This is a genomic window from Aliivibrio logei (assembly GCF_001691055.1).
Classification (GTDB): Bacteria; Pseudomonadota; Gammaproteobacteria; order Enterobacterales; family Vibrionaceae; genus Aliivibrio; species Aliivibrio salmonicida.
Genome location: NZ_MAJU01000024.1, coordinates 8,055 through 65,725 on the forward strand (window position 1 = coordinate 8,055; position 57,671 = coordinate 65,725).

Annotated in this window: 54 protein-coding genes and 1 pseudogene (1 of these 55 only partly in view); 16 read left to right on the top strand and 39 right to left on the bottom strand. The window is 38.4% G+C overall.

What is annotated here, in order from left to right:
* Positions 1-214: 214 nt before the first annotated feature.
* From slyD to kefG, 4 genes are read right to left on the bottom strand one after another with little or no spacing between them, the layout of a single operon-like run.
* Entirely contained in the window at positions 215-805 is a 591-nt protein-coding gene (gene slyD / locus A6E04_RS15695) for a peptidylprolyl isomerase (protein WP_012549137.1), read from the bottom strand.
* A 57-nt stretch (positions 806-862) separates the two neighbouring features.
* Positions 863-1,057 (bottom strand): YheV family putative zinc ribbon protein, encoded by a 195-nt coding sequence (locus A6E04_RS15700; RefSeq protein WP_017020401.1) that lies wholly within the window; start codon positions 1,055-1,057, stop codon positions 863-865.
* Positions 1,058-1,077: 20 nt separating this feature from the next.
* Positions 1,078-2,868 carry a glutathione-regulated potassium-efflux system protein KefB gene (gene kefB / locus A6E04_RS15705; protein WP_065611818.1) on the bottom strand — a complete coding sequence of 597 codons (1,791 nt, stop codon included), beginning with the start codon at positions 2,866-2,868 and terminating at the stop codon, positions 1,078-1,080.
* On the bottom strand, positions 2,868-3,440 hold the full coding sequence (kefG, locus tag A6E04_RS15710; RefSeq protein WP_065611819.1) for a glutathione-regulated potassium-efflux system ancillary protein KefG: 573 nt from the start codon (positions 3,438-3,440) through the stop codon (positions 2,868-2,870). The genes kefB and kefG overlap by 1 nt, the downstream gene beginning before the upstream one ends.
* A 148-nt stretch (positions 3,441-3,588) precedes the next feature.
* Here kefG and A6E04_RS15715 point away from each other — a divergent pair, with 148 nt between their 5' ends.
* The 7 genes from A6E04_RS15715 to rraA all read left to right on the top strand — a co-directional run bounded on the left by A6E04_RS15715 (position 3,589) and on the right by rraA (position 9,809).
* Positions 3,589-5,520 (top strand): ABC transporter ATP-binding protein, encoded by a 1,932-nt coding sequence (locus tag A6E04_RS15715; RefSeq protein WP_065611820.1) that lies wholly within the window; start codon positions 3,589-3,591, stop codon positions 5,518-5,520.
* Positions 5,504-5,986, top strand: coding sequence for a TIGR02444 family protein (locus tag A6E04_RS15720; RefSeq protein ID WP_065611821.1), 483 nt, complete (start codon positions 5,504-5,506; stop codon positions 5,984-5,986). Before A6E04_RS15715 ends, A6E04_RS15720 begins: the two co-directional genes overlap by 17 nt.
* A gap of 19 nt (positions 5,987-6,005) precedes the next feature.
* Entirely contained in the window at positions 6,006-6,974 is a 969-nt protein-coding gene (locus A6E04_RS15725) for a hydrolase (protein ID WP_065611822.1), read from the top strand.
* Positions 6,975-7,008: 34 nt separating this feature from the next.
* Positions 7,009-7,251: a YheU family protein gene (locus tag A6E04_RS15730; RefSeq protein ID WP_012549130.1), complete on the top strand. Its 243-nt coding sequence runs from the start codon at positions 7,009-7,011 to the stop codon at positions 7,249-7,251.
* Positions 7,252-7,352: 101 nt separating this feature from the next.
* Positions 7,353-8,222 carry a phosphoribulokinase gene (locus tag A6E04_RS15735; protein ID WP_012549129.1) on the top strand — a complete coding sequence of 290 codons (870 nt, stop codon included), beginning with the start codon at positions 7,353-7,355 and terminating at the stop codon, positions 8,220-8,222.
* 87 nt (positions 8,223-8,309) lie between these two features.
* A complete protein-coding gene (locus A6E04_RS15740; protein ID WP_065611823.1) occupies positions 8,310-9,218 on the top strand; it encodes a 1,4-dihydroxy-2-naphthoate polyprenyltransferase in 909 nt (302 codons plus the stop codon).
* 93 nt (positions 9,219-9,311) lie between these two features.
* Positions 9,312-9,809 (top strand): ribonuclease E activity regulator RraA, encoded by a 498-nt coding sequence (gene rraA / locus A6E04_RS15745; RefSeq protein WP_012549127.1) that lies wholly within the window; start codon positions 9,312-9,314, stop codon positions 9,807-9,809.
* A gap of 434 nt (positions 9,810-10,243) precedes the next feature.
* Here rraA and zapB read toward each other — a convergent pair whose 3' ends face one another.
* Positions 10,244-10,486 carry a cell division protein ZapB gene (gene zapB, locus A6E04_RS15750; protein WP_012549125.1) on the bottom strand — a complete coding sequence of 81 codons (243 nt, stop codon included), beginning with the start codon at positions 10,484-10,486 and terminating at the stop codon, positions 10,244-10,246.
* Positions 10,487-10,853: 367 nt separating this feature from the next.
* Between zapB and glpX the strand changes: the two genes are divergently transcribed.
* Both glpX and A6E04_RS15760 read left to right on the top strand, forming a co-directional pair.
* The gene (gene glpX, locus A6E04_RS15755) at positions 10,854-11,861 is read left to right on the top strand and encodes a class II fructose-bisphosphatase (protein ID WP_065611824.1); all 1,008 of its coding nucleotides are present in this window, start codon (positions 10,854-10,856) and stop codon (positions 11,859-11,861) included.
* Positions 11,862-12,445: 584 nt separating this feature from the next.
* Positions 12,446-12,787, top strand: coding sequence for a DUF3135 domain-containing protein (locus tag A6E04_RS15760; protein WP_065611825.1), 342 nt, complete (start codon positions 12,446-12,448; stop codon positions 12,785-12,787).
* Between the two features lie 33 nt (positions 12,788-12,820).
* On the opposite strand, the gene A6E04_RS15765 is transcribed toward A6E04_RS15760, so the two are convergent.
* Positions 12,821-13,168 carry a 5-carboxymethyl-2-hydroxymuconate Delta-isomerase gene (locus A6E04_RS15765; RefSeq protein ID WP_026025268.1) on the bottom strand — a complete coding sequence of 116 codons (348 nt, stop codon included), beginning with the start codon at positions 13,166-13,168 and terminating at the stop codon, positions 12,821-12,823.
* A gap of 285 nt (positions 13,169-13,453) precedes the next feature.
* On the opposite strand from A6E04_RS15765, the gene tpiA reads away from it, so the two are divergent.
* The gene (gene tpiA, locus A6E04_RS15770; RefSeq protein WP_012549122.1) at positions 13,454-14,224 is read left to right on the top strand and encodes a triose-phosphate isomerase; all 771 of its coding nucleotides are present in this window, start codon (positions 13,454-13,456) and stop codon (positions 14,222-14,224) included.
* A 315-nt stretch (positions 14,225-14,539) separates the two neighbouring features.
* Here tpiA and A6E04_RS21580 read toward each other — a convergent pair.
* The 3 genes and pseudogenes from A6E04_RS21580 to A6E04_RS15785 form a co-directional block, all read right to left on the bottom strand.
* Positions 14,540-14,891, bottom strand: a pseudogene (locus A6E04_RS21580) (endonuclease domain-containing protein).
* A gap of 562 nt (positions 14,892-15,453) precedes the next feature.
* Positions 15,454-17,091: a chaperonin GroEL gene (gene groL, locus A6E04_RS15780; RefSeq protein WP_065611826.1), complete on the bottom strand. Its 1,638-nt coding sequence runs from the start codon at positions 17,089-17,091 to the stop codon at positions 15,454-15,456.
* Positions 17,092-17,182: 91 nt separating this feature from the next.
* Positions 17,183-17,470: a co-chaperone GroES gene (locus tag A6E04_RS15785; protein WP_017022481.1), complete on the bottom strand. Its 288-nt coding sequence runs from the start codon at positions 17,468-17,470 to the stop codon at positions 17,183-17,185.
* Positions 17,471-18,259: 789 nt separating this feature from the next.
* On the opposite strand from A6E04_RS15785, the gene A6E04_RS15790 reads away from it, so the two are divergent.
* Both A6E04_RS15790 and gpmM read left to right on the top strand, forming a co-directional pair.
* Entirely contained in the window at positions 18,260-19,600 is a 1,341-nt protein-coding gene (locus tag A6E04_RS15790; RefSeq protein WP_065611827.1) for an MATE family efflux transporter, read from the top strand.
* Between the two features lie 393 nt (positions 19,601-19,993).
* Positions 19,994-21,526: a 2,3-bisphosphoglycerate-independent phosphoglycerate mutase gene (gene gpmM / locus A6E04_RS15795; protein WP_065611828.1), complete on the top strand. Its 1,533-nt coding sequence runs from the start codon at positions 19,994-19,996 to the stop codon at positions 21,524-21,526.
* Between the two features lie 402 nt (positions 21,527-21,928).
* On the opposite strand, the gene galE is transcribed toward gpmM, so the two are convergent.
* The 30 genes from galE to A6E04_RS15940 form a co-directional block, all read right to left on the bottom strand.
* A complete protein-coding gene (gene galE, locus A6E04_RS15800) occupies positions 21,929-22,936 on the bottom strand; it encodes a UDP-glucose 4-epimerase GalE (RefSeq protein WP_065611829.1) in 1,008 nt (335 codons plus the stop codon).
* 361 nt (positions 22,937-23,297) lie between these two features.
* Positions 23,298-24,251, bottom strand: coding sequence for a DHH family phosphoesterase (locus A6E04_RS15805; RefSeq protein ID WP_065611830.1), 954 nt, complete (start codon positions 24,249-24,251; stop codon positions 23,298-23,300).
* Between the two features lie 331 nt (positions 24,252-24,582).
* Complete coding sequence (locus A6E04_RS15810) at positions 24,583-25,749, bottom strand: nucleotide sugar dehydrogenase (protein WP_065611831.1); 1,167 nt, start codon at positions 25,747-25,749, stop codon at positions 24,583-24,585.
* Between the two features lie 193 nt (positions 25,750-25,942).
* The gene (locus tag A6E04_RS15815) at positions 25,943-27,877 is read right to left on the bottom strand and encodes a polysaccharide biosynthesis protein (protein WP_065611832.1); all 1,935 of its coding nucleotides are present in this window, start codon (positions 27,875-27,877) and stop codon (positions 25,943-25,945) included.
* A gap of 125 nt (positions 27,878-28,002) precedes the next feature.
* Positions 28,003-28,563 carry a sugar transferase gene (locus tag A6E04_RS15820; RefSeq protein WP_065611833.1) on the bottom strand — a complete coding sequence of 187 codons (561 nt, stop codon included), beginning with the start codon at positions 28,561-28,563 and terminating at the stop codon, positions 28,003-28,005.
* A gap of 353 nt (positions 28,564-28,916) precedes the next feature.
* Positions 28,917-29,072: a hypothetical protein gene (locus A6E04_RS21350; RefSeq protein ID WP_175365439.1), complete on the bottom strand. Its 156-nt coding sequence runs from the start codon at positions 29,070-29,072 to the stop codon at positions 28,917-28,919.
* 586 nt (positions 29,073-29,658) lie between these two features.
* Complete coding sequence (locus tag A6E04_RS15825; protein ID WP_065611834.1) at positions 29,659-30,579, bottom strand: NAD-dependent epimerase/dehydratase family protein; 921 nt, start codon at positions 30,577-30,579, stop codon at positions 29,659-29,661.
* Entirely contained in the window at positions 30,576-31,319 is a 744-nt protein-coding gene (locus A6E04_RS15830; protein ID WP_217491215.1) for a glycosyltransferase family 2 protein, read from the bottom strand. Before A6E04_RS15830 ends, A6E04_RS15825 begins: the two co-directional genes overlap by 4 nt.
* A 5-nt stretch (positions 31,320-31,324) precedes the next feature.
* Positions 31,325-32,584: a protoporphyrinogen/coproporphyrinogen oxidase gene (locus A6E04_RS15835; RefSeq protein ID WP_065611836.1), complete on the bottom strand. Its 1,260-nt coding sequence runs from the start codon at positions 32,582-32,584 to the stop codon at positions 31,325-31,327.
* Positions 32,581-33,366, bottom strand: coding sequence for a glycosyltransferase family A protein (locus A6E04_RS15840; RefSeq protein WP_083199050.1), 786 nt, complete (start codon positions 33,364-33,366; stop codon positions 32,581-32,583). The genes A6E04_RS15835 and A6E04_RS15840 overlap by 4 nt, the downstream gene beginning before the upstream one ends.
* 2 nt (positions 33,367-33,368) lie before the next feature.
* On the bottom strand, positions 33,369-34,433 hold the full coding sequence (locus A6E04_RS15845; protein WP_065611837.1) for an EpsG family protein: 1,065 nt from the start codon (positions 34,431-34,433) through the stop codon (positions 33,369-33,371).
* Between the two features lie 94 nt (positions 34,434-34,527).
* Positions 34,528-35,394, bottom strand: a complete 867-nt coding sequence (locus A6E04_RS15850; RefSeq protein WP_065611838.1) for a hypothetical protein — start codon at positions 35,392-35,394, stop codon at positions 34,528-34,530.
* Positions 35,395-35,695: 301 nt separating this feature from the next.
* Positions 35,696-36,745: a pseudaminic acid synthase gene (pseI, locus tag A6E04_RS15855; RefSeq protein ID WP_065611839.1), complete on the bottom strand. Its 1,050-nt coding sequence runs from the start codon at positions 36,743-36,745 to the stop codon at positions 35,696-35,698.
* A gap of 6 nt (positions 36,746-36,751) precedes the next feature.
* On the bottom strand, positions 36,752-37,702 hold the full coding sequence (locus tag A6E04_RS15860) for an ATP-grasp domain-containing protein (protein ID WP_065611840.1): 951 nt from the start codon (positions 37,700-37,702) through the stop codon (positions 36,752-36,754).
* Entirely contained in the window at positions 37,695-38,408 is a 714-nt protein-coding gene (locus A6E04_RS15865; protein ID WP_065611841.1) for a metallophosphoesterase family protein, read from the bottom strand. Before A6E04_RS15865 ends, A6E04_RS15860 begins: the two co-directional genes overlap by 8 nt.
* Positions 38,405-39,085, bottom strand: coding sequence for an SDR family NAD(P)-dependent oxidoreductase (locus A6E04_RS15870; protein ID WP_065611842.1), 681 nt, complete (start codon positions 39,083-39,085; stop codon positions 38,405-38,407). Before A6E04_RS15870 ends, A6E04_RS15865 begins: the two co-directional genes overlap by 4 nt.
* A 4-nt stretch (positions 39,086-39,089) precedes the next feature.
* Positions 39,090-40,181: a UDP-2,4-diacetamido-2,4,6-trideoxy-beta-L-altropyranose hydrolase gene (pseG, locus tag A6E04_RS15875; protein ID WP_065611843.1), complete on the bottom strand. Its 1,092-nt coding sequence runs from the start codon at positions 40,179-40,181 to the stop codon at positions 39,090-39,092.
* A 2-nt stretch (positions 40,182-40,183) separates the two neighbouring features.
* Entirely contained in the window at positions 40,184-40,873 is a 690-nt protein-coding gene (pseF, locus tag A6E04_RS15880; protein ID WP_065611844.1) for a pseudaminic acid cytidylyltransferase, read from the bottom strand.
* 2 nt (positions 40,874-40,875) lie between these two features.
* Positions 40,876-42,036 carry a UDP-4-amino-4,6-dideoxy-N-acetyl-beta-L-altrosamine transaminase gene (pseC, locus tag A6E04_RS15885; RefSeq protein ID WP_065611845.1) on the bottom strand — a complete coding sequence of 387 codons (1,161 nt, stop codon included), beginning with the start codon at positions 42,034-42,036 and terminating at the stop codon, positions 40,876-40,878.
* Positions 42,037-42,049: 13 nt separating this feature from the next.
* Complete coding sequence (gene pseB, locus A6E04_RS15890; RefSeq protein ID WP_065611846.1) at positions 42,050-43,063, bottom strand: UDP-N-acetylglucosamine 4,6-dehydratase (inverting); 1,014 nt, start codon at positions 43,061-43,063, stop codon at positions 42,050-42,052.
* Position 43,064: 1 nt separating this feature from the next.
* A complete protein-coding gene (locus A6E04_RS15895) occupies positions 43,065-44,045 on the bottom strand; it encodes a glycosyltransferase family 2 protein (protein WP_065611847.1) in 981 nt (326 codons plus the stop codon).
* Positions 44,042-45,487, bottom strand: a complete 1,446-nt coding sequence (locus tag A6E04_RS15900) for an oligosaccharide flippase family protein (protein ID WP_065611848.1) — start codon at positions 45,485-45,487, stop codon at positions 44,042-44,044. The genes A6E04_RS15895 and A6E04_RS15900 overlap by 4 nt, the downstream gene beginning before the upstream one ends.
* Positions 45,471-46,304 carry an NAD-dependent epimerase/dehydratase family protein gene (locus tag A6E04_RS15905; RefSeq protein ID WP_065611849.1) on the bottom strand — a complete coding sequence of 278 codons (834 nt, stop codon included), beginning with the start codon at positions 46,302-46,304 and terminating at the stop codon, positions 45,471-45,473. The genes A6E04_RS15900 and A6E04_RS15905 overlap by 17 nt, the downstream gene beginning before the upstream one ends.
* 27 nt (positions 46,305-46,331) lie before the next feature.
* The gene (gene rfbH / locus A6E04_RS15910) at positions 46,332-47,645 is read right to left on the bottom strand and encodes a lipopolysaccharide biosynthesis protein RfbH (RefSeq protein WP_065611850.1); all 1,314 of its coding nucleotides are present in this window, start codon (positions 47,643-47,645) and stop codon (positions 46,332-46,334) included.
* Complete coding sequence (gene rfbG, locus A6E04_RS15915; protein WP_139078848.1) at positions 47,645-48,727, bottom strand: CDP-glucose 4,6-dehydratase; 1,083 nt, start codon at positions 48,725-48,727, stop codon at positions 47,645-47,647. Before rfbG ends, rfbH begins: the two co-directional genes overlap by 1 nt.
* 3 nt (positions 48,728-48,730) lie before the next feature.
* Positions 48,731-49,504, bottom strand: a complete 774-nt coding sequence (gene rfbF / locus A6E04_RS15920) for a glucose-1-phosphate cytidylyltransferase (protein WP_065611852.1) — start codon at positions 49,502-49,504, stop codon at positions 48,731-48,733.
* Between the two features lie 20 nt (positions 49,505-49,524).
* Positions 49,525-50,496, bottom strand: a complete 972-nt coding sequence (locus A6E04_RS15925) for an FAD-binding oxidoreductase (protein WP_065611853.1) — start codon at positions 50,494-50,496, stop codon at positions 49,525-49,527.
* Between the two features lie 7 nt (positions 50,497-50,503).
* Positions 50,504-52,666, bottom strand: a complete 2,163-nt coding sequence (locus tag A6E04_RS15930) for a polysaccharide biosynthesis tyrosine autokinase (protein WP_065611854.1) — start codon at positions 52,664-52,666, stop codon at positions 50,504-50,506.
* Positions 52,667-52,760: 94 nt separating this feature from the next.
* The gene (locus A6E04_RS15935) at positions 52,761-53,201 is read right to left on the bottom strand and encodes a low molecular weight protein-tyrosine-phosphatase (protein ID WP_065611855.1); all 441 of its coding nucleotides are present in this window, start codon (positions 53,199-53,201) and stop codon (positions 52,761-52,763) included.
* Position 53,202: 1 nt separating this feature from the next.
* Positions 53,203-54,339: a polysaccharide export protein gene (locus tag A6E04_RS15940; RefSeq protein WP_065611856.1), complete on the bottom strand. Its 1,137-nt coding sequence runs from the start codon at positions 54,337-54,339 to the stop codon at positions 53,203-53,205.
* 482 nt (positions 54,340-54,821) lie between these two features.
* Between A6E04_RS15940 and A6E04_RS15945 the strand changes: the two genes are divergently transcribed.
* From A6E04_RS15945 to A6E04_RS15960, 4 genes are all read left to right on the top strand, one after another.
* Positions 54,822-55,067: a hypothetical protein gene (locus A6E04_RS15945; RefSeq protein WP_065611857.1), complete on the top strand. Its 246-nt coding sequence runs from the start codon at positions 54,822-54,824 to the stop codon at positions 55,065-55,067.
* 108 nt (positions 55,068-55,175) lie between these two features.
* Positions 55,176-55,862 carry a YjbF family lipoprotein gene (locus A6E04_RS15950; protein ID WP_065611858.1) on the top strand — a complete coding sequence of 229 codons (687 nt, stop codon included), beginning with the start codon at positions 55,176-55,178 and terminating at the stop codon, positions 55,860-55,862.
* Positions 55,863-55,894: 32 nt separating this feature from the next.
* The gene (locus A6E04_RS15955; protein WP_065611859.1) at positions 55,895-56,677 is read left to right on the top strand and encodes a capsule biosynthesis GfcC D2 domain-containing protein; all 783 of its coding nucleotides are present in this window, start codon (positions 55,895-55,897) and stop codon (positions 56,675-56,677) included.
* Positions 56,678-56,680: 3 nt separating this feature from the next.
* Positions 56,681-57,671, top strand: partial view of a YjbH domain-containing protein gene (locus A6E04_RS15960; protein WP_065611860.1) — the 5' end (the start) only. The gene runs 1,217 nt beyond the window's last position; only the first 991 of its 2,208 coding nucleotides appear in the window; its start codon is at positions 56,681-56,683; its stop codon lies off the right edge, out of view.

A 57,671-nucleotide genomic window follows, 5' to 3' on the forward strand; every position in this document is an offset into this window, starting at 1 on the left:
AATGTTGATATAAGGGGGAGGAACTAGCTAGTACTCGCTAAAATCACCATGATCACCCCTAAATTCTTCAAGCGCAGCGATCTAAATCCTATGGACCCTCTTTCCTAAAATCAAAAAAAAGACCACAGGCTCAACACCTGTGGTCTTTTCAATTCTTAAGGACCAAATCTGCCCTTTAGCGTAGCGTCTTCAAGCGAAGCGCTCTGCCCCTAAATTACTTAGAGCAGTTACCGCTGCCACAACACTCATGATCTTCTTTGTGCTCATGAGAATGGCCTTCGCCACCACAACAACCGCCTTCGTGATCATGGTCGTGTCCGTGATCGTGACCACAGCCACCTTCTTGATGAACATGGCCATGAGTTGCTTCTTCTTCAGTCGCAGCACGAACCGCAATCACTTCAACTTCAAAGCCGAGTGTTTGACCAGCAAGCATGTGATTACCATCAACAACAACTTCGTCGCCATCAACTTCCGTTACTTCTACAGGAATTGGACCTTGATCGGTGTCAGCAAGAAAACGCATGCCAACTTCAATTTGCTCAACGCCTTGGAATACATCAGCAGGAACACGTTGAATCATCTCATCCATGTGCTCGCCGTACGCTTCTTCTGGAGCAACAGTGATGCTGAACTTATCGCCTGCAACTTTGCCTTCAAGTGCTTTTTCAAGACCAACAATCAGATTGTCGTGGCCGTGTAAGTAATCAAGAGGTGCTTCAGCTGTTGATTGATCAACAACAACGCCTTCTTCAGTTTTAACTTGGTAAGCAAGGCTAACTACAACATTCTTTTCAATTTTCATTTTAACTCCGGATGCACTTCGCATTAAAGGATGATATTTATTGCCACAAAGATAACGTTATTCAGGTTTAAATACACCAATAACATCATCTTGAGCGTGTTTGCTTGTTTCTATCGATTTCGGGGTTCTGCGATCCGTATGACCACACTCCACACATTCGACATGCTCAATATTACTTTCTTGCCACCAACGTAGAGTGTCTGACACTTTACATGACGGACAAACTGCACCCGCAATGAATCTTTTTTTCACGGTAAATATCCTTGTGCAAATTAATCCCAGTGAGTCTGGTTTGAACGTTCACTTTCCATTTCCAAGCCAAAAATCTCTTCTAACTCGATTCGAGCTGCTTTCGCTTTAGAAGCCAGAATTTTGTCATCTGAATGCAATGGTAACAATTCTTTTAGCATAGCAACATCTAACTTTTTAAAATGCGACTCTGCACGCTTGGCCTGATAAGGATGCATACCCAAAGATGTGAGGGTTTGTCGTCCTAAATCAAGGGCTCCATAAAAAGTTTCTCGAGAAAAGTGATCAACCCCTTCATTGAGTAACTCATACGCTTCTACTCGGCTACGAGCACGAGCCAATATTTTTAAGTGAGGGAAATGTTGTTTACATAACGCCACAATCTCCATCACCTTCTGAGGATCTGTTTTACAAATCACGATTGCTTCTGCTTTTTCGGCTCCTGCGGCTCTTAATAGTTCAACTTGAGTCGCATCACCGTAATACACTTTATAACCAAATTTTCTCAGCAAACGAATTTGACTTGGATCCCCTTCTAAAATGGTTAACTTAATTTTATTCGCAAACAACAAACGACCGACAATTTGACCAAATCGACCAAAACCGGCTATGATCACTTTTGGCTGGGTGGCGTGGGTGAAATCAGATAACGGCATCTCTTCTTCATGGTTCAATGTTCTTGCAAACCATTTATCTTGAGCGATCAATAGTAATGGCGTCGTCATCATAGACAAACTGACCACCACTAATAAAAACGCCGTCAATTCCTTACTCAATAAGCCTTCCATTTGTGCCGCGGTAAACAAGACAAACGCAAATTCCCCCCCTTGGCTTAAAATCATCGCCATTTGGCTTCGGGCTTTGGCTTGCGTTCCAAAAGTTCGAGCTAAACCGTAAAGAAGACATCCTTTTGATGCCACTAATAAGGTAACGGCAATTGCTATTTCGGCTGGGTACTGAAGTAATAAGCCTAAATTAACCGACATACCAACAGCAATAAAAAACAAACCTAACAACAATCCTTTGAATGGTTCAATCGCAACCTCTAATTCATGACGAAATTCACTCTCGGCCAATAACACACCAGCGAGAAAAGCCCCTAACGCCATGGATAACCCAAGTTCTTTCATTGCTGCCGAAACACCGATAACAAGCAATAACGCGGCTACAGTAAACAGTTCACGCGCCCCACTTTTAACAACATAACTAAATAATGGACGTAATAAGAAATGCCCTAACGTAAAAATACCAATGACACCAGCGAGTATCCATAATCCATCGAGCCAATTACCACTTGCTCCACCCGCTAATACTGGCAATACCGCTAACATAGGAATGACGGCAATATCTTGGAACAACAACACCGCAAAACCTGACTGACCACTTTCTGAATCAGATAACTTCCGCTCTTCAATGACTCGTAACGCAATGGCCGTTGAAGACAAAGCCAATCCCATACCGATAACGACACTGACTTGCCACGCCAAACCATAAAACATCATTGCAGCGGTGATCACACACGATGTCACCACCACCTGACTGCCGCCTAAACCAATAATAGGTTTTCGCATTTTCCATAATTTATTGGGGTTCAGTTCCAAGCCTATTAAAAATAAAAGAAGCACCACGCCAAATTCAGAGAAGTGCAAAATAGCATCAACATCTGAAATAAGTTGTAATCCCCACGGTCCAATAGCGATGCCCGCGAGTAAATAACCGAGTACAGCCCCTAAGCCAAATCGTTGAGCCAATGGCACCGTAACCACAGCAGCAGCTAAAAATATCGCACTGGTATGTAGCCAATCGCCTGCCATTAGAGTTCTCCCTTAGGATTTAATAACCAGTTTCTGTAATCATTAATATAAGACTGTCTTTTTTCTATCGTAATTTTACGTGCCCAATATTGCACTGACGGTGTTATCCACTCCATCTGACACAACGCCGCTGTGATCTTAAACGGAATTAAAATATCATCCATTGAATGTTGGTTATAACCCGTCTCAGAAAATGCCTCTTCAATACCACCCGCAGTAATCACACTACGCCACTGCTTACCTTTTAGCGCATTTCCCTCACCATAGGCGAATCCCTTTCCAAGTACGCAGTCCATCCATTCTTTTAGCAGAGAAGGGCAAGAATAAAGATATAACGGATGTTGAAAAACAATAATATCGTGCTGTGCGAGTAATTCATGCTCGTACACAACATCAATAAAAAATTCAGGATAAGTAGCATATAAATCATGTACGGTTACATGGGGCAACTGCTGGTAAGCCGCTAAAATGGCTTTATTTGCCATCGAATGTTCTGGATCGGGATGCGCGAGAATAACCAATATTTTTGGCAACGGAGTGGATGTTAATAGCACGTCATTAGATTGAGTCATAAATTCCTTTCAGACTTCTCTTTTTATTGTTCTAAATGAGTCATTACCTCCATCATACAGACTATTTCCATATCGACAATCTTCCCTCTTCCGCCTACTATGCTCCTCGTATTCTACATTTAGCCAATAAAGAGATGAACACCACAGCATGATTACTTTTTCAGACATTCAATTACTTCGTGGCGGGAAGCCATTATTAGAACAAGCATCAGCAACCATTCACCCTGGTGATAAAGTTGGCTTGGTCGGAAAAAACGGCTGTGGTAAATCCACTCTTTTTGCCTTAATTAAAGGCGAACTAAGTGTTGATGGCGGCTCAAATCGAGTTCCTCACCATTGGGAACTCGCGTGGGTAGCGCAAGAAACTCCGGCATTAGAGCGTAAAGCACTGGATTATGTTATTGATGGCGACCGTGAATATCGCAACTTAGAAGCTCAACTCATCGAAGCCGAAGAAGCCGATAACGGAACATTAGTTGCTGAATTACACAGTAAGATCGACATCGTTGGTGGTTATACCATTAACTCACGTGCGGCTGAATTATTAAATGGTTTAGGCTTTTCACAACAACAGATGGATTGGAATTTAACTCAATTCTCTGGTGGCTGGCGTATGCGTTTAAACTTAGCTCAAGCACTACTTTGCCGTTCGGATCTTTTGTTACTCGATGAACCAACCAACCACTTAGATTTAGATGCCGTTATGTGGCTAGAGCGTTGGTTACAAAACTACCCTGGCACCTTAATGCTCATTTCTCATGACCGTGATTTTCTGGATCCAGTAATCAATCGCATTGTTCATGTTGAGAATCAGCAACTAAACGAATATACCGGTAACTACTCATCGTTCGAGATCCAGCGTTCTGAAAAACTCGTGCTGCAACAAGCGAAATATCAGAAGCAACAAAAGAACATGTCACATATGCAGTCCTACATAGACCGTTTCCGTTATAAAGCCTCTAAAGCTCGCCAAGCGCAAAGTCGTATTAAAGCACTAGAGAAAATGGAAAAAGTATTACCTGCACAATTAGACAACCCATTTACGTTTAATTTTAGAGAACCTGATGCTTTGCCAAATCCAATTTTAATGATGGATGAAGTAAGTGCCGGTTACGAAAACAATACCATCCTAGAACAAATTCGATTGAATTTAGTTCCAGGTAGCCGCATTGGTCTATTAGGTCGAAATGGCGCTGGTAAATCGACCTTAATCAAAATATTGTCCGGTGAACTCGCACCTCAAAGCGGCATATTCACGTATTCTCAAGGCGTAAAGATTGGGTATTTTGCACAACACCAATTAGAAACGCTGCAAGTTGAAGAAACCCCACTGCAACATCTAATGCAAGTTGCCCCTAATCATACCGAGCAACAGTTACGTGATTACTTAGGCAGCTTTGGTTTCAAAGGCGAAAAAGCCTTAGATAAAGTGGGTCCGTTTTCTGGTGGAGAAAAAGCACGCTTAGTTTTAGCTCTCGTTGTATGGCAAAAACCAAACATGCTGCTACTCGATGAACCAACCAACCACCTTGATTTAGACATGCGCCAAGCCTTAACCATGGCGCTGCAAACCTTTGAAGGCGCAATGGTTATTGTTAGCCACGATAGATATCTACTGCGTGCAACAACGGATGATCTTTACCTCGTTCACGATCGTCAAGTCATGCCTTTTGATGGTGACTTAAACGATTACTACAAATGGCTAACAGAACAAAATAAATCAGAGCGCAAAGAACAACTGCAACAAGATAAACAAGACAGTCCAAGCGCCTCAACCAGCTTAAGTGCGGCTGAGAAAAAAGAACAAAAACGCAAAGAGGCTGAATTCAGAAAACAAATCGCCCCACTGCGTAAAGAAGTAACAAAGCTTGAAAAGAAAATGGACGCTCTGAATGACACCATAAGTAAAGCAGAAGAAGAATTGGGTGATGTCTCCCTGTATGAGGCAGAAAACAAAAAACGCTTAACCGAAGTATTAGCAACTCAAGCATCTGCAAAATCAGAGCTAGAAGATGTTGAGATGGAGTGGATGGATCTTCAAGAACAAATTGAAGAAAAAGAAAATGAAGCCCGCTCATAACGGAATATTGACCCCAACCCAACAGGCGCAGTTAACCACTGATGCCTTTTGGGCTTTTTCTCTATCCCACTATAAAAAAGAAGGTGTGCAGCAAGCATGCCTTACTCTTCAAGACCAATACTCTGGTAACGTAAATTTAGTACTCTTATTCATATGGCTAGATTCACTTGCCATTTCTATTTCAAAAACACAACACCATCAGCTTCAAGATGCCCTTTCTTATACAGACCCACTACTTATCTCTTATCGTTCATTAAGAAAAAACATCAAACTTACTGAGTCAAAAACGCTTTATCAACAAGCCCTTAATTTTGAATTACAGTTAGAAAAGCAACAACAACATGATCTATTACACACACTGCATCGTATTGATTTAAACCAAACTCAATCAACGCATTCAACGTTACTTTCTCTTTATTGTGTTTCGCTTAATGCCCAAAACTTACTCAATACATTACACCCTTAATGACCATAAGTGATGACCTATGATGGATCAATTTACGCCAATAACCGGGTTATCAAACGCCCATATTCAAACCTTATTACCGAGATTGCTGCGTCGTCACCCCTTATTTAAGGCGTATTGGCAACGACTCGAATTACCCGATGGCGACTTTGTTGATTTAGCCTGGAGCGAAAATCCAAACACCGCAGGTAAGAAACCTCTGTTCATTTTATTTCATGGGTTAGAAGGAAGTTTTGAAAGTCCTTATGCGAATGGATTATTATCTGCAGCCAAAGAACAAGGTTGGTTAGGGGTAATGATGCATTTTAGAGGGTGCAGTGACGTACCGAATCGCTTAGAAAAAGCCTACCATTCAGGTGAAACCGAAGACGCTCGTTTCTTCCTAGAAACCATTCATGACCGCTTTCCAAATCGAGTCAAAGTGGCTACTGGCGTTTCTCTTGGCGGCAATATGTTGGTTAACTACTTAGCAAAATATAACTCGAACACATTACTCAATGCCGCCACCATTATTTCCGCACCTTTAGATTTATCGGCGTGTTCAGAGCGAATTCAACAAGGATTCTCTCGTGTATACCAAGGGTATTTGTTACGTTCATTAAAAACCAATAGCATCAAAAAGTTAACTAGCACAAGAAAACATATCGTTGGTTTAGACAAAGACATGATTGCCGCCATTCCTGACTTACTGCAATTTGATAATTTAATCACCGCCCCCCTCAATGGCTATGCCGATGCCCAAGATTATTATCAGCAATGCAGCGGGTTACAATTTCTCAATGACATCAATATTCCAACACGGATCATTCACGCCAAAGACGATCCTTTTATGACAACCGCGGTGATCCCTACTCATCCTCTTCCTAACTGTGTACACTATCAACTCACGGAACATGGGGGCCATGTTGGCTTTATTAATGGCTCAATGACCAAACCAAACTTTTGGCTAGAAGACACCGTAAATCGATGGTTTCAAACTGTTGTGTAACGCTCTTTAATTTAGATCAGGATTAGATAGAAGTATGATCATTCCTTGGCAAGACATTGCTCCAGATACGCTAGAAAATTTAATTTCAGAATTTGTACTGCGAGAAGGTACGGATTATGGAGAAATGGAATGCAGCCATCAAGACAAGATAGAGCAGGTTAAACTACTACTCAAAAATGGTGACGCCATGGTGGTATTTTCAGAGCTTCATGAGACGGTAGATATTCAAACCAAAGCCCGTTTCAACCCAAATATGACCAATCACGACTTTGAGTAATTGCGTCACCAAATCACTCACAATTTTTAAACTATAACGTATCATTTAAATCAACCCTGTTATAACATCTTCCCAATTAAGGAAAATAGACAGGGTTTGTCATGTCCGCTAAACATCCAATTATTGCCGTGACTGGTTCATCTGGCGCCGGCACTACCACCACCTCAGAAGCTTTCCGTAAAATGTTCAACATGATGGATATAAAAGCCTCATGGCTTGAAGGTGACAGCTTTCACCGCTTTACTCGTCCAGAGATGGATGTTGAGATCCGTAAAGCAAAAGAACAAGGTAAGCACATTAGCTACTTTGGCCCTCAAGCAAACGACTTTCCTGCCCTTGAACAATTTTTCCACCAATATGGTATTGATGGTAGCGGACAATACCGTCGTTATCTTCATACCTTTGATGAAGCGGTTCCTTTTAATCAAATGCCCGGAACCTTTACCCCATGGCAAGAACTGCCAGATAACACCGATGTCCTTTTTTATGAAGGCCTTCATGGTGGCGTCGTTGATGGGGATATCAATGTATCACAGCATGTCGACCTATTGATTGGAATGGTGCCGATTGTAAACCTTGAATGGATTCAGAAATTTGTTCGAGATACCCGTGATCGTGGTCATTCTCGTGAAGCCGTGATGGATTCTATTGTTCGATCAATGGATGATTATCTAAATTACATCACACCACAGTTTTCACGTACTCATATTAACTTTCAGCGCGTACCCACGGTTGATACCTCCAACCCATTAAACGCCAAAGGCATTCCAAGTTTAGATGAAAGTTTTGTTGTTATTCGTTTTCGTGGTATCGCCAATGTCGACTTCCCCTATTTACTTGCAATGATTGATGGTTCTTTCATGTCACGTCATAACACGTTGGTTGTTCCTGGCGGTAAAATGAGTTTTGCAATGGAGCTAATCATTCGTCCTTTGCTTCAGCAACTTATTGAAACTGGTAAGATTGGTTAATCTCTTTATTAAAAGATCAGTGACAAACTTGGGTATGTGTCGAAAATAGTGAATAATAGAGAGTCTATTCACTATTTTTGCGATGCCATGAAAACTTCTCCTTTTACTATTTGGCTCAGTGCAGCCCGTCCAAAAACATTACCTTTAGCGCTTGCCTCTATCATGACCGGCTCGGCTCTGGCGTATTGGAATAACCATGCTTCTGCAACCATTACCATAATGGCCTTCGTTACCGCCACTTTACTGCAAATTTTATCCAACCTCGCCAATGATTATGGTGATGCAGTAAAAGGCACAGATAATGATGAACGCCTTGGGCCACAACGTGCCATGCAATCCGGCCTTGTCACTCAAGCTACGATGAAGAAAGCCATTGGTATTAATATTGTCTTAACCATTATCAGCGGTTTAATCTTGGTTTTTAGCTCTCTTCATCAAACCATGGACATTATCGGATTCATTATTCTTGGTCTTTTAGCGATGGGCGCGGCTATCGCATACACCATGGGTGATAAACCTTATGGGTATCGTGGACTTGGTGATATCTCAGTATTTATCTTTTTTGGTCTACTGGGGGTTGCAGGAACTTACTACTTACAAACAGGCCATTTGTCCTCCTCTTTGCTTCTTCCTGCTATTGCTTGTGGCCTTTTGGCTGTTGCCGTCTTAAATATTAATAATCTGCGTGATATTGATAATGACGCCGCCTGTGGAAAAATGACACTGGCGGTACGCATGGGGCCAAATTGGGGTCGTAAGTATCACGCCATCATCATCGCGATCAGCTTTACGTGTCTCGCCCTATTTAGCGCAACGCAAATCCACTCTTTAGCTGGTTGGTTATTTTTAATTCCGGCACCTTTTGTACTAAATCATGTTATTTCAGTGATGCGAGCACCCGATGGCGAAGCCATTAGACCAATGATGGGAACGGTCGTGCAATGTGCTTTATTCACAAATATCTTCTTCTCACTTGGTTTGTATTTATCTATATAACCTTGAGACTTGTCATAGTAATGACCTAGAAAGTACGTATATTAAAATCTTCACACGTTTAACTGCCACCACAACCAGAAGGTAAGCCTCACGATGGAATATAATACTTCAGCACTTTGTGACATTTATTTAGACCAAGTTGATGTTGTTGAACCAATGTTTAGCCACTTTGGTGCAAAGAGTTCATTCTCAGGACAAATCACGACAATCAAGTGTTTTGAAGATAATGGACTTATTAGCCAACTACTGGATGAAAAAGGTGAAGGTCGTATATTATTAATTGATGGCGGTGGCTCATTACGTCGTGCATTGATTGACGCTGATCTTGCAGCAAAAGCGGCACACAATGGGTGGGAAGGATTGATCGTTTATGGCTGTGTACGTGAAGTCGATTATCTAGAAGAAATAGAATTAGGCATTCAAGCGCTTGCTTCTATTCCTGTGGGTGCAGCAAAGAAAAATGTCGGTGAAATAGATGTTGCCGTCAATTTTGGTAGCGTTACCTTTCTACCTGAAGACTACCTTTATGCCGACTCAACAGGGATCATTATCTCGCAAGAACCATTAGAAGAAATGGGCGAGGAAGAATAGAGCAGAATTCAGAGGTGATCGTTGTAGTTACAGCGACAAAGAATGGTTCTCCCCCTTTATCGCCATTGCAATGAGATCTGCATAGTCAATCCAAGGGGGAGTTAGAGGGGGGTTGGTTATGCCATGTTCATGTTATGCGGATAAACTCAACTTCATCATTGACAACCCCTCCCAACCTCCCCTTATATTGATACTCACAACCAAGTAACAACTGTGATAAAGGGGAGGAGCTAAAAGCCAAAGCACTACCTCATATCTTCCTGAAACCTGAGACCTGAACCCTCGCTTTTTGCTTTTATAGTCTCTAGTTAGCGAAGCGTATAGTTTCTAGCATCAAAAAAAACCGCAGGTGCTTTCACACCTACGGTTTCAAATAATTCACAGAACTCAGCTCTTCCTCACTCCTCGAGCGAAGCGTCCTCGTCCCTGCTCTATTACTCTACTTCTTCCATCTTACCTAATAAACCACGGATGCGAGCTTCAAAACTAGCTTGTTCATCACGTGCTTTCTGAGCTTCTTGCTCAACTTCAGAACGACCGTTATTTGCTTGCTCAAGATTTTGAGTTAGCTCTGCGTTCGTTTCTTTTAATTCTTCAACTTCCATTTGTAGCAGTGCGATTGTATCTACTGCCATCTGAACTTTAGCTTCTAGTTGTTCTAATATTTCTAAAGACATTCCTGCCACCTTAACTGTAATTCTAATTGAAATGCAGGGGCATTATTGATTCCCTGCGAAACTTGTTTTCTATTCTACTCAGCAATTGCAATTCTGCCATAGTGTTATTCATTAAATTGCATTATATGAACAAAAAAAAGACAGTTTTAACCAACATCTGACCTTATTTCTTAAGATTAAAACGAACCTCATACTAAAACTAGAAATTTAGCCTGATTATTTGAGTTCAACCACATGATTTTTAGTCCCATTATCTTCTTTAAATTTCATCAAAAATAACTCTTTCACCTAAAAAGCAAACGTTTCCTTTTTTGTTGTGATAAAATCTTCGCGATTTTTATCCATTCATCGATTATTCGGAGCAAATATGAAACGCGATCTAGCAATGGCTTTTTCTCGAGTTACTGAAGGTGCCGCACTGGCTGGTTACAAATGGCTTGGCCGTGGTGATAAAAACGCTGCCGATGGCGCTGCTGTTGAAGTAATGCGTACTCTTCTGAACAAAACTGACATCAGTGGTGAGATTGTTATTGGTGAAGGTGAGATCGATGATGCACCGATGCTATATATCGGCGAGACCGTCGGTACCGGTGGTGATGCCGTAGATATCGCAGTTGACCCAATTGAAGGGACTCGCATGACAGCAATGGGGCAATCCAATGCACTTGCTGTACTTGCTGCTGGCGAAAAAGGCAGTTTCTTAAAAGCGCCTGATATGTATATGGAAAAATTAGTTGTTGGTCCTGGTGCTAAAGGTGCAATCGACCTTAACCTTTCTCTCGAAGAAAACTTAGAGAATGTCGCTAAAGCATTAGGCAAAACACTGGAGACACTAGTTGTAACCACACTTGCTAAACCTCGTCATGATGTCATGATCGCGAAAATGCAAAAAATGGGCGTTCGTGTATTTGCTGTGCCTGATGGCGATGTTGCGGCTTCAATCCTAACGTGTATGCCAGACAGTGAAGTTGACGTAATGTACTGTATCGGCGGAGCACCTGAAGGGGTAATTTCTGCTGCCGCTATCCGCGCATTAGATGGCGACATGCAAGCTCGTCTTCTTCCTCGTCACGAAGTGAAAGGCGATACAGAAGAAAACCGAGCTTATGGTGAAGAAGAACTCAAGCGCTGTAAAGAAATGGGCGTAGAAGCGAACGTTATCTTAAAAATGACAGACATGGCTCGTAGCGATGATGTTGTATTTGCTGCAACTGGGATCACGAAAGGTGATTTGCTAGAAGGCATTACTCGCCAAGGTAATATTGCGACAACTGAGACGCTGCTTATCCGTGGTCGTTGTCGTACCATTCGTCGCATTAAGTCGATTCATTACCTAGAGCGTAAAGACAAAGAAGTTAGAGATTTTATTCTTTAATTAAAAGCGGGAAGATCGGTCCTATGGGCCTAGTTCCTGTGACGTAAATTTGAACCGTGGATGTGAGAGCATCTGCGGTTTTTTATTTTAAGAGAATTCAAGTTTCAGATCGGTCGCAAGCTCCCTTGCTGGATTCAGGGGGATCGTTGTGGTTACAGCGACAAAGAATGGTTCTCCCCCTTCATTACTTTAGTTATGAGATCGATATGGTCAATACGAGGGGGTTGTTAATGGCATATTTGCATTATTCTGATGAACTAAACTTCATTATTTACAACCCCTCCTAACCTCCCCTTATATCAACATCATTAATCCCAATAAACCATCACTCAAAGGGAGGAATAGTATTGTGATCGCTGTAATACCGTGTTCACCTCTGAAATCTGTAAGCGAAACGTTCTGAACTCCTCCTTCGCATCTCGTAGAACAAAGTCCGCTCTCGTCTCTCGGAACGAAGCGCCCAGAATCCTGACCTTTCATCTCAAAAAAGACACATGCCTTAAATATCCCTCATCCCACTTTTCCAAATATCAAAAAGCCGACTAAGCTGAATGTATTGTTATAAAAAGACAAGGAGTCCGCCAATGCCTAATTCTTATCATCAAACCGTCTTACCTTCATTTGACGAACTTAAAGCATTAGCAGAAAAGGATCCGGAACAATTAGAGGCATTACGCCACCAATTAAGTATGGAGTTTATTGAAAGCCTTCCAGAAGAGCATCAAGGACCATTACTTGCTCAACAAAGTCATATAGAACGTGTCATAAAAAGAGGCAATAACCCTAACCATATCAATATATTATTAGGACACGAACTCGGTAAGCAATTTGTTCGTTTTGCCAATTGCCTAAATAAACCCATGGATGAGCATCAAGCCGCCGATATTATTCAATTTCCTAATGCTCAATGTAAAATCAAACATTAAAAAATACGCAGGGGCTTTGTCTCGCAGCCGTACTTATTGACCCACTTTTTGAAAGCTTTCTTTTTCCATATCACGCACATTAATCGTGAGGCTATCAATATGGCTCGCCTGTTCTGCTAGTACATCCATTAATGCTCGACTGAGTTCTCTTTTTTGCTCAGTGGTTCTGCCTGACAGTAACTCGATGGTAATGTGAATAAAGTCCACACTGTTTCCTTTATCGCCAACTAACCATGAATGCACTCGAATCGCCCTTGATTTAACATCATCAACAGAAAACAGTTCCGAATCTATCGCCACTTGATGTAAGTCTTCTAACAAGCCCTGCATATTTAATCGCTCGTCTGCTGAATTTGAATATTCCATAACTAAGTGCGGCATCATTACTTCCTTGTTTGTGTAGCAGAATAAAAGTGATTACTTTTCCATCATTCAGTGAAAGAGATTAAGTTACAATCCCCTCAATAAAAAAGTGCCTAAGTTATCACACTTCATTCCACGTAAATTAATCTCAACATATTTCGCTTTTCAGTTCATAATCTTTCGCACTTCGAAATAAAAGCATTAAAATTATGCATAAAAATGATTTTAGACACTAAATCTGTCGTAAAATCTGTTATATTTTTACGCAAGTTTTTTACATTAATTTGAATTGGAGAGAATCCTATGCGTCATCCTGTAGTTATGGGTAACTGGAAATTAAACGGCAGCAAAGAAATGGTTGTTGATCTACTAAACGGTCTTAACGCTGAACTTGAAGGCGTTACAGGCGTAGACGTTGCAGTTGCTCCACCAGCACTATTTATTGACCTTGCTGAGCGTACGCTTACTGAAGCGGGCAGCGCGATCATCTTAGGTGCTCAAAACTCTGACCTAAACAACAGCGGTGCATTCACTGGCGACATGTCTCCAGCTATGCTGAAAGAATTTGGTGCTACTCACATCATCATCGGTCACTCTGAGCGTCGTGAATACCACAACGAATCAGACGAGTTTGTTGCTAAGAAATTCGCTTTCCTAAAAGAAAACGGCCTAACGCCTGTTCTTTGTATCGGTGAATCTGATGCACAAAACGAAGCTGGCGAAACAATGGCTGTTTGTGCACGTCAACTTGACGCTGTTATCAACACTCAAGGCGTTGAAGCTCTTGAAGGCGCTATCATCGCTTATGAACCAATCTGGGCTATCGGTACTGGTAAAGCGGCTACAGCTGAAGATGCACAACGCATTCACGCCCAAATCCGTGCTCACATTGCTGAGAAATCAGAAGAAGTTGCTAAGAACGTTGTTATCCAATACGGCGGTTCTGTTAAGCCTGAAAACGCTGAAGCTTACTTCGCACAACCAGACATCGATGGTGCTCTAGTTGGCGGCGCAGCACTTGACGCGAAAAGCTTTGCAGCTATCGCTAAAGCAGCAGCTAAAGCAAAAGCTTAATTAAGATTCGAGAACCGAGGACGCTTCGCTCTAGGGGCGAGGAAGAACTTGGCTCTGTGAACAATTTGAAACCGTAGATGTGAAAGCATCTGCGGTTTTTTTTGTTTTTAATAGCAGGGTTGAGGGTGATTGCTGGAAACTATACGCTGCGCTGACTAGAACGCTTCGCTCTAGACACTGTAAGAACAAAAAGCGAGGTTTCAGGCAGAATTATAATCGCAAAAATTACAGCGACAAAGAACGGTTCTCCCCCTTAATTTCTAGGGTTATGAGATCGACATAATCAATACAAGGGGGAGTTAGAGGGGGTTGTAACTAAATATACTTTTTTATACAAAGAAGCACATTATCACAGTTATCTAAAACATCTTGATTCGTAAATCTAACGACTCTTATTCCTAAACTTTCCATAAACAAATTTCTAATTTCATCATGCTGTTGAGCTTCTAATAGAAAAATGGCTATCTCCATCAATTTCAATAACTAACTTTCTTTCACTGCAAAAGAAATCAACAACATAACTTTCAATCCCATGCTGTCTTCTAAACTTAACTCCTAATTGTTTTTTTCTTAAGTGATACCACAACTTTTTTTCTGAATTTGGCATATCATTTCGTAACTTTTGTCTTAATGTTCTTTGTTTATTCTGATTAAAAATATTTGGCATATTGATTACTTATCGAAAAATTAATCTCAATAAACAATAGGGAACAAGGGGTGGATATGGTGAAAAAATCAGAGTAATTGCGATCACATTCAACATTATTTACTCACAACCCCTCCTAACCTCCCCTTATATCAACATCATCAATCTCAATAAATAATCACTCAAGGGGAGGAACTGTATTGTGACCGCTAAAATTACAGCGACAAAGAACGGTTCTCCCCCTTAATTGCTAGGGTTATGAGGTCGGTATAATCAATATAAGGGGGAGTTAGAGGGGGTTGCTCATGTTTCCTTAATTATGAAGATAAATTCAAACCCATCACTAACAACCCTCCTAACCTCCCCTTATATCAACATCCTCAATCTCAATAAATCATCAATCAAAGGGAGGGAACTGTATTGTATTCGCTGAAATTACCAACAACTACAATCGGCCCCTCCCCCTTAGTAAGGGGGAGGCTGGGAGGGGGTGATCTTTCTACACGCACAAAAAAGCCGAGACATCTCTGCCTCGGCTTTTCAAACAAATTACACTATAAAGCGAATCAGTTTGTGGGGATGATTACATCATACCGCCCATTCCACCCATGCCGCCCATATCTGGCATAGAAGAACCTGAATCTTGTGGCTTATCAGTGATCATTGCTTCTGTTGTGATCATAAGACCCGCAACTGATGCAGCGAACTGAAGTGCAGAACGCGTTACTTTAGTTGGGTCAAGAATACCCATCTCGATCATGTCGCCGTAAACGCCTGTTGCTGCGTTATAACCGTAGTTATCTTCACCAGCGCGAACGTTGTTAGCAACAACTGAATCTTCTTCACCTGCGTTTTTAACGATTTGACGAAGTGGTGCTTCCATTGCGCGAAGTGCTAAACGGATACCCACAGTTTGCTCTTCATTGTCACCTTCAAGGTTAACAACCTTAGATGCAGCGCGGATAAGTGCAACACCACCACCAGCAACAACACCTTCTTCAACGGCAGCGCGAGTTGCGTGAAGTGCATCTTCAACACGGTCTTTCTTCTCTTTCATCTCAACTTCAGTAGCAGCACCGACTTTGATTACTGCAACACCGCCAGCCAGTTTAGCTACACGCTCTTGAAGTTTTTCTTTATCGTAGTCAGATGTCGCATCTTCGATTTGTTGACGAATTTGAGAAACACGGCCAGAGATAATAGTCTCATCACCCGCACCATCGATGATAGTTGTTGTTTCTTTCGTGATAGTTACACGCTTCGCTTGACCAAGATCTTCAAGAACTACTTTTTCAAGGTCTAGACCGATCTCTTCTGAAATTACAGAGCCCGCAGTTAATGCTGCGATATCTTGTAACATTGCTTTACGACGGTCACCAAAACCAGGGGCTTTAACCGCTGCAACTTTAACGATACCGCGCATGTTGTTCACAACTAGAGTAGCAAGCGCTTCGCCTTCAACATCTTCAGCGATGATTAGAAGAGGACGAGATGCTTTCGCTACGGCTTCAAGAGTTGGAAGCAATTCACGGATGTTTGATACTTTTTTGTCAACAAGCAAGATGAATGGGCTCTCTAGATCAACAGAACCCGCTTCTTGGTTGTTTATGAAATATGGAGATAGGTAACCGCGGTCGAACTGCATGCCTTCAACAACGTCTAATTCGTCTTGAAGAGCTTGACCTTCTTCAACAGTGATAACGCCATCACGACCTACTTTTTCCATTGCTTCAGCAATAAGGTTACCAACAGTCGAATCAGAGTTTGCAGAGATAGTACCTACTTGCGCGATAGCTTTTGTATCAGCACATGGTACAGACAGCTCTTTAAGTGCTTCAACGGCAGCAATGACTGCTTTGTCGATACCACGTTTAAGATCCATTGGGTTCATGCCAGCAGCAACGGCTTTTAGGCCTTCAGCAATGATTGCTTGAGCAAGAACTGTCGCCGTTGTTGTTCCGTCGCCCGCCGCGTCATTCGCTTGCGAAGCCACTTCTTTAACCATTTGTGCGCCCATGTTTTGGAACTTGTCTTCAAGCTCGATTTCACGTGCAACAGAAACACCATCTTTAGTGATCGTTGGTGCGCCAAATGATTTATCTAAAACAACGTTACGACCCTTAGGACCTAATGTTACTTTTACCGCATCAGCCAGAACGTTTACACCTTCTAGCATTTTGATTCGTGCGTCATTACCAAATTTAACGTCTTTAGCAGCCATCTTTACTTTCCTTTTTAAATTCTTTTCTTAATATCGCTTTTAGTATCGAAAATAGCAGAGTTCGAAAATCGAATTACTCAACGAGTGCTTATTATTCAACAATAGCCAGAATGTTGTATTCAGACATGATCAACACTTCTTTACCGTCGATCTTTTCTGCCTTGATGTTACCTTCTGCGAAGATCACTGAATCGCCTACTTTTACGTCTAATGGCTGTACAGAACCATTTTCTAAGATGCGGCCATTGCCAACAGCTAGAATAATACCGCGAGTTGATTTCTCAGCCGCTGAACCTGTTAATACAATGCCGCCCGCAGATTTTGATTCAGCTTCTTGGCGTTCAACGATCACTCGGTCATGTAAAGGACGGATATTCATTGCTCGTATCTCCTGATAATGTTCCATTTAAGAATAAAGTGCCATGATTTGGCTTTGGTTTATTAATGGGGTTTTTTGGGGGGGATTGCAAGGGCTTATGGTGCAAATATTTAAAGAACTAGAGGCTATACTTACCAACCCCTCCTAACCTCCCCCTTATATCAATATTTCCAATATCAACAGTGCCTCTATCAAGGGGAGGAACTGTATTGCGAATACTGTAATCACAACGACAAAGAAGGTTCCCCCCTTAAGTACTATTTTGATGAGACCTACATAGTCAATACAAGGGGGAGCTAGAGGCGGTTGACCATATTTTCTTAATTATGAAGGTACATTCAAACTCATCACTAACAACCCCTCCTAGCCTCCCCTTATATCAACATTTCCAATCTCAACAGTGCATCTATCAAGGGGAGGAACTGTATTGCGAATACTGTAATCACAACGACAAAGAAGGTTCTCCCCCTTAAGTACTATTTTGATGAGACCTACATAGTCAATACAAGGGGGAGCTAGAGGGGGTTGATAATATTTTCTTAATTATAAAGGTAAATTCAAACTCATCACTAACAACCCCTCCTAGCCTCCCCTTATATCAACATTTCCAATCTCAACAGTGCATCTATCAAGGGGAGGAACTGTATTGTACGTGTTGTCACAACAACGATCACCTCTGGAATCTGCCCTTCTTAGCCCTTCGCTTTTCCTCGCCCCTCGAGCGCAGCGTCCTCGAATCTCATCCCTATTTCCTATACACTACTCATCCCACCACAATGCGAGAATGTCATGCAAGATAAACACGGTTTACTCACTCAACCCATCGCAGACATCTTATTAAAACTGACAACACCAATGGTGTTTGGCATGGTGGCGATATTACTTTTCAACCTTGTTGATACTTTTTTCATTTCTCTTTTAGGCACAGATGCGCTTGCAGCGGTCAGCTTTACCTTTCCAGTGACGTTTGCTGTTAACTGTATCACGATGGGTATTGGGGTTGGGCTATCAGCCTCTATTGGCCGCTTATTAGGTCAAGGCAACAGTCGTCATGCCGCACAACTCACGACTCATGCCTTAATACTCGCCATTGGGTTAATCATCATCGCTTGCGTCATTGGTTTCTTTACCATTGATCCACTTTTTCGTTTACTTGGCGCTGAAGACAAACTCATTCCATTGATCCACCAATATATGTCGATTTGGTATCTCACCATTCCGCTGCTTGTTATTCCAATGTCGAGCAACAGCGCTATTCGAGCAACCGGCGATACCACCACACCCGCCAAAATTATGATGCTGGCAGGATTGATCAACGGCATACTCGACCCATTACTTATCTTTGGTTATGGCCCTTTTCCTGAGTTGGGGATAAAAGGCGCGGCTATCGCCAGTGGCATCAGTTGGTTTGGGGCTTTATGTGCCTCTTTTTATGTACTAACCCACAAAGTAAAACTACTTGCTCTGCCGAAGATGTCATCACTATTTAGTGATTGGAAGCAAATACTTTCGATAGGAACTCCTGCCGGTTTATCGACCGCGTTAAACCCTATTTCAGGGGCCATCTTAATGATGATGCTTGCCAGCCAAGGAACCGTTGCCGTCGCATCTTATGGTGCAGCGCAACGAGTCGAATCATTAATGCTGCTTGTTATGATCTCTCTCACCTCAGCATTAAGTCCTTTTGTGGCTCAGAACCTAGGAGCAAAACAGCCAGAAAGAGTCAAAGAAGCCATCTTTCTGGCCGTAAAATTTTCCGTATTATTCCAATTATTTCTTTATATTTTAATTGTTCCATTAAGTATTCCGCTGTCCCACTTATTTAGTCAGGATGGTTTAGTCCAACATGGATTATGGATGTATCTAATTTGTGTTCCGTTCAGTTATGGATTTCAAGGCATCATCATGGTGCTAGTCAGTAGCTTAAATGCGATGCAAAAACCGTTACATTCTTTCAGTTGGAGCTTCATGCGATTATTTATATTTACGCTTCCAACCGCATGGGTTGGTAGTCATTATTATGGTATGGAAGGCTTATTTATAGGCATTGCTATAGGGAATGTACTTGGTGGTACCACGGCTTGGATTTACATAAAGCGCAGTAAGTTACTAGAGACGATAAGCTCTTAGGGTTCAGAGGTGATCGTTGGAATTATAGCGACAAAGAATGGTTCTCCCCCTTAATCGCTTTATTTATGAGATCGACATAGTCAATACAAGGGGGAGTTAGAGGGGGTTGGTTATGCAATATTTACGTTGTGCCAATAAATCAAACTTCATTACTTACAACCCCTCCTAACCTCCCCTTATATCAACATAGCTAATCTCAACAATACATCTGTCAAGGGGAGGAACTGTATCGCGATTGCTGTAACCACTACATTCACCTCTAAATTCTGCAAGCGAAGCGTTCTAGTCTCTAGCTAGCGCAGCGTATAGTTTCTGGCCCCTTTACTCACTTTGTAGTAAAATTACACAAAGTTATTTATTCGAATTTATTAAGTTATTGACGAGGAACACCTTATGTCAGCTAAAAAGCCTATGGCTCTAGTTATTCTTGATGGTTACGGTCACCGTGAAGCTCAAGCAGATAACGCAATTACAAACGCAAACACTCCAATTCTTGATGGCCTAATGGCTACTCGACCAAATACACTGATTTCTGCATCTGGTATGGACGTTGGTCTACCTGATGGTCAAATGGGTAACTCTGAAGTTGGTCATACCAACATTGGTGCAGGCCGTGTTGTGTATCAAGATCTCACTCGTATCACTAAAGCTATTTCTGATCGTGAGTTCCAAGAAAACGAAACACTGGTTAACGCTATCGACAAAGCGGTTAAAGCAGATAAAGCCGTTCACATCATGGGCCTTATGTCTCCAGGTGGCGTTCACTCTCATGAAGACCACATCTACGCAGCAGTAGAAATGGCCGCTGCACGTGGCGCAGAAAAAATCTACCTACACTGCTTCCTAGATGGTCGTGATACACCACCACGTTCAGCTGAAAATTCACTGAAAAACTTCCAAGAACTATTCGCTAAATTAGGTAAAGGCCGTGTTGCTTCTCTAATTGGTCGTTACTACGCAATGGACCGTGACAACAACTGGGATCGCGTACAAAAATCTTACGACCTAATGACAGAAGCAAAAGCAGTATTTACTTTTGATTCGGCTGTTGAAGGTCTTGAAGCGGCTTACGCTCGTGAAGAAAACGATGAGTTTGTACAAGCAACTGAAATCAAAGCAGAAGGCGAAGAATCAGCAGCAATCGTTGATGGCGATGCCGTTATCTTCATGAACTACCGTGCTGACCGTGCTCGTGAAATTACACGTGCATTCGTTCCTGATTTCGATGGTTTTGCTCGTAACGTATTCCCAGCAATCGATTTTGTTATGCTGACTCAATACGCAGCAAACATCCCTCTTCTTTGTGCGTTCTCTCCTGCGTCTCTAGAAAACACGTACGGCGAGTGGTTATCTAAAGAAGGTAAAACACAGCTACGTATTTCTGAAACTGAAAAATACGCACACGTTACTTTCTTCTTCAACGGCGGTAAAGAAGACGAGTTTGAAGGCGAAGAACGTCAACTTGTTGCTTCTCCAAAAGTAGCAACTTACGATCTACAACCTGAAATGAGCGCACCTGAGCTAACAGAAAAATTAGTTGCAGCAATCAAATCTGGTAAATATGACGCTATCATTTGTAACTTCCCTAACTGTGACATGGTTGGCCACACTGGCGTATACGAAGCTGCTGTTAAAGCAATGGAAGCTCTAGATGAGTGTATCGGTAAAGTGGTTGAAGCTATCAAAGAAGTTGATGGTCAAATGCTTATCACTGCCGATCACGGTAACGCTGAAATGATGATCAACCCTGAAACAGGTGGCGTTCACACCGCTCATACTAACCTTCCAGTTCCTCTTATCTACGTAGGTAGCAAAGAGATTGAATTTAAAGAAGGCGGTAAACTGTCTGACCTAGCTCCAACTATGCTAGCGCTAACTGATACAGCAATTCCTGCTGAAATGTCAGGTGAGATTCTTTTTAAATAAGAGTTTTAGATAGGCGATAAATTAAAATGCCCACAGGTTTTATGGCCTGTGGGCATTTTTTGTTTTAGGTTTCAGGAAAAGCGTAGAACAAGTGCAAGAGTTCAGAGGGAGGTGCTTTGACTCTTTGCTCCTCCCCCTTAATAAGGGGGAGGCTGGGAGGGGGTCAAGAACTAACAGCATATAAATCAAGTTAACTATGCACTCGATTTCACCTTCATCGTAACAACCCCTCCCTAAGCCTCCCCTTATTAAGGGGAGGGAACGTATTGCACTCGCTGAAACCACAACGATCCCCCTTAACTCAGCAAGGGAGCCTGCGACTGATCTAAACCCTGATCTTTCTTTTAACCTTTAACCATAGAACGACTGGACCACTCTTACCCCACTAGCACTCTTTCGCTCTTAATACCCTTTTGGATTATTTGACTGCCAGCGCCACGTATCTTCTGTCATATCATCAAGAGACAACTTCGCTTCCCACTTCAGCTCTTCACGCGCTTTAGCAGGATCAGCCCAGCACTCTGCAATGTCACCCGGACGACGTGGTGCTATTTTATGAGGAACAGGAACGCCAGCCGTTTTAGAGAAAGCTTCTGCCATCTGTAAAACACTGTAGCCTTTACCTGTGCCTAAGTTATAGATATGAAGACCCGCTTCTTTACCTTTGTATTTCAGAGCCGCTAAGTGACCATCAGCCAAATCAACAACATGAATGTAATCACGAACCCCGGTTCCATCAACGGTTGGGTAATCATCACCAAATACAGATAAAAACTCACGACGACCAACAGCTACTTGTGAGATGAAAGGCATTAGGTTATTTGGAATGCCTTGTGGATCTTCACCCATGGTGCCTGATTTATGAGAGCCAACAGGATTAAAGTAACGCAATAATGTCACGCTCATTTCAGGGTGCGCTTTTTGAATATCAGTTAAGCACTCTTCAACAATCAACTTACTACGTCCATACGGATTAGTTGCTGATGTTGGGAAGTTTTCATTAATTGGTACAGATGCAGGGTCACCATAAACGGTTGCTGATGAGCTAAATACAAGGCTGTTAACCCCCGCTTGACGCATCGCTTCAACTAATACCAACGTACCTGAAACATTGTTATCGTAATACATGATTGGTTTTTCAACCGATTCGCCCACCGCTTTTAAACCAGCAAAGTGAATAACACTATCAATTTCATTTTCAGCAAAGATGGTTGCTAAGATTTGAGGATCACGAATATCACCCTCATAAAATTTAGGCTTTACACCAACCAAAGCTTCAATGCGATCAAGCACCACTTCTTTACTGTTGTATAAGTTATCTAGAATGATTGGCGTTAAGCCCGCTTCAATCATTTGTACACATGTGTGGCTACCGATGTAGCCCATGCCGCCAGTGACTAAAATATTCATTTTGTGTCCTAATTATTATTTTTTAAAAGCGAGTAGTATCCGCTTCAATATTCAAAATATTATAAATTTGTTAAATAAAATTCAGATTGCTACGCTCGCGGAATTCAGAGGAGGTCGCTTTTGGCTTTTAGCTCCTCCCCCTTACTAAGGGGGAGGCTGGGAGGAGGTCAAGAATGAACAGCGTATAAATCAAGTGAATTATGCACTCGATTTCACCTTCATCGAAACAACCCCTCCCTAACCCTCCCCTTATAAAGGGGAGGAACAGTATTGTAATCGTTGCAACAACCACGACCAATCCGAGTTCTAATCTCGCTTTTGATCTTCCTGAAACCTGAATCCTACGCTTTTGCTTTACGCTCTAATATTTACTCTCAACCACAGTAACGAACTCTGCAATTGACTCTTTCGGCAACGCATTAATTCCTGCCGCGGCTTCACGTCCACCACCGGTTGCAAACGAGCTACAGATCTCTCCTGCATCTTGTTTATTATTCAGCGGCGCTCGCAGTGACACCATATACGTGCCATCGGCATTTTGCGTTAATACCGCATGTGCCGAGTTCGGGTATTTATTTGCGAGAAGATTACCATATACCCCACTAATACGACGAGCCCATGCTTCATTTGGCAGTTCAAATACGCTCAATTTCTCACTTTTGTACTGAGCTTCAATCGATAATGCATTATCCATATCGGATAAGTACGCCTTTTTAAGCGTATAAAACGGAGACTCTGTATCAGCGATCAAATCAAAAGGGGATGGATACTTTAACAACGCTTGATACAACTCGGCCGGTTCAAAATGCAAATCCTCAACCCTCGCCCCATAACCATTATAGTTAATTAATGTCCCCAATTCTTTAAGCTCTAACTTTTGCTTTAAAGAAAATCCAGCAGCTTCTGCAAGCTCGTCGGCTTTTGCTATTAAGTTATCACCATAGGCTGCGGTAATTGCCCAATCATGGAATTGACCGCCGAGCAGATTATCAATAATCAAGGCAGTGCACGCATTCGCATCTAAATCGATATAAGCCGATAAATTATTATGCTCAGGAATATCACCAGAGCGGTGGTGATCGACATAAAACACCGTCGCGCCAGATTCTAAAATGAGCTTTAGGGCTACGATGTTCTTTTCCATCGAGAGATCTAAAATAGTGACATTATCCCCTGCTTGAGGCGTAATATTTTGAACCAATTGGATATCACGTTTAATACCCGTCACTAAGATAGATTCTTGTGGATAAGCAAAACGAAGTTGAAGAAGTGCAATAATGCCATCAGCATCACCATTGAAAATATCGTAGTTCATATACCAATCCATTGTTATTTATTTTCTTTGGATAATATAGCATGACTAGAAACCGCATTCAGGCCGCTGCAGTTACAAGACTCAGGGAAACGCTTTTACTCATCCCCTTTATCAACATTATCACTCGGCAGCATCATTTAAATATAAGGGGAAGTTGGGAGGGGTTGATTATGCATAACTAGAAACGATACGTTGTACTACTAGACCGCTTCTAATAAGAGCAAAAAAAAGCGGATACAACCAAATCAGTCATATCCGCACTCTTTTAAGCTCTTACTCGCCGCTATAGGACGAAGTCCGTCCTCGTCTCTCGGAGCGAAGTGCCCTGCTTTTAATCACTACCAAACAAATCGCGGGTATACACTTTGTCTTCAACGTCTGCGAGTTCTTCCATCATACGATTTGATACGATCACATCAGAGACTTGTTTAAATTCATTCAAATCTTCAATAACACGCGAATTAAAGAAATCCGCTTCTTTCAAGACAGGTTCATACACAACCACTTCAACCCCCTTGGCTTTCAAGCGTTTCATGATGCCTTGAATTGAAGAAGCTCGAAAGTTATCCGATCCCGCTTTCATAATTAAACGATAGATACCCACAACGTTAGGGTTGCGCTTCATGATTGACTCAGCAACAAAGTCCTTACGAGTGCGGTTTGCATCTACAATCGCGCCAATAATGTTATTTGGGACTTCTTGGTAGTTTGCTAATAACTGCTTGGTGTCTTTTGGTAAGCAATATCCGCCATAACCAAACGAGGGATTATTGTAGTGATTGCCAATTCGAGGGTCTAAACCAACACCTTCAATGATCTGACGAGCATCCAACCCATGCGCTTCAGCGTAAGAGTCTAGCTCATTAAAATAAGCCACACGTAAAGCCAGATACGTGTTAGAGAACAACTTCACCCCTTCCGCTTCTGTTGAGTGCGTTAATAAAACATCGATATTCTCTTTAATCGCCCCTTGCACCAATAAATTAGCAAACACTTGCGCACGATCAGATTGCTCACCCACAATAATGCGAGAAGGGTGAAGATTATCAAACAAAGCACGACCTTCACGTAAGAACTCAGGTGAAAATATAATGTTGTCACACGCTAGCTCTTGCTTAATACGCTCCGTATAACCCACAGGAACAGTCGATTTAATTACCATCACCGCATTTGGGTTAATCGCCATTACGTCTTTAATCACCGCTTCAACTGAACCTGTATTAAAGTAGTTAGTCACGGGATCATAATCAGTTGGTGTCGCAATAATGACATACTCAGCCTCTTTGTATGCCAGTTCTTTATCGAGCGTTGCTATTAGGTTTAATTCTTTATTGGCAAGAAAGTCTTCAATCTCTACATCTGAAATCGGTGACTGCTTATTGTTAATTAGCTCAATCTTTTCCGCCATGATATCAACCGCAATCACTTCATTATGCTGTGCTAATAGCACTGCATTTGAAAGGCCAACGTAACCTGTACCTGCAATGGCAATTTTCATTATTGTTATCCTTAGGGGAATTTAACTGAATTGATTATAATGCAAAGAGAGAGGTAGAACAAAGGGCTCCTCTTGAGACGAATTTCGACCTAAAGGATCCGCTTCAAAAGTTTAAGAACACTATATCAGTGGTCTTGAAATTTCTTAATCAATTAATTGTATCTTTAGCCAAGCATTCAATAGAACATAAGTATCAAATCGCAGGCGTCTGTTCTTGAGCCTTCCAAACTAAATCACCAATGCCATCAACAGGAGAAAATCCAGTTGGTGCATCAATTAATAATTGGCGAATCATTTCATGATCAAAGTCATGACAAGCAGAATCTAATTTATCTAATAAATTATTATATTCAGCAAGGGGTAAGAAATCTTCTTGTGCTGTCATAATCCGTTCATGAGCAGTAGAACCGACATTATCACCAATCAATAATTCTTCATACAGCTTCTCACCTGGACGTAAGCCCGTATAGTGAATCTCAATATCACCGTATGGATTCGCTTCATCTTTCACTTCTAAACCAGAAAGACGAATTAAATTTTTTGCCAAATCAACTATTTTTACTGATTCGCCCATATCAAGTACAAAGACATCCCCACCTTTACCCATTGCCCCCGCTTGAATTACTAGTTGCGCGGCTTCTGGAATCGTCATAAAGAAACGAGTTATGTCTTCATGCGTAACTGTTATTGGGGTTCTATTTTCAATTTGACGCTTAAATACTGGAACAACAGAGCCTGACGATCCTAAGACATTACCAAAACGCACCATACAAAAACGCGTACCTGCTGTAGCATCTTTCTCTCTAATCGCATTTTGTTGTTCAGCCAATGCTTGCAGCCCTAACTCTGCCATACGCTTGGTTGTCCCCATGACATTAGTTGGACGAACGGCTTTGTCGGTAGATATTAATACAAACGACTCTACTTTTGCCTCAATGGCTGCACGTGCGGTGTAGTTAGTACCAAAAATGTTATTACGCACGCCTTCAACCACGTTGTATTCAACCAACGGCACATGCTTATACGCCGCGGCGTGATAAATGGTTTGAACTTTAAAACTTTCCATTACTTTAGTTAAACGATTTATTCGCTGAACAGACCCCAATAATGGAATAATCTGGATATCTAATCCTTCAGCCTCAATCAATAAAGTGAGTTCTCGATCTATTTGATATAAAGCAAACTCAGATAACTCAAACAAAACTAACGCTTTTGGTTTATTACGAACGATCTGACGACATAACTCAGAACCAATAGAGCCACCCGCCCCAGTCACCATCACCACTTTATCTTTAATGTTTGCTTCCATTAATGATTGCTGTGGAGCAACGGGATCACGCCCTAATAGATCATCAATAGAGACATCTTTTAACTCATCAATACTTGCATTTCCTGCAACGATGTCTGACATTTCAGGAACCGTTAAAACCTCTACTGGCAGTAAAGAAATGGTATCTAACACTTCTTTACGACGACGACGAGAAGCACTTGGTATCGCAAGTAATATTTGTTTTACACCATGTTTACTTATGATTTTCTCAGCACACGCTGTGGTATATACATATAGCCCCATCATCATGGTATTTTGCAAAGTAGGATCTTCATCTACAAAACCAACAACTTTGTGACTGTCTGATTGACGAAGCGCTAATGCAAGCTGACGACCTGCACTACCCGCTCCATAAATTAAGACAGGATTACCTGCTTTATTTGATGATTGCGCGATTAGACTGCGTACAATTAAACGACTTCCACCAACACTAATAGCTAAAAATGCACCATAAATAATAGGAACAGAACGAGGAATTGCCGCATCAAACCAAAAGGCTAAACTCGCCATTGCAATCGCAGAGATGAGAGTTCCGAATCCAACTAAAGCGAGGACATGTAAACCAAGATATCGCAATACAGCTCGATAAAGACCTAGCTTAGTAAAAATCAACAAGGTAATAATAATCGTACTACCTAAAACATATTGACCTTCTATTGAAGGTAAAGCCTCAAACTTTCCAATACGAACCCAATAAGCTCCAAAAAAAGAAAGAGCAATAAAAAAGAAATCAATAACTAAGCTGATAAGACGCTTTTTATAGCGAGAGAGTGACCAAATTACGCTTAAATTAGACATAATAAACCGTTTATATTTTTATAAGAAAAATCAGCAAAATGAATGATACGGATTAGAAACAAGAAATCCCAGAAGTTATAGTGAATAAATCACTGTTCTGGGATTTTAAATTTGTTTCACGCAAATTATTTTACTGCATCACCAGAGCCACTGCCAGTTGCTGTCATGATGATGTACTTGAAATAATCTTTAATCGTTAAAGTATCAATCATCTGTTTGTCAGTTTTGGCTAACAATTGTGGTGTAGACATATCGATATTTTTCACTTGAGCTAAACCAGTAACACCAGGCAGAACATCGTATACACCTAGAGTATCACGTTCTTTAATTAACTCTTCTTGGTTAAATAAGTTTGGACGCGGGCCTACTAAGCTCATTTCACCTTTTACGACATTAATCAATTGCGGTAATTCATCTATTTTGGTTTTACGTAAAAAGTTACCTAATTTAGTAATTGATGCGTTATTTGCTAAATGACTAGCTACTGATTTGGTCTCAACTGACATAGTACGAAATTTAATAAGCTTAAATGGTTTTTTATTACGTCCAACACGCTCTTGAACGAAGATTGGCGAGCCCGTATCAAATAAGCCAATAATAGTAACAATCAATAAAATTGGAAAGGTAACAATCAGCCCTCCCAAAGCTATTAAAAATTCGAGAGGGCGGATAAATAAATTATTCATAGCTTTTCATTCTCTTAGTTTATGATTTTAAAGCCATAATGTTAGCTTCAGATAGCCCTATTTTTAACGCGATCGTTTTAATACCCAACACAACTAACAAGCTCAAGTCATGTATATTCCCACAGCAAAAACCTGAACACTTTTCAACCAAATAACAATTTTCCTCTGTACCCATCACTAATTAATGATTTCATTTGAGCAAAATTCACACTGTCTTTTTCTTAATTTTTCTTAATTTTTCTTAATTTTTCTTAAGTAAATTAAGCGCTACATGCCGAAAATGAGCAAAGTTTCGGCCACTATTACCAAGTAAGATTTGGCATTCATCTTCGTCACATATTGACATTTAAAGATCAATGCATAGATTCCACACCCCAATCTTCTCTCGCTAAATAAACGAAGCTTTCAGCATCTAACTCTGCTGAACTAATGTAATAACGAATACTAATTTCGCCTGCTTTATCATCACCTTTCATAGAATGAGATACAGCAACACCAAGTGTTTTCAACTAAGACCATTTAGTGCTAAATCAACAAATTCATCAAAGGCCTCACAAGCGAAGTACATTCTTTTCTCTTCCCTGTGCTTTTTCTTCTGTAGAATAACTTGAACCATCGTACTCACTTAAAATGGAAACATTTAAGTGTAGATTGAACGCTTCGTTTAATCTACCTTTGTTTCCTTTAACTGCAAGTAGATAATCTCATTTTTTATCCATTACTTGCTGTATAATCCTTACTCGACATCCCATTGTATCTTTAATATCTACTAATTTTAATAGCTCGGGGATCGCAGTGATCTCGTTCTATTTATCTTCCGTTTTCACTTATCCGAGGACAAAACCCATACTCACGGTTCTGAGAATGGTATCATGGCTTTGTATATCGTTTTCAAACTATCTAAAGTTACGTAACCATTCTAGATTACATCCCCCAAAGACTTCTATCTTTTCCATCCTTTGCTTTAGAAAAGTATAAGCTCAGACATTCATAACGATTAGTAGATTTTTTGAATTTTTCACCTAGGCTTCTGAAATACGAATTTTATATATGCACCAGCCCTGTGCGACGAGGTGATTAACATTTATGAAAATATCATTTTTCAGATAATTTTTGCAGTGTTTCAGCCATTGAAAAAGGAGGGGTCCAATTTAGTAATTTCCGCGCTTTACTTGAATCAACTTGAAGGTCACCAACAAGCTGGTCAATTTTATCTTGCTTACCCGAGATAGTTTTTAATACTCCAAAAATAAAGTCAGGCACTGGCAACTGCCATAATTTTTTATTTAAACCTTTTGCTGTCGCATTGGTAAGCTCTTTAATGGATATATCTTGACCATCTGAGATACAAAAAATTTCATTCTTTGCTCTAGGGTGCTCAATACATACTGAAATAAAATCAACAATATTATCAATAGAAATAAAGCTACGCTTATTTTTGCAAAGGCCAAATGGCAATATAGGCAGCTTATTAACTATTTTAACTAATGATCCGAAGTTACCAGGAGCATTGACACCATAGACTAAAACAGGCCGAATAATAACAATCTCCAAGCCTGTTTTTTCTGCTATTTTTATCAATTCAACTTCTGCTTTTGCTTTTGACTGAGTATATTCAAATTTTACCGATATAGGCGATTGCTCATTAAAACGTTCATTATTTAATGTTTTGTTCCCAAGCACACCAATAGAGCTTATAAAAATAAAGCGCTTTACGCCTGCATCAGCAGCTTGCTGGGCAAGATTGATAGTTCCTTTTACATTAACTTCATTGATGTAATCTGGATCGTTGGAATTGTTGTGGGCAACAGCAGCAAGGTGGATAATTACGTTTACACCTAGTAAACATTCTTCCCAATTTGATTTACTGTTAATCGCAAGCTCAAAATACTCCTGTACCCCCATTTTCTGGCAATTGCTTGCTCTTCCTTGACCAACAATAGTATGCTGGTACTTTAAGGATGTAGCTACAGATTTACCAATAAAACCATTTGAACCCGTTATCAGTATTTTCATTTATATTTAAACCACATCACATTTACAAAATATCTAAAGCATAAATAAATCGTTTTGAATAACCCTATTTTTTCTTCATTTCGATATATATTCCAAAAAAATAAAATTAATTTCTTCTTATTAGATGACACTGAATTTTCCATTCTTCGATAAGTCGCTAATTTTGTATTTAAAGAATGAACGACATTTGACTTTCTTAAAATTTTAAGCCATAAAGCAAAATCTTCATGCCCACAATTAGGGAAAAACATACCATCAATTAGATCTTGATGTAGTATTACCGTCAAGCAACCAATAGAATTGTTAGTTAACAGCTGAGCATAATCAACTCTACTTGGTGGTGTATAAGAGGATTTTAGGTTTCCTTTCGAGTCTACAATACTATAAGCAGTACAACTAAACTTAAAGTTATTCCTTTGCATAAAATCCAACTGCTTCTCTAACTTCTCTTCATGCCACAAATCATCAGAATCAAGGAATGCTATATAGTCACCATGGGCATGCTTTAAACCTACGTTTCTTGGTTCTGAAGGGCTACCCGAATTTTCAGGAAGACAAAAATATTTAATTCTTTCATCCTTATATCTTTCAACTAAATTCGCAGTATTATCAGAAGAGCAATCATCAACTATAATTAACTCCCATTTTTGATGAGTCTGATAAATTACAGAATTAATACTTTCTTCAATAAATCGCCCACAGTTATATGCAGGCATAATGATTGAAACCAAACGACTCACGTTATTCAACTTATTTTTTCAGCTAATTCGATAGCATCAACCATTGAGTCTTCTATTGAGCAATACTTCCAATCACCATATCGACCAATTGAATAAATATCATGTTTCGACAATTCATTAAAAGTAATCTTTTTAATGTCGTTAGATTCTTCACTTACATGCACATAAGCAGGGTCCATAATAATAGAACAATACGACACAAGCTCATGGTCAGTAATTACATTTGTCTTTTTGAGTGAATCAAGCGTCAAGGTCAGCTGTTCCTCTATATTAACTTCATCTTCTGGTTGATAACCAATTTCTACGTACAAACTCAAACGATCACTTTTTAAAATATTATCGTAGAAACCAATGCGATAGAAGTTAATATCTTCTTGTGGAAAATATAACCAGTGCGTATCCTTAATATCAGATTTTTTATTAAAACCTAGATTAAACACGAGTACTTTATTATAACTTAGAGCCTTAGCATTAGACTGAATAACTGGATCACTTACCAATTTCATAAAGCTATTCAACGGAGAACTATTAATAAGTTGCTCAAATTTAATTTCTCTGTGGTTTGTTTTTGCGACTTTTTCATTTAAATCAATTGATACAACAAACTCGTTTAAAGCTATATTGTCTTTGGGTATTTCAGACGCTAGTGCGTCGACAAAAACTTTAGCTCCTTTTTTTGGGTATAAAAAACTAGAGTTATAACTTGCAACAGACTGCTTCTTAAATGAACGAATTACTTGTTCCAAGTTCGCATATGGGAAAAATCTTCCCATTGCATCGACATCTAATTCGTTAAGGTCACATGCATAAAGCTTTTCGTTGTAAGGTTTTAAAAAGTATTCAGTGATCGATTTACCAAATTTAGCATAAAGCATATCAAGAAAAGAGGTATACACGGCTTTGTCTTCTCTAAAATATAAATCGTATAAACACTCTTGAAATTTATCTTTAGAAAGTTGATGTATATTAGATTGAAACGGAAAATCAACAAAAGCATCATCAAAGAAAACTTTTGTTTCTTTCGTTCTTTCAACTAGTTCACTTGGATCAATCTTCTTTTTGAAAAAATCTTTTAATGTATCGGTTGCAAAATGAAAAAAATGCCCAGCAAAATCCCATACAAAACCATCTTGGTATATCGTTCGACAGAAGCCTCCAAGTTCATTCTCTTTTTCAAGAATCAAATAATCATCACTTTTAACAAAATTAGCAAAAGCTAAGCCAGACACACCACCACCAACAATTAGATATTTCACTTTACTCATTTTTTATGTTCCATCTTATAATCTAAAGAGCCGTTTATCATTAATTTCAAGCAGCCTAGAAAACTAAATTTACTCTTATAGACATTATACTTCTTAATAGAAAATGCCACATCAAATAACAGACCTTTTAAACCGAATAGACGATAAAATGCAGCTCCTTTAGACGATAATAGAGCCTCGTTAAAATCAGTTCCAGAGCTTTCCGCAGGGTGCACAACAATAGGAACCGGTATATAAATACATTTTAGACCTGCATCTAAGGCATCTTTCAAAAATATTATTTCATCATGAACACGATATTTACTACCTAAGCCAAACTCTAAATCAAGCTTTAAACCTTTATCAATAATTGCTTTTCTTTTAAAAGTAATTTCAATAGACGCACATTTCAGTATGCTCATATCTGTGTGTGTTATTTCGTTTTTTATATAACCAGTTTTAAATGGAGTACCTTCTGGAGTTTGAATTTGGAATGTTATAAGATCTGCATCAGGATACCTTTCATATGCGTCCTGAATAATTTCCTCATAGTTCCCCAAGTAACTAACATCATCATCAGCAATAATACAGATATCACCGGTTGCATTTTTTAACGCCATATTTCGGCTATTTGAACTACCTCGAAGTGTATTTGAAATCATTCTAATACCGTCTTTTGACTCATCCTTTTCAAAATCACATTGATTAATGAGTAAAACATCACCTTTTATAAACTTACTTTCCCAATTGATATCATCAATACTATTTTGGAACATCGTTGCCATTAATATTTCAATTTTCATTCCTAACTCCAAGTATAAATAACTTCAGCCTTTGACATAATATACAGCTCCCACACTAAAAATAGTGCACCATACAGCAGGTAAATTAACGATAAAATAACTTTATTTTTACTGTACTCCATAGCTTTCGCCAGTATTAATAATTCAACGATAATAAACACTCGACTAGCTCTGGATGCAATTCTTAAGTCATAGCTACAAAGTGCATAGGTAACTATACCGATAAAAAAAGTGTTTAAAATGATTTTTTCATAGTTAGACAACATTGTGAAACGAGGAAATATAAAAGCAAGTATAATGGTCACAAAAATAATTCGAAATACAACAGGTGTTATAAAGCCACCTGTACTATGAGAATTTGATAAATAAAACTGAAGCTTCATAAAAAAAGAATGATGAAATAGACTCAAATTTAAAATATGTGTAGATAAATTACCTAATATAAAGAATAAAAAAACTATAACTCCCACCACATACTGTTTTTTAGTGAACCTCATATATTTCAATAATAAAAATGCAACTAATGGTAAAATAGCAATAGAATGCATAGTCAAAGCAACTGAATTTATAATAAAGAAACGTATTTGCTTGCGCTCTATATACCTTAAAGAAAACATAAATAACAACATTGCTAATGCTTGTCTCATTTGCCCATAAGGGCCACGAAAAAAATAAACTAACAATAACAACAAAACAAACACAAGGGGATATCTCAATTCATGCGTGGCTATTAAGTATGTTAATAAACAAATACTAATAGCATATAAAAAGTTAAAAGTATTAAAACCACCTCCTATTTTTTTAACAAAAATAATTGCCACTTGAAACCCTGGCTCAACCCACCCACTAAAAGAAACACTTTGGATATTATCAAATATATTTTTATAATTCTGTAAATCCCAACCTCTATCTCTTAATAATAATAATAACAACATTAAAAATATGGGAATAAAAACAACATTTTTAGCAAACCCTATACGAGATGACGTATGGCATAGCATTAGAGATGCAGAGCCTATCACTGTAAATGCAATGTAGATAAAATTAAATTTAGTCAATACTTCCATTTTGTTATAATAACCCATTATTTTTTTAATTATTTTTTTTAAAAATAAAGTAAAATATATATCTTACGTAGAGGTTGAGTTCTGGATAATCACTCTAGATTCGAATAAATTCGACATTATTTAATGGCATATATTCTTGAACACTAGATCCATGATGATAGATCACAACATCCTTATAATTTTTTGAAAGTTTCAGAATAAATAATTCAGCAGGGATACAATTGCTAACAAATTCCACTTTAGTAAAATAGGCACTAAACGTATTTTCTTTCAAATGAGGGTGGAGCTTAACAAACGCATGCCCATGATTATTTTCAAAATTTTGCAAGATTTTCTGATCTACATCATAGGAAGTTATATAAAGTTCAACTTTATCCCCTCTAGTTACGCTTTCTTCATTAAATTCATACAAATCGCATAATTCATCATAATACTCCTTCATATAATCTAGTATGGATTGAGATAATAAATTAACTTCAAAACTTTTCTTCCAGCCATGGACTTTTATATACAACTCAGGATTGAAAACATACACACCATTACAGAACCTGCTTCCTCCAAAATAAGTCGCTATGCCGAATTTTTCTAATAACCTTTTTTTAAATCCATTAAGGTATATGTCATTACGATATGTTCCAATCCCTTCCTCATAAACATAAATACATTTACACCCCGATAACACTTTAAACATGAAAATATACAATGCCAATCGGGTACCAATATCACCATCTATATATAATTTTTGAGGTTTACGTAATGCAGCAAGAAAAAAAGACTGGAAGCGGTTAGCAACAAAAAACACTTTTGCCCAGCGCTTTTGTTTTTTCAAATTTTCAAAAATACCGCGTGCATTAAAGAACATATCGGTAACAAAAACCTCTGAGCTTGGCTCTCGGTTATTAATTATTTCAGCTACAGATAACTGCAAAGGTTTAGAAATGATATATACAGATTTAGACACAGTAAACTCTCAATGTGAAATAAAAATAAAACTATCCGCTAGTTTTTAGCACAAAATGATGTGCGTAAGCAGTTTATACAAAACTATAATCATACAATATTCGAAAACAATTAGTGCATAAGGTAATAACTCAATACTAAAAACTTTCCAATAAATACGGTAAACGCATGAACATTTTTTAATCAAGAAACAGCTTTTCTCTATACTTATTAATCATTTCATTTTAGCCAAATTCACACTGTCTTTTCCTTTATTCTTCTTAAATAAATTAATTTATACCTAGAGCATTTATATATTGTATTTACTTGATTAAATCAAAAGACAACGCAGTGCCTCTAATAATATCCACGGTTGCAATACTTCCGATGACATCTTCATAATACTTTGGTGCAATCCCAAATCCAGGGCGAATGCTTCTTACATTCTCAGATGTAAACTGTTCACCAGCCTTAATATCTTTTACTACATATAAAGAGCGACGGAATTTAACATTGCCTTTTTCTGCTTCTGTTCGTTCGTAATTTACTTGTCCCATAGCAGCCCAAGCTGTTTTAGAATCTTTACATAACTGAGCTAATTCATGAGGTTCTAATGAAAAACTGTCGTCTGGACCTCCACCTTTACGATCCATCGTAACGTGTTTTTCAATTAAACAAGCACCTAAAGCAACAGAAGCAACAGCCGTTGCATTATCAATTGTATGATCTGATAAACCTGACAACACACCAAAACGCTCAGAAATATCAGCAATAGTTTTTAAATTATATTGATCTGCAGGTGCCGGGTAACCACTTACACAATGAAGAACAAGAAGCTCCTTACAACCATTATTTCTGGCTGTGTCAATCGCTTCTTGGATCTCTTCTTGATTTGCCATACCTGTTGACATAATCATTGGTTTGCCCGTTTGAGCAACACGCTTGATTAAAGGTAAATCCACCAATTCAAATGACGCAATTTTATAAGCTGGAGTGTTCAATTCTTCCAGTAAATCCACCGCGGTAAAATCAAATGGAGAGCTAAAAATAGTAATACCTAACTCTTTCGCTTTTTCAAAAAGAGGTTTGTGCCATTCCCATGGCATGTGAGCACCTTTATAGAGCTCATATAACGTTTGACCATCCCACAAACCACCATGAATTTGAAATTCTTCTGCATTACTGTCCATGGTTATGGTTTCGTGTGTATAACTCTGCAATTTAACAGCATCAGCACCCGCTTTTTTTGCTTCTTCCATAATCTGATATGCACGATTTATATCGCCGTTATGATTGGCTGATAATTCTGCGATGATGTATGGAGGGTAGTCAGCTCCTATTTTTCGGCCCGCAATTTCAATATAATTCTTCATAAGACTCTACTTTATATACTCTTGAATTCCACGATAAAATTTAGTTCCCGCTTTTGGCTCTTGATATGAACTTAAAGACAAGTCTAATATCCCTTCGATAGCCCAAACTAAATCGGTAAAGCCGAGTTTATGCCTAAACATAACAGTACTCGATAATCGGGGGTTAATCTCAAATAACACCGGACCTTTATTCGTTAAACGTAGTTGAAAATTAATAGCACCTTGAACATCAAGATTTTCGGCTATGGTCGAGATATAATGTTCAATAATAGGATTTTTAATCACCTCACCTTTATCGGTAAAACCACCGCTAAGTGTTCTTCTCATCAAAATACTACGACATTCACCATTAGCGTGTCGATAAACTCCGCAAGTAAACTCTTGCTCATCAGGTAACAACAGTTCTTGCCAAATATACCCTTCAGAGCCAGATAGACTTTGAGCTTCTGAAAGTGTATGGACGACTTTCAGACCTTTACTTCCCTGGCCACTTCTTGGTTTAAAGATACAAGGAAGTGATTTTGGTAGCGATGTGGCAAGTTCTGTCCAAGGCGCATTAACTCCCATTACTTTTAATGCATTCGCTGTCTCTAGTTTATCCAATGCAATAAGTGCTGTCTTTTCATTCGTTATCAAAACAGGAACACCAAACAACTCACCGTTCACGAGACCAAAATCAAAAATAGCTTTAATCTCTGCTTCACTGGTCGGAATAAAGAGTGCGACTTTATATTGCTCAAAGGTATTCTTTAAAAACTCAAAATAATTATCATCATTCGCTAACGGAGCTTGAGAAAAAAAGTCAAACACACATTCCCCAGCATGCTCTCTCTTTACATCGCACCCAATAACATTAGAGATATTAAGTTCTTGAAGAATACGACCAATGGCGACACCAATATCCCCTCCACCGCCACTGACCAATACTGCGTCTAATAATTTATTGATGTTATGCATATGGGTTATTTCTCTTTAATATTTCAGTTAAATAATGGTAATCAGGATCATATTCAAGTACTTTATTTCTCACTTCATGACTATCAAAAGGGACTCTTTTAAAACTGATCGCGCGATTTCTTGTGTTTAAAATAAGATAACTCGCTAAAGAACCTACATCCCTTGGTTGTCCAACAGATCCAGGATTAGCAATCACGGTACATCCTTTATTAAAAACAACTGGGTAATGTGTGTGACCAAAAAATATAAAGTCAAACTGGTCATCAGGGATCTCTTTTATTCGGGACTTAGAAACATCAGGATAAAGATATTCATCAGTTTCTCGTTCACTACCATGAAAAAGCCCTATTTTTAAATTATCAATACATACTTCTGCGGAAGTAGGTAATGAATCTAACCATGCCATTTGTTCTGTTGATAAATTTTCAATACAAACATTTAAGCCATTGCCATATTTTCTATAACATTCCATATTAAATTCTTTGTTATTTCTGGCTTTAACTAACAAATCTTCATGGTTACCACGAATAACAGTACAATTATCAAGCGTCATTAATTCTTCAACGACATATTTAGGCCAATGATAATAACCGATTAAATCTCCGAGAACGAAAATATGAGTACACCTATTATTTTTAATATCTAGAATTACAGCGTCAAGAGCTGGCTTATTTGAGTGAATATCTGAAATAACCGCAATTTTCACAGATCACGACCGCACATAAACATTAGCTTAGCCGCAACATCTTCTGGTTTCTTTAATTGCCCTTCTTGTTGAATTTTTTTGAAATTATCGACAGATGGCATCGCATCCCTCTCTGAGCCTCTTATTTTTTCTTGCATAGCCGTATCAATTACACCAGGATCAAAATGCTCGACTTCAACAAAATCATTTTCTTTTGAAATTACATCAAAAAACATTTTTATTCCTGCTTTAGACATGCAATAACTTCCCCATCCAGCTATCGGATTATTTGCAGCACCGCTAGAAATATTAATCACTCGAATTGAGACTGAATTGCTTTCAGCCCAAAGAATCAGACTCGAAATCATTTCTATAGGTGAAATTAAATTTACGTTTACCGCTTTTCTTAATATATCAGCATTGTTAACTGTAATTCTTCCGATTGGATCGATCGTGCCAGCATTGGAGATAAACGTAATTTTTTTAGGCGGTTTCTTTCCATAGACTGAAGTCCAATCTATATGGCCACTTTTAGATAAGTCCAATTCATAATAGGTTTGCTTTACTTGCTGATTCAAACGCCCTAACTCTCTTCCAATAAAGATATATTGAAAAATTGGAGAAGAAGAACGAGTCACAAGATCATGAAAGGCCAACCCGACACCACTAGTACACCCAGTAATAATAACGCTACTCATAAAATTACATATCCTCTGTAATTAAAGTAATGACCTTATCCAAACCACCACCAATGTCCATATTAAGTGCTGACTCAGAGACATTGCTATAATCTTTTTCCATATTTTTTAAAGCAAGTAACAATGAATTCTCACATTCTAAGTTTTCAAAATACCCTATTGCGGCACCAGATCTAATTACCCTTTGAACAACATCAGTTTGATTTTCAGCTGTCTTTACCAATAAAGTAGGCAGACCAAGAAAGCAACGCTCCCAAGTACTAACACCCGCTGCACCTATTGCTAAATCTGAATCTTTAATTAATTCAGCCATCGAAGTCGAATCAATATATAGCTTTACCTTATAAGGTAAGGATTCAGAAGCCTCTTTTATTTCGTAAATAAAAGGACAAGCACTACCAACAACAATCAATACTTCTACATCCGTCTCAACCGCATACCGTTTCAAGCCTTTTAGGGCCTTGAGCGTATGGCCAGTAGGATCAGTACTTCCAAAATTTATAAGTAACTTACGTACAGTTTTAAGTTGTTTCCGTCTGGAAATCGCACTCTCTCTTAATTGAAAAAATTCATCTCTTAGCAAACAATAACGCTCACCAACAAAAAGCGTCGTTCCTCGAGAAACCAATCCCTTGTACTCTTCCTCTACACGGCCACATGTTTGATCTAACAAAAAACGAGACGAATGTGTTCTATTAACCAAATCATCGATAACGCCAATCTTTATGCCTTTCGACAAAAAATATTCTTCCCAGCAAGCATCGAGACCATAATGGTCTACTATCAACCAATCAACATCATGATTGAATTGTTCGGTCATTGCTTTTAGAGTTTGTTCAGCATCAAAATCCCACGAGGCGCCAACCCAACTAGTATACGAATTAACATCAACCGTATTTTCATTTTGAAATGGCAGTAGAACCAGGGAATGTCCTGCATTTGTCACCTGATGACTAGGACAGTTAGGATGGTTTCTTAAAATAAATAAACTCGTAAAACCTTTCTTTTTAAGCCCATTAGCGAGAGTGAGGCAACGACTTAAATGCCCCCCGCCCATATGAGGAGCAGCATCAACTCTAAAAACAATATTCATCATGTTTATTCACTTTCCAAAGCAGAATACAGAAGCTCTGCAAAACTCCAATCTTCTGCCGTATCAATATCTTGAACTCGGCTTCTAGGTAATAAAATAACAGTTGAGTGCTTAGCAAACATGGCTTTCCTCTCTAAAAAAGAGTTCGCTTTACCCCAGTAAAATTGGCCGGCATCATGATAAGCCTCCTCCAGATCTTGAGAGCGTGTTTGCTCATATTCTGGAGAAAACATTGAAACTTCCCCTTTTTCCGTTAATTTAATTGCTCTTTGAATTGGAAAAGAAAAGGTAGCAGCACTGAATACAAAATCTGCTTTATTTTTTATAAGCTTTTCATAACCTTGAATTAAATAATCAGACGTAATAAAAGGGGCTGTTGCATAAAGACAACATACGGCTTCAACATTCCATTGTTGCTCAATACACCAATTTATGGCGTGTTGCATAACATCCATTGTGGTCGCATAATCATCAGATATATTAGATGGACGAAAAAAAGGAACATCAGCACCATATTCAATGGCAATATCCGCAATATCCTGATCATCCGTCGACACTATAACTTTATCAAAACAACCGGACTGAATAGCCGCTTCAATTGAGTAAGCAATCATTGGTTTACCATGGAATAACTTAATATTTTTTTTCGGAATTCGTTTACTTCCGCCACGAGCGGGAATGATTGCTATATTCATGATTAATTCTCTAATATTTCAGATAAAACACGGACAACGGTATCTTGTTGCTCTTCTGTCATGATATGGAATATTGGTAACGATATTGCTTCTTGATAATAACGCTCAGACTCTGGGAAATCGCCCAATTTGAAGCCCATATCTTGATAGTAAGGTTGAGTATGCACTGGAATATAATGCAAGTTTACGCCAATCCCTTTATCTCTTAATTCATCAAAGACTTCTTTATGCGTTTTCGCTATAAGATCTAGTTTCAAACGGATCACATATAAATGTAAACCTGAATACGTCTCTTCAAGCTGATAGGGGAGCGTGATCGCCAATCCTTTAAGTAATTGATTATAACGTGTTGCTAATTTATGACGAGCTGACACAAAATCATCTAAACGAGACATTTGAGTTACCCCTAATGCAGCTTGCAACTCAGTCATTCGGTAATTAAAACCTAAATCAATTTGCTCGTAATACCAACCACCATGAGACTCATTTTTCATTTGAGTAACATCACGAGTAATACCATGACTTCGATATAAAGCCATCTTATCCGCCAGCTCTTGGTCGTTCGTCATCACTGCGCCACCTTCAGCGGTGGTCACGATTTTTACAGGATGAAAGCTAAAAACCGTAATATCTGAATACGCACAATTACCGATAGGTTTATCAAAATAACGACCGCCAATAGCATGAGATGCATCTTCAATAATTTTAAATCCATACTCTTTTGATAATGAATAGATTTTCTTCATATCACAAGATTGTCCACACAAATGGACGGGTACAATCACCTTAGGTAGTGTATTACTTACTTTTGCGTTAATTAACTTCGCTTCTAAAGCACTTGTACTCATATTGTAAGTCTGTGGATCAATATCCACAAAATCAACATCGGCACCACAATATAAGCCGCAGTTTGCAGAAGCAACAAACGTCACAGGCGTTGTCCATAGCTTATCGCCTTTGCCTAAGCCAAGCGCCAAACACGCAATATGTAATGCGGATGTCGCACTATTTACGGCTAATGAATATTGTGCACCGGTATGGGTTTTAAGTGCGTCTTCAAATGCTGGAACTTGCGGACCTTGTGTCAAAAAATCAGACTTAAGTACATCAACAACGGCATCAATATCTTGTTGAGTAATTTCTTGCTTACCATAAGGGATCATATTTTATTCTCAACTATACTGAAAATTTAGAATCTACATGTTCAACAATTAACTCACGTAGGCCTTCAACCGTTTCCCATTCAGTATTCGTACCTGAATTGTATTTAAAACCAAACGGCACTTTTTCTGCTTTATGGTGATCCATGTACTCAGCTTCAGTATAGGTAAACGAAACCGATGGTAAGATTGCATAATACTTACCCAAATCGATCGTGTTCAACGAGTCGGTATCCGTGATCATCTCTTCATGAAGTTTTTCACCTGGGCGAATACCAACAACTTTCGTTGGGCACCCAGGAGCAATAGCTTGAGCAATGTCTAAAATTTTATATGATGGGATTTTAGGTATGAAAATTTCACCACCTAAATGATTATCTAACGCATACATCACCATGTTTACGCCATCCTGAAGGGAAATATTAAAACGTGTCATCTCTTCATGAGTAATCGGTAATAATCCTTCTTCTTTTTTCTGCATAAAGAATGGAATAACCGAACCGCGAGAGCCCATAACATTACCGTAGCGAACAACACTAAAACGGATATCTTTAGAGCCCTTAATATTATTTGCCGCTGCAAATAATTTATCAGATGCTAGCTTTGTCGCACCGTATAAATTAATTGGTGCACATGCTTTATCTGTAGATAACGCAACAACATTCTTAACCCCACACTGTAAAGCAGCATGAATAACATTTTCAGCACCAGTGATATTCGTTTTAATGCATTCTGTAGGGTTGTATTCTGCCGTATCTACTTGCTTAATGGCTGCTGCATGAATAATAACGTCTACGCCTTCACAAGCTTGGATCATACGTTGCTGATCACGAACATCACCAATAAAGAAGCGTAACTGTGGGAAGTCTTTATGTGGGTAGTTTTGTTTAATCTCAAATTGCTTCAACTCATCACGAGAATAAATAATGATTTTTTTTACGTCTTGGTAACGCTCAAGAATTGTTTTGATGAATTGTTTACCGAATGAGCCTGTGCCACCCGTGATTAAAACTGTTTTGTTATTTAGCATATTATTTTCTCATTATTTTTTTTAACATTGATTTTAATTTCAATAATTCAATAATTTTTATCATACAGCACCTTATTAATTTTAAATTAAATAACAAAAACATACCCTTAATATCAGACATTGACTTGTAATAATTAAATTTATTAGACACTTTAGTAAAAAAACCATTCCCCCAAATTAAATATGACATACTAAAACATATACCAGAAGCAAACTCAGCAAGGTTAGAGTATAATATCCTCCTATATTCACAAGATTCAAAAATCATATCAAAAATACGTACATATTGTTTAAATAGAAATAGTCTTTCTTTAAAATAATAATAAGCATTTTCATCTACTATATGAGACTTCCCTGGCACCCCTTGATAACAGCATATATCTGATAAGGTTATTATATCATTATCATTATTTAATATAGTTAAAACCATAACTTCTTGAGGGTATAATAATCGTTTTTCATTCTCAATCAAATTACGAACAAAATCAATATCTATATAATCTTTATTCAGCAACATACCTGACATATAAGGATGTTTTAAAGCAACCTCAGATATAGCCTTACCCTTAGAGTATATCCCATTATTATATTTCAAATAATATTCATTATTATATTCTTTTAATATACTACCATATATCAAACCAACCGAATCAACATTAAGGGAATTTGAATTTATCAAATCATCAATAAACTTAGATTCTAGTAAATCATCATCACTAAGAAGAAATATAAAACTTGTTTTAGCTCTACTTACAATATCGAGTAAATTTTGACTGAAACCCACATTTTTATTCTGTTTATACAGCTTCAACCTAGGGTCTGTGAACTTATTAATTTCCTGCCAAGTATCATCTTGAGAGTTATTATCTGAAACGATAACATCGATAGCTTCACTTTTAATTTTCAGTACCGACGTTATAGTGTTCTTTACCTTTTCACAACGATTATATGTTGGTATACATATAGTTAATATTTTTTTCATTTTTTAGCCCACAATCTTATAACATTACTTTTAACAAATAAAAATATATCTTTGTTAAAATAAGAAATTGACATTAGGAATATAAAAGAAATAAATATTTTTAGACCAATTTCTATCCACATACTTTGCTGATTAATTAATGGTTCTAAAGAAAAAACCAAAAACAATGAGAAAAAAGGAAGTCCTATTAATAATTTAAAATTAAAATCTAACCTATCTTTAGATTTATACCCAAAATAACTATATAAAAAAACAGATACAATCTTACTTATTAATGTAGCAATAGCTGCACCATAAATATAATATATAGGAATCAATAGTATATTTAAAATCACATTTAAAACGGAAGATAATATACTTACCAAAGCATATATTTTCGTTGAACTAACAAGTAAAGGCCCAGCTGTAAATATATAAACTGATTGAAAAACAAAAACAAATATAAGAATCATAGCATATTTATAAGCCTCTAAATAATCATCCGATACCATTACCATAATAATTTCTTTAGAAAAAAAACTTAGTGATACTCCGATAAAGCAAAAAATAGGAACACCAATATTAGCTATTTTCAACAATTCAATTTTCCCTTTTTCTTCACCTTTGATTTTTTCAAAAAAAACAGGCCCGTATGCCATAGAAAAAGCACTAATCAAAACACCAAAAATAAATGATACTTGACTAGATATTGTATACAAACCAACAGAAGAAAGTGTAAGAAAAAAACCTATCAATATACGGTCAGACATTGAAGTAACTACACTTGAGATACTATGAGGGAGTAATGGAAATGAATATTTCAATACTTTCAATAACAATTTAAAATCATAGAAAAAACCATTATTTTTAAAGAAGCTTATTGTTGAATAGCAGAAAAATATAATATTGACACATAGTAACCCATATAAAAGGCCTTCTGACTTCATACCAAATAAGACAATTAAAACTACATTTATAATCACTAACAATAAAGTATATGAAAAACTAATAAGACCATATTTCTTTGCATCTTGCTTTACTTGATACATTTGCTTAAACATCGAATAACAAGGAAAAAAAACAATACAAAGCAAGCCTGTTTTTAACAATTCATAAAGTTGTTCATTTTCAGAGAATTTAAAAAATAAAAAATCATACGATACAAAAAATAGAAACGTAAACATAATTGATGCAAAAAAAACAGATGAATATATCGTACTAAATAATATCTTAACCTTATGGTCATCATCTTTATAATCGTAATAAAACTTACCTAACCCATGCTCTAAAGACAATGAATACAATAAAATTAAAAATGCATTAATCGCAACGACTAAACTATATTGCCCCAAATCCTCAGGAGATAAATATGCCGTATATACAGGAAGCATAAAGAACATGAAACTTTTTTCAAATATACTCAATGTTGTATACAATATTGAATTTTTAACTAACTTCGACATAATTCAACTTAGATTTAATATAATTCTCAATATTATCTTTTATATGTATCATTTGATAATCTGGATCAGTCCATAACTTCATCAATTCGACTGCACGATATTTCACCGCACCGAAATCAACATCAATTTTTTGGTGTTTTCTTATTATCCGAACTAAATCTCTAGGTGTGCTATTCACATCAGATAAGATCTGAAATCTATCACCCTCTAATTTAAAACAAACATCAATAATACTGCTACAAACATCATCAACAAAGCTTAGGTTAAGCTCTTGATTTCCCTCTGTTAAACTAACCTTGTCTTGTTTGTTAGACATGGTAATTAAGTAATCTAAAAGTTTACCTCTTTGATCACTTTCTCCATATGTCCCAAATAATACAATTTCTTTACATATTACCTTTGTATATAATCTATAATAATCAAGAAATGAAACCATTGCTTTTTTAGATGATGAATATAAGTCAATTGGCGTCTCTTTTAAACTAGCATCACCAAATTGCCAATAACTGCCTATATATATAAACTCAATATGATTATTAGCCTCAAGTGAACTTAATATTTCTAATGGCTTTTTTATATTTATATCCACAATACTTGAAACATCAAGATTATTAAAACATGCTGACATATATATAATTTTATCCGGTAAGAACTCTTCTAGTACATCATTAATGTTATCGTCAAACAAATAATTATCAACATAAGGAATCATAGAACTCTGTCGACTTACATTGCCAACCTGATGCCCATAGCATAATAACTGCCGAGCTAACACATTACCGATATAACCTGTCGCACCATAAATTAGAATTTTCATAAATTAACCAGAGGCTTCATAGTAAAACTAAAAGCTCACACCAAAAAATTCTTCAAACTTTTCGATAACAAAGTCTAAATGATCTTTAGTTAAACCAGGATACACACCAATCCAGAATGTATTATTCATAATTAAATCAGTGTTAGTTAGTTCACCAACAACGCGATACTCAACATCTTTAAAGTACGGTTGACGAGTCAAATTACCAGCAAACAATAAACGAGTACCGATCTTAAATTGGTCCATAAACTTAAGAAGTTCAACACGTTTAATACCACTATCTTCTTTAATTGTAATAGGAAAACCAAACCATGATGGATTTGAATTTTCAGTTGCTTCTGGAAGAATAATAAACTCTTCACATGAAGCTAGACCTTCTTTTAAATGCGCATAATTATCTTTACGAGCTTGAACTAAATCTTCAACACGATCCATTTGTGCTAAACCACAAGCGGCTTGCATATCCGTAATTTTCAAATTGTAACCAAGGTGAGAATACGTATATTTATGGTCATAACCATCAGGTAAAGAACCTAACTGTTGATCAAAGCGCTTACCACACGTGTTATCACAGCCTGGTGGACAGTAGCAATCACGACCCCAATCACGGAACGATTCAACTAACTTACGAAGCTCTTTATTTTTAGTGAATACCGCACCACCTTCACCCATTGTAATATGATGAGCAGGATAAAAGCTTACTGTTGAGATATCACCAAATGTACCAACCATTTGATCATTGTATGTAGATCCTAATGCATCACAGCAATCTTCAATTAACCATAGATTGTATTTATCAGCAACACGACGCGCTTCAGACAAATCAAATACATTACCTAAAGTATGAGCAACCATGATCGCTTTTGTTTTTTCAGTTACGGCCGCTTCAATCATCTCAGATTTGATTTGATATGTTGGAATATCAACATCAACGAAAACAGGGATTAATCCGTTTTGAATCGTAGGGTTTACCGTTGTAGGAAAACCAGCAGCAACAGTAATTACCTCATCACCTGGTTTTAATTGACGCTCACCTAATTTTGGCGACGTTAACGCTGTTAATGCTAATAAGTTAGCCGAAGAGCCAGATGTTGTTGTTAACACATAAGGTACACCTAAGTATTCCCCTAAACGCTTCTCGAATGCATCATTAAAGCGTCCAGTGGTTAACCAACCATCCAGCGATGCTTCAACCATCATTTTTAATTCATTCGCACCCAATACTTTTCCTGATGGTGGCACTACCGTTTCACCAGCAACAAATTCTTTAGGCGCATATTCAAGTTCTGCATATTGATCAACAAGATCTGCAATTTTACTTCTTATTAGCTCTTTAGACATTATTTATTTCCTGCTCTTGCTGTCATGTATTCTTTAATTTCATTAATCGTATATTGCTGCATATCTTGCTTATCTAGCCAAGCTTTTTTCCAATTTACAATTTTTGTCAATGTATGTTCGAGATCCCACACGGGTTGCCAATTCAAACGCATTTTCGCTTTAGAGCAATCCAATTTTAAATAATGGGCTTCGTGCGGATGCTCTCCTTCACTTAAATACCACTCAGCACCTTCTCCCCATTGTTGTGTTAATCGCTCAACAATCCATTCAACAGGTTTTGCATCTTCTTCTTTTGGACCAAAGTTCCAGCCTTCAGCAAAATCAAGACCTTTCTCATATAGATGCTCAGCAATGGTTATATAACCAGAAAGTGGTTCTAAAACATGTTGCCAAGGTCTAATTGCGTAAGGGCTGCGGATTTCTACTTTTTCATTATTAGAAAAAGCATTAAGCATATCAGGAATTAGTCTATCGTCAGCCCAATCACCACCACCAATAACATTACCAGCACGAACTGAAGCTAGCGCACAACCATGTTGTTCATATTTATCTTTATTAAAGAAAGATTGTCGGTATGAAGAAGCAACTAACTCAGCACAGCCTTTACTGCTACTGTATGGGTCATACCCCCCCATAGCTTCATCTTCACGATAACCCCAAACCCATTCTTTATTCTCATAGCATTTATCGGACGTAATATTTACAACCGCTTTAACGCCGCCAACTTGTTTCACCGCTTCAAGTAAATAAACAGTTCCCATCACGTTAGTAGAATAGGTTTCCATCGGTTCATCATAAGATAAACGAACCAATGGTTGTGCTGCCATGTGAAATACTATTTCAGGTTTAAATCCAGAAATCACTTCTCTAAGGTGTGGGAAATCTCGAATATCACCTTCTTCAGTCGACATACCTGCCCACACTTTTGCTTCTTCAAACAAACTAGGTGTGGTTGGTGCAGGTAATGAATACCCTTTTACTATCGCTCCCATTTCCTGAAGCCACAACGACAACCAGCCACCTTTAAAGCCAGTATGCCCTGTAATAAATACTTTTTTCCCTTGCCAAAAACTAGGATTCATCATTTACTCCCAAATTTTCCAAGGTGCTTTGCCATCTTGCCAAAGATCTTCTAAATACACTTTATCTCTTAACGTATCCATTGGTTGCCAGAAGCCGTGATGTTCATACGCCATTAACTCGCCATCTTCTGCTAATTTGTTTAATGGATATTGCTCCCAAGTACAACTATCATCATCAATCAGCTTTAACACTTCTGGCGACAATACGAAGAAGCCACCATTAATCATAGCTCCATCACCTCTAGGCTTTTCTTTAAAGCTATTTACTTGTCCTTCAGAAATATCTAACGCACCGAATCGACCAGGGGGGAACGTTGCTGTTAATGTTGCGTTTTTACCATGCGACTTATGGAACTCGATCGTTTTTGTAATATCTACATCACCTACGCCATCACCATAAGTAAAGCAGAATGCTTCTTCATCTTTTAGATAATCTGCAACACGACCTAAACGGCCACCAGTCATTGAATTATCACCAGTATCTACTAACGTTACGGTCCATGGTTCAGCTCGCTTTCTGTGTACCTTCATTTCGTTATTTTCCATATCGAAAGTAACATCTGACATATGAAGGAAATAGTTAGCGAAGTATTCTTTAATTACGTAGCCTTTATAACCACAACAAATAATGAAATCATTCACACCATGTGCTGAGTATTGTTTCATTATGTGCCACAAAATTGGCTTACCACCGATTTCAACCATTGGTTTTGGTCTTAATGCTGTTTCTTCACTTAAGCGTGTTCCTAAACCACCAGCTAAGATGACTGCTTTCATTTTTATCTCCATAATTAAATCTATTTCGCGGGGGTAAATGCATCTGAAAAAAATGCACCCACCGGAAGATGATATTGTAAGAATAAGGCTTTCGCATCCTCTATCATACTAAGAGAACCACAAGCGTAAATTTCAACACCATTTAATGAATTAAAATCTCGAACAACTGCATTTTGGACATAACCTTGTTGATAATCAGGTAGTAGTTCAAGTTCCCGCGATAATACTGCGGTAAATGATATATTCTGATTTTGATTGGCTAATGCGACTAACTCATTACAATATAGTTCTTTCTGATATTTCATCCCCCAATAAATATGAACATCACGCTTATCTTCTTTTGCTATGAGTTCTTCTACTATAGCTTTTATTGGAGCAATACCTGTACCTGTCGCTATCAAAATTAATGGCTTAACATTATCTTTTACAAAAAAAGTTCCTTTCGGTCCTTCTATACGCATTAATTGGTTTACTTTCAGATCACCAAACAACAACTTTGACATTTGTCCATTTGATACTTTTCGAATATGAAGCTCTAACTCTTTTAATTCAGATCTGGCATTTGCGATTGAGTAGCTGCGTTTTACACCTTTAAAACTTAAATCCACATATTGCCCTGGCAGGTAATCAAGTTTAGCGGTTGATGGGAATCGAAACTTAATTGAAACAATATCTTTAGTTACATATTCAAAGCTTGCGACTTTGCATGGTAGCGTTTGTTGTTTGATATGAACTAATTCAGGATAATAATTAGTTTTTAGTATAACATCTGATTTCGCTTTTGATTGACAGGTAAGAATATTCCCTTGAGTTACCGACTCACCATTTTCATTTTCAACTATTCCTGAAATTATTTCAGCATTACAAGCACCACAATCACCTGTTTTACAGCTGTGCTCTAATGGTATTGATTGCGATAATGCATCATCAAGAAGATTCTCTTCACTTGTATAGCTAATACCTGCTGGTTGGATTTTGATATTGTATTGCATTTAAACTCTACTTATCGCTCTCATAACTGTAATTATAATACCCATAACCATATGAGCTACTTGCTTTTTTCTCTACTGCATTCAAAATAAAGCCTTTCACCTCTATCCCTGCTTGCTCAAACCTGTGTCTTGCTACTTCAATTTCTTTAATTGATGTTTGATCAAATCGTCCAACCATTAAGGTAGTTCCAGCTAATGCACCAACAATGCTTGGATCGGTTACTGCCAGTACTGGTGGGGTATCAATAAGTACTAAATCGTAATTATTTGATACCCAATCAATAAAGTCACTGAAACGCTTAGTCATTAGTAATTCAGATGGATTTGGAGGTACTTGGCCACGAGTCATCACATCTAAATTGTCGATCCCTGATACTTGAATTGATTGTTCTAAGGTCAGTTTACCAGAAAGATAGTCTGATAATCCATTATCCCACTGCATACCAAAATAACGTTGCATATAACCCTTACGCATATCCGCATCAACTACCAATACTTTTTGACCCGTTTTCGCGATAACGGCGGCAAAGTTAACCGCAACAAACGATTTGCCAATATTGGGGGCAGGGCCCGTGATCATCACTACATTATTTTTGGCTTCCATCATGGCAAAATGCATACTGGTGCGCAAACCTCGTAATGCCTCTATAGATAAATCGGCAGGATTAGATTCAGCAAGTAAGGTTTCTAAATGCTTAACTTTCTTTTTATTATAACGAAGATCGAGCTTTTCTTGCCAATTTGATTTCGGGATACTGGCATAAACGGGGATACCCAACGCTTCTATCTCATCAGGGTTCTCCACTCCACGATGCAATGCCGCTTTAACTAGTACCAACGCCACGCTCAACATACCCCCTAATAATGTGGCTAAAACAACAATTAATGATTTCTTAGGTTTTACTGCATTAGAATACGCTTGTGCAGTGTCTAAGATGCGAACATTACCAACGGTGCCGGCTTTAATGATGTTAAGTTCTTGAGTTTTATTTAACAATTGAATATAAATTTGCTGATTTAACTCAACATCCCGTTGCATACGTAGTACTTCACGCTGGGTTTTTGGTAGCTTTTCAATTTGCTTGTTTAGGCGTTTACGCTCACCAAGCAAAGTCAGGCGCTTATCTAACAATGATTTATAAGCAGGGTGATCTTTAGTAAAGCGTTGACTAATTTCACTTTCTTTAAAGGTTAATTCATTTAATTGCGCTTCAAGCTTTACTATTACATCAAGAGCAGAGCGAGCTTCTAGGCTTAGATCAACCGATTTACGCTCTAATCTAAAATCATTCAAAATATTTTCTGAATCTGTTAGTTTGTCTTTAATTGCAGGAAGTTGCGTGCTTAAAAAAGAAAGGCTTTTTTCTGCTTCAGCGCTATCACGAGCGATATTTTGTAAAAAATAGTTTTGGCTAACATCATTAATAATGGCTTCTATTTTGGCTTTATGTTCCCCTTGAAAAGAAAACTGAAGCACGCCTGATTGATTCCCTTTCTCAGCTATAGATAACCCTCTTTGTAAATTTAAGATCGCATCAAAACGAGATATTTTAGATAGATTAAACACATCTCCGTTTTCTCCCTCTAATCGCATCACAAATAAATGGAATTCTTGTTTTTCTGCAAGTTCACCCACTTTACCTGAAAGCACTTTGCGTTCTTCTGCATCAAATAACGTATAAATCCCTTTTTCGGCATCATCTAACACTAATGAAAAATTAGGTGACTCGATATAAGAAGGGATATCAAAACGACTGACGTTAATGGCTTTCGTTTCTCCCATTAAACGAGAGAACCCTTTACCTATAATAGGCATGTAGTGAGGAGAGGCGATGGTTGTTAAATTTAACTTATCAACGGTATTACCCAAAATCATCCTAGATTTAATGATTTCAATTTCTGTGGTAGCCGATGATTCTGAGGCAAACATTTCTCCCATATCACCCATCAATGATGATATGCCGCTACCGCTTTTTTGTTCTACTTGTACCAGAGCATCTGCTTTATAAATAGGGGTCGATAAAAGAGCAAAAGCAATGCCTGCAATAGCAAATAAAGTAGTGATACTGATAATTAACCAACGGCCATCAATTAAATAGCCAAACAGTTTAGATAAATCAATTTCATCAGATGATTCGTGATTTTTTGTTGAAGATGATGACATTAGCATTCCGAATATAAGCAAGAGGAGGGGATCTAAGAGCGAAGTAAAAGCGCCAATGAAATGGCTTGCATTGCTTCTCCATAATTCCTTTTAATTTTCACTATAATTTTTTAGCCCACTCTTGAGCTGCTTTCTCTATTAATGTATAAGCATGTTCAAACGCTTCACGACTTTGGCGATACGGATCAGGAATATCTTGTTGCCCTATCCATTGCCCAAATAACATGGTTTTGCTGCGCGCTTCTGGAGCTAACCGAGTCACAGCCTCTTTATGCCCTGCTTCCATAACAAGAATGAGATCGTATTCACGGCAGACTACGCTAGTTAATTGGCGTGCTTGGTGTAAATTTAAATTCACACCATTGTCTGCTGCTACCTCTATTGCCGTAGTATCTGCAGGTTTACCAACTAGCCGGCTTTTTTCCGTTGCAACGCCTGCAGAATCAATCGTTTTATTTGGTAATAACGCTTTTAAAAGATACTCACCGGTCGGCGAACGACAAATATTACCCACACACACCACTAAAATTTTATTAAACATATTATGGCCAATTCTTAATTCGTAACACACCTTCCGTTAATTCATTAAAACCTGTAATTGTAGGCATTAATTGCAAAATTAAGCGGTTCCATCTTGCGATAGGAGCAACAGTCACATAAACGACGTCATAAGGTTTTAAATAAAATTCGGTGCCAATAATAAGAGCAGAAGCGTCTTGAATATCTAATTGATAGATATCCGCCATGCGTTCTTTTTTGTCTTCTTTATTTGATGAGCGAATAACAAAAACACCGGTTGCATCAGCCGCCAGTTCATTAATCCCTCCCACACTGCTTAACGCTTCGGTCAAACTCATGCCTGAACGATCTATCTTAAGGAGTTGCGGATTCTTCACTTCACCCATCACGAATACTTTTTGAGCATCATTACGCGGGACATGAATGATATCACCCGGCTCTAATAAACGATTTTGAGTGAGATCACCACGTTGCATTAAAGCATATAAAGAAAGTGTTTCTTCTTTACCTTTACGCGTTAACGTGACATTTCGCCAATCGGCATTTTCAGATAAACCACCAGAGCGATTTACTGCATCTAATAACGTAAGGGGGATATTTGTAATCGCTTGTTGACCTGGTTTATCCACTTCACCCGTTACGTATGTTTTTTTCGCTCTAAATGCAGCGACGTTCACATCAACTTGTGGGCTTTCAATAAAACGTCTTAGCTGTTCAGACACATCGGTTCGTATCTCTCGAACGGTTTTCCCTGCAACTTGCACGGTGCCGATATAAGGGTAAAAGATGGTGCCATCCGCATGCACCCAGTTGCCTGATTCACTTGAACTACGATAAGACCCTGCAGGAATCGTTAATTCTGGGTGGTCCCAAATAGTGACATTAAGTATATCTCCAGGACCAACACGGTATTCATAATTAGCGATTTGCGCTTCAAGTTTGGGGTTAGATTGTGCGCCAGCTTTTTTAACCTGATATTCAGCCACTTTTTGAGGCGTCAAGGCATACACATTAACGGCCGCAGAATAGTCAGTTTCTGATTGTTCGTCTTCAACTTTATTTTTATCCGACGTTGATAAATGTGTGCCAGGGAAAACGGTACAACCACTTAGTATGAGTAAGGCTACCCCTATCAACACTGATATTTTTATTTTTCTCATGGGTATGGTCAACTTATCGATAACAAAATTTGGATACGCTACCGCCCAGAGGTATTAGCACGTTCCCTCTCAGCGCAATGATATGAAATCAATAAGGCATACCCTACTGATTTTATGTGATAGCTATGAACAAATCTGTTGTCAACTCACCTATATTAACAAAAACATCATTAAAAATCTGTCTCATTAACAGCTAAATTTAGATTTCAAACGAGTTAACAATTGCATTCATATTCATTCATAAGCGCGGCATTATACCTATCAAAAAACAAACTTGAAACCATAAAAAAATAAAACATTCAATATATAAAACTATCAATAAGGGTCTTTAATGTAACATTTATAAGATTTTATTAGGATAATATTACATTTGATAAATAATTTTTATATTTACCCTATAGAACGACTTATGGTACCGTGCACGACGTTTGCTCATAGACTGAGTAAATATTCATCAATATATAAAAAAATAAGGTTATCTTATGAAAAAAACTGCTATTGCTCTTATGCTAGCTATGACGGCAGGATCTGCATTTGCTGCTGCTGAGGTAGCAACGGTTGCTACAGAAGCAACTTCTGGTGCTGCGGCTGGTACGGCTGGCGCTTCTGCTGCTGCGGCTGGTGCTGCAACAACGACCGCTATCGCTGTGGGTGTTGCTGCTACTGTTGCTGTCGTTGCTGTTGCTGATTCAAGTTCAAACTCTACAACGACCACTGTTTCTAAGTAACTTTGTAGAATTTAGGGACGAACAGCCAAAAATTATTTACCTTTTGACTCTCGTCCCTTTCTATTTTTATATCTAGAAATCCCATTCTTTATTATTAACGAGTTTTCTGTGCTTAAATTCCTCACAATCATCAGTGTTCTCTTTCTTTCTGCCTGCACTCAAAAATTCAACGATGTAAACGCGACTCTTGATGAAGCCATTTTTGGTGTAGACGATGTCTCACTCACTGCACAAAAAATCATTGAACTGCCTTACGCAAGCAGCTTTGTGCGGATTAATGGCGGGGCAAAATTATTTATGGTCTTGGCATTTGCAGAGCCAAACCCAGCAACAGGGGCAATGCAATTAAAGTGGCTCTCTTCCGATAAAGCGATGATCGTGACTGAGAATGGTCGAATCGTTAAAACTCTGGGTTTACCGCAATTCAATCTCACTGAAATAAACACGCCTTCTGCCCCATTGCCTTCTCTAGCGGCAATCACGCAAAAACAAACCATTTGGTCGGCACATTATGATTGGACCATTGGCGATCAGTATTTATTTAATTATCACGCCACTATTACGCCAATATTACGAGGCGAAACTCGCTTAAAAAACACAGTATGGGAAAAGGAGGTCACTGAAATTGTAGAGGTTGTTTCGATCCCCTCGTTAGGCGATACCTTTACGAATCAATATTGGGTCGATAATGAATTAAATGTCGTAAAGTCTCATCAATATCTAGGACCAAACATGGTCAGTATTGAGATGACGATTCTAAAACCATTCGCCCTACAATTAGAAACCAATATATAACAACCAATAACTTAAAGTGAGCTAGAGCAATTATGCGTTTTCTTTATTCTCTTATTACTCTACTGATAATCTCCATACCATCAATCAGTATTGCCGATACACAACATCGTGTTTCTGATCAAAAAAACACGGTAACCGTGACGTTACCGAACCAAAAAAAACGACTTTATTACCCTCACCCCGTGCGACTAGAGCAACTGATTAAAGACGTAAATAAGCAGACTGATTTTTATCATTTAGGCGCGGTATTAAGTGACAGTAATCAACAAAAAACCATGGATGAGACATACTCTGACATTATGAATGCGCTGTCTTCTCTTTCTCGACAGACATCACTGTTTTCATCTAGACATACGTTTAAACAATCTGCGACACACCTCACTAATCAACTCCGTAAACACACCTTTGTTGATCGTATTTTTACTTCATTAGATGTCGATTTACTTCGAATCAATGACAAAATGAACCCCCTTATCTCTGGAGAATATCAGCTTACTTTAGGCCCTCGTCCTATTGATGTGTCTTTTTTTGGTGCGATTGATTCTGAAAACAGCCTTTTATTGCCACTTATTGAACATGCAACCATCGATGATTATCTTGAAAAAGTGCCTCTTTCTCCTTTTGCGGACACTTCGATTATTTATGTCATTCAACCCAATGGCGACGTTCAAACCACCGAGTTTTCAATTTGGCAAAATAAAACCGTTTACCTCGCACCAGGCGCAACGGTATACGTCCCCTTTGCCAATTTACCTACCGACTTTCATACTCTGAACGACTCTATTGTTCAGTTGCTTCGCAATAAGGCGTTTTAAATAATGATGAACCCTAAATTTTCTCTTTCGCTTATTGCTGGTTTTATTGTCTCTTCTTTACCTTATTCTTCTCTTGCGAATGACGCTAACAGCGTATTCACCCCGGTGACACTCTCGACATCCCAAACGGATTTTGGAGGGGTGGGTTTAATGCAAATGCCTTCTGGGCGAATGGCTCCAGAGGGAGAGTTCAATGTCGGTGGCACTTGGAATAATGAATATCAGCATTACACTGTGTCTTTACAACTCATGCCTTGGCTAGAGACCACCATTCGCTATACGCTCGTGCAAGATTTACTTTATAGCAATGATGAGAATTTTAGTGGTAGCACTAAATACACCGATAAAGGCATCGACTTTAAAATTCGTTTACTTGAGGAAAGTTCTTGGTTACCCGAGACCTCAATCGGTGTGCGTGATTTTGGTGGTACCGGTTTATTTGATGGTGAGTTTGTTGCAGCAACCAAACGATTCGGAAATCTTGATGTGACCGTTGGGATGGGCTGGGGCTATTTAGGCCAAAGTGGCAATATTACCAACCCTCTTTGTAAAGCGTCTGATAAATTTTGCTCTCGAGAAGGTGATTATAAAGGAAGTGGCGGCAGTGTTGATTTTGAGCGTTGGTTTAAAGGCCCTGCGGCTATTTATGGCGGTGTAGAATACCAAACCCCTTATCAACCGCTGCGTTTAAAAGTGGAATATGACGGTAATGACTACAGTCAAGATTTCCCTGTGACTCGTGGTGATGTGGATATGACCCAACACACCCCTTGGAATTTTGGTGTGCTTTATGGATTGGGTGATTGGGGTGATATCAAACTGAGTTACGAGCGTGGTGATACGTTAACGCTTGGGGTTAATTTAAGCACCAACTTTAATGACATGAAAGCCATTTGGCGTGATGAACCGACCATTGCTTATACCGAATCAACGACTCAATCTATCGATGAGGTGAACTGGCAACGAGTGAATCAACAACTGAATAGCAATGCTG

Coding starts and splice junctions, on each gene's coding strand:
- A6E04_RS15905 (WP_065611849.1), bottom strand. CDS start 46,304: ATGAAAATTCTAATTTATGGTGCGACAGGTTATATCGGTAATGTGTTA.
- A6E04_RS15935 (WP_065611855.1), bottom strand. CDS start 53,201: ATGTTTAATAAAATTTTAGTGGTGTGTGTGGGTAATATTTGTCGTTCG.
- A6E04_RS15900 (WP_065611848.1), bottom strand. CDS start 45,487: ATGTCGAAGTTAGTTAAAAATTCAATATTGTATACAACATTGAGTATA.
- A6E04_RS15735 (WP_012549129.1), top strand. CDS start 7,353: ATGTCCGCTAAACATCCAATTATTGCCGTGACTGGTTCATCTGGCGCC.
- A6E04_RS15715 (WP_065611820.1), top strand. CDS start 3,589: ATGATTACTTTTTCAGACATTCAATTACTTCGTGGCGGGAAGCCATTA.
- rfbH (WP_065611850.1), bottom strand. CDS start 47,645: ATGTCTAAAGAGCTAATAAGAAGTAAAATTGCAGATCTTGTTGATCAA.
- rraA (WP_012549127.1), top strand. CDS start 9,312: ATGGAATATAATACTTCAGCACTTTGTGACATTTATTTAGACCAAGTT.
- pseG (WP_065611843.1), bottom strand. CDS start 40,181: ATGATGAATATTGTTTTTAGAGTTGATGCTGCTCCTCATATGGGCGGG.
- pseI (WP_065611839.1), bottom strand. CDS start 36,745: ATGAAGAATTATATTGAAATTGCGGGCCGAAAAATAGGAGCTGACTAC.
- groL (WP_065611826.1), bottom strand. CDS start 17,091: ATGGCTGCTAAAGACGTTAAATTTGGTAATGACGCACGAATCAAAATG.
- A6E04_RS15940 (WP_065611856.1), bottom strand. CDS start 54,339: ATGAGAAAAATAAAAATATCAGTGTTGATAGGGGTAGCCTTACTCATA.
- A6E04_RS15785 (WP_017022481.1), bottom strand. CDS start 17,470: ATGAATATCCGTCCTTTACATGACCGAGTGATCGTTGAACGCCAAGAA.
- rfbG (WP_139078848.1), bottom strand. CDS start 48,727: ATGAATCCTAGTTTTTGGCAAGGGAAAAAAGTATTTATTACAGGGCAT.
- A6E04_RS15930 (WP_065611854.1), bottom strand. CDS start 52,666: ATGCTAATGTCATCATCTTCAACAAAAAATCACGAATCATCTGATGAA.
- A6E04_RS15825 (WP_065611834.1), bottom strand. CDS start 30,579: ATGAAAATACTGATAACGGGTTCAAATGGTTTTATTGGTAAATCTGTA.
- A6E04_RS15740 (WP_065611823.1), top strand. CDS start 8,310: ATGAAAACTTCTCCTTTTACTATTTGGCTCAGTGCAGCCCGTCCAAAA.
- pseF (WP_065611844.1), bottom strand. CDS start 40,873: ATGAATATAGCAATCATTCCCGCTCGTGGCGGAAGTAAACGAATTCCG.
- A6E04_RS15835 (WP_065611836.1), bottom strand. CDS start 32,584: ATGAGTAAAGTGAAATATCTAATTGTTGGTGGTGGTGTGTCTGGCTTA.
- A6E04_RS15860 (WP_065611840.1), bottom strand. CDS start 37,702: ATGCATAACATCAATAAATTATTAGACGCAGTATTGGTCAGTGGCGGT.
- glpX (WP_065611824.1), top strand. CDS start 10,854: ATGAAACGCGATCTAGCAATGGCTTTTTCTCGAGTTACTGAAGGTGCC.
- A6E04_RS15720 (WP_065611821.1), top strand. CDS start 5,504: ATGAAGCCCGCTCATAACGGAATATTGACCCCAACCCAACAGGCGCAG.
- A6E04_RS15815 (WP_065611832.1), bottom strand. CDS start 27,877: ATGTCTAATTTAAGCGTAATTTGGTCACTCTCTCGCTATAAAAAGCGT.
- slyD (WP_012549137.1), bottom strand. CDS start 805: ATGAAAATTGAAAAGAATGTTGTAGTTAGCCTTGCTTACCAAGTTAAA.
- A6E04_RS15820 (WP_065611833.1), bottom strand. CDS start 28,563: ATGAATAATTTATTTATCCGCCCTCTCGAATTTTTAATAGCTTTGGGA.
- kefB (WP_065611818.1), bottom strand. CDS start 2,868: ATGGCAGGCGATTGGCTACATACCAGTGCGATATTTTTAGCTGCTGCT.
- A6E04_RS15810 (WP_065611831.1), bottom strand. CDS start 25,749: ATGAAAATTGCCATTGCAGGTACAGGTTACGTTGGCCTTTCAAATGCA.
- A6E04_RS15895 (WP_065611847.1), bottom strand. CDS start 44,045: ATGAAAAAAATATTAACTATATGTATACCAACATATAATCGTTGTGAA.
- A6E04_RS15925 (WP_065611853.1), bottom strand. CDS start 50,496: ATGCAATACAATATCAAAATCCAACCAGCAGGTATTAGCTATACAAGT.
- A6E04_RS15725 (WP_065611822.1), top strand. CDS start 6,006: ATGATGGATCAATTTACGCCAATAACCGGGTTATCAAACGCCCATATT.
- A6E04_RS15845 (WP_065611837.1), bottom strand. CDS start 34,433: ATGGAAGTATTGACTAAATTTAATTTTATCTACATTGCATTTACAGTG.
- A6E04_RS15805 (WP_065611830.1), bottom strand. CDS start 24,251: ATGAACTACGATATTTTCAATGGTGATGCTGATGGCATTATTGCACTT.
- A6E04_RS15730 (WP_012549130.1), top strand. CDS start 7,009: ATGATCATTCCTTGGCAAGACATTGCTCCAGATACGCTAGAAAATTTA.
- tpiA (WP_012549122.1), top strand. CDS start 13,454: ATGCGTCATCCTGTAGTTATGGGTAACTGGAAATTAAACGGCAGCAAA.
- A6E04_RS15840 (WP_083199050.1), bottom strand. CDS start 33,366: ATGAAAATTGAAATATTAATGGCAACGATGTTCCAAAATAGTATTGAT.
- zapB (WP_012549125.1), bottom strand. CDS start 10,486: ATGTCTTTAGAAATATTAGAACAACTAGAAGCTAAAGTTCAGATGGCA.
- A6E04_RS15870 (WP_065611842.1), bottom strand. CDS start 39,085: ATGAGTAGCGTTATTATTACTGGGTGTACTAGTGGTGTCGGGTTGGCC.
- pseC (WP_065611845.1), bottom strand. CDS start 42,036: ATGATCCCTTATGGTAAGCAAGAAATTACTCAACAAGATATTGATGCC.
- A6E04_RS15760 (WP_065611825.1), top strand. CDS start 12,446: ATGCCTAATTCTTATCATCAAACCGTCTTACCTTCATTTGACGAACTT.
- A6E04_RS15955 (WP_065611859.1), top strand. CDS start 55,895: ATGCGTTTTCTTTATTCTCTTATTACTCTACTGATAATCTCCATACCA.
- rfbF (WP_065611852.1), bottom strand. CDS start 49,504: ATGAAAGCAGTCATCTTAGCTGGTGGTTTAGGAACACGCTTAAGTGAA.
- A6E04_RS15945 (WP_065611857.1), top strand. CDS start 54,822: ATGAAAAAAACTGCTATTGCTCTTATGCTAGCTATGACGGCAGGATCT.
- kefG (WP_065611819.1), bottom strand. CDS start 3,440: ATGACTCAATCTAATGACGTGCTATTAACATCCACTCCGTTGCCAAAA.
- A6E04_RS15765 (WP_026025268.1), bottom strand. CDS start 13,168: ATGCCGCACTTAGTTATGGAATATTCAAATTCAGCAGACGAGCGATTA.
- pseB (WP_065611846.1), bottom strand. CDS start 43,063: ATGCTAAATAACAAAACAGTTTTAATCACGGGTGGCACAGGCTCATTC.
- gpmM (WP_065611828.1), top strand. CDS start 19,994: ATGTCAGCTAAAAAGCCTATGGCTCTAGTTATTCTTGATGGTTACGGT.
- galE (WP_065611829.1), bottom strand. CDS start 22,936: ATGAATATTTTAGTCACTGGCGGCATGGGCTACATCGGTAGCCACACA.
- A6E04_RS15790 (WP_065611827.1), top strand. CDS start 18,260: ATGCAAGATAAACACGGTTTACTCACTCAACCCATCGCAGACATCTTA.